Consider the following 55908-nt stretch of genomic DNA (forward strand, 5'->3'; position numbering starts at 1 on the left):
GGGTGGGGGTGAAGGGATTGTAAATAAAATAATGTGGGGAGGTAATCTTTAAGTGCGGCTCTTACAGATAATTCCTGGAGAATGTAATTGATAAATTGTTTTTTCAGATATGTTATAAGTGGGGTGGGGGCTTCTTATATTCACAAGATTTAGTGCGTATATTAATCAAAATATGTACATGATATGTTCAATCTTTACTTTTTTGAAACAATGCCGTTCTTTCCATGTTCTTGGGTATACATTCAAAACGCGTAAAAGTGGTTATGCTTTACATAAGACGTTTACTAACGTGACTTCCCCGGAAGTTTAAAAAAAGAAATGTCTGAACAGGAGGTTATCATGTACAGGAACCTTATCGGTGTTTCATTATTGATGTTAGCGGAAGGAAGTTCTGCCAACGATAACATAACTATTAATATGCTCGCTAACAATTCATCGACGCGAAACTGTGTTCATCAGATGGTGAAGGCGAATAAGCTGCCGACTTGGGTGCTCCGTAACGCATCGAATTATCCAACTCTCGAAATGACCATTCGTGAAGAGCGTTATTACGTCATGAAAGCCTGTAACCCTGATGACTGTGAACGCGAAAAAATCGTAATTGCTTACTCTCCTCTGCGTAATATTCTATCTGGCGTGTTCGCCGTAACTGACGCCCCTGAACAGCAGCAACTGAAGTGGCTTGGGATCAGTGATAAACTCCCGGACGGAAAGGCTCTGCTGTTTGCCGCATTGTCAGGGAGCCTTGAGAACCTATATGATAATTTTACAGGTATGAATATTGTGCCTCAGAAGGCGGCAGATTAACGCCAGATCCGCTTAGGTTTAGGGAGAAGCAAAATGAAGACGGCGGCAGAATAGCCGCCGCGTTTTGGGGCACTAGACGTTCATTGTTGAGCAGCATAAGCGGACAGTAACTCTGTAGCAGCGAGCCGCCCCAGAGAATTAGCGGCAAAAGGGCTGTCGCCGGTCAGTACGTTTCGATCTTTGTGAACTGAACCTGTGATGTCATCATTAACAATATTAATACCCATTTCGCACAGTTTTTCTCCAAAATACCATGTTAGATGTCCCGGCATATATCCGATATCGGGGGTTTGTCTATCCGCACTGTCCGGAAATGCACATATCGAGTAACCATGAAGGGGATTTATACCGTGCCTGAGCGAGAGGAAAGCGGCAGGTCCGTGACACAACGATATGACAAATATGCCATTACTCATCGCCCAACGAAGCGTTTCCGCTACCGCCTGGCTTTCTGACAGAGCAATTAGTGCACCATGGCCACCTGGTATGAAGATGGCTGCATAGTCACTTTGAGCTGTCAGACCCACACTTATATCCGCAAGCTTGCGAGGATGCCTGAACGCATCACGATAGCGTTCATAGAACGGCATAATTAACTTATCCTGAGAGGGCATCGCCCAGAATTCAAACTTGGCCATATTTCCGGAAAGTGTGGCTATCTCAAAATCAAACCCAGCAGCACGCATGTGATACATTGGAACCAGTGTTTCCACAGGATGATTTCCTGTCGAAAAGAGGGAGCCGTTGTCCGTAAGCAGATAGCGTTCGTCTGCTGCGATCACTAACACCTTCTTGTTTCCTTGGTAGTGTTCTGAATATTCATAGTCACTTAAATCGGTCACCGGGCTTGTAAATTCACTCAGGGAATAGTCAGACGGAAAAAACGCGTTTTCTTCAGCAGGATCAATTCTTGGGCTCTTGCTTTTCATTTCTTTCATAGGCGTATCCTAAGTCACAGTGAGTTAGAGTCATCAAACTATTTTAATCTATCCCTGTACTAGTGGCGCTGTTGTAGGCGTAAATCAGAATTTGCAGCGGTCTTCCAGCCTTATATGAAGATGTTTGTCATCCTTCGCGCTTCGGCTGCACCATATGGAGATCACGTGTAAAATTTAATACTGACTTACCTCGGCGTTTTTTTATGTACTTTCAAACTGATAATCTGCATTCTGTGTTCTTAATGCGTTGCAAAATCCGTGAGATACGTTTATAAATATACTGTATATGCATACAGTATTTTGTCGCGGAGGGAAAGTATGAAAATCGAGTTAGCCATTGATCGCATGAAGAAACTTCCTCATGGAGCAATACCTGCGCTCGAGTCAGAACTGCTCAAAAGACTCAGCAAACAGTTCGATGAATGCCAGCTTACGATTAAGCGTGCCACTAATGACGGTTTGACTGTTTTCGGGGGCGACAAGAAAGAGGTCGAACATATCGTGCAGGAGACCTGGGAAAGCGCGGACGAGTGGTTTTATTAATCGCGTGATTTTCACTGGAGCAGTTTCAAAGAGTATCGCTGTTTGCGTTCCCCTGGCTGTTCCCGATTACTGTTTACCGCGTCAATAAGTCGCTCTGGGGGAAATAGTGTGTAGTGCAGATGCCTTTAATGCAGATGATCAATGGTACGACGTGGTCAGAAGGGCCGATAAAGCAGTTATCTATAGCTTCCCGGCGGAAGGGAGATATCTGGTTTATCGAGTAAATGGAATAGTTTCATTACGACCATTACTCGAAGAGGAAGAAATCTTCACTCTCAACGGGTTTATGCAATTTGCAAAACGACTGGGGTACCGAGTTACACCACCGTCTGATATTATTCTTTCATAGGCCTGAACAACCTATACCTGATGCGCCACGGAGAGAACCATGGCGCTAGAATTACAACTTATCAAACACCACTCAGGAATACTGATCCCGGCAACGCCCGAGACCAGCGATATCCTGCAATCCAAAACCCGGCTCGGCGATGTTCTTGTTGCCGAGTTCAGGCGGGTACGAAACCCGGCATTTCACCGGCGCTTTTTCGCGCTCATCAATCTCGGTTTTGAATACTGGGAACCAACCGGAGGAGCTATCTCGAGTAACGAGAGGAAGCTGATCACCGGCTACGCCAAGTTCCTCGCTACTTATGGTGGGAATGAAGGGGCGCTGATCGATGCCGCTGAGCAGTATCTTGAGCAGGTTGCTTACCGGCGCGTCACGAATGGCATTAGTCTATGCAAATCCTTCGATGCTTACCGTTCATGGGTGATCGTCGAGGCAGGGCACTTTGATGCTATTCAGCTACCTGACGGCACACTCAAAAAGCATCCTCGTAGCATTTCATTCGCCAACATGGACGAACTCGAGTTTCAGCAACTCTATAAAGCTGCGCTCGATGTACTTTGGCGCTGGGTCCTGTCCAGTTCATTCCGCAGCCGTGACGAGGCCGAAAACGTCGCCGCGCAGCTGCTTGGCTTTGCGGGGTGATGGAATGAAGTATTCCTGGTTCCACCACACCGATTGCAGCACCGAACAGGCCGACGAACTGGTTAAGCGATACAAAGCGCGCAGCGTGCGAGTAGAGCGCAGCCTTAATCCGGATTACGTGACCTGGACTGTCAGTGCGTTCCTTCCGGCATCTAACACACCAGCGCGCCCGGACAGTCGCTGGCGAAACCGGATGTGGGGGGCAACGTGAAGACATATCAAATCACTTTGCCCTGGCCGCCGAGCAATAACCGGTATTACCGGCACAACCGCGGGCGCACGCATGTTAGCGCCGATGGCGTAGCGTATCGCTATGAGGTGGCCACTGTCATTCGAAGCGCCCGGCTTAATATCCGGACGGCCGCACCACTCAAAATCCGAATTGAATGTCACATGCCCGACTGCCGGCGCCGCGATCTGGATAACCTGCAGAAGGCTGCATTTGACGCTTTAACCAAGTCGGGATTCTGGCTGGATGACAGCCAAGTTGTGGATTATCACGTTGTGAAAATGCCTGTAGTTAAGGGCGGGAAGTTAGAACTCACCATCACCGAGCTGGAGACCGCATGAACCTTGAAAACACCCTCAAATATCACTTCGCCAAATCGACAATGATTAGTGATTCTCCGCGTGCAACGGCGTCAGACTCATTAACCGGGACGGATATTATGGCCGCTATGGGCATGACGCAGGAACGGGCCGCCATGGGTTACAGCGCCTTTCTCGGGAGGATGGGGATCAGCAACAACGACCGGGTGAGGGCGATCGAATTGCTGGCCCAGTACGCGCTGACCAAGTGCGACCGGGTTGCTGCACTTCGCAAACTGGATGCCAGGGTTAAGCCATTAGTGATGCACCAGCTGGCCACCTTCGCGTTTGAGGACTATTCCCGCAGCGCCGCCAGCGTGAAGCAGTGCGATGGCTGCAATGGGGAAGGGTTTATTGACGCTGAGGTTTTCAGCATGAAGTCTCACACTCCGGCAAAAGAGAAGAAATTCGTGAAGATGTCTTTGAATATAGGCGCGGAGGATATTCGTCCTTCTGAATATGAGGTGCATAGACAGATCAGGGAGGTAGCGCGCGTTCTCTGCCCTCAGTGTAAGGGGAAGAAGGTAGTAAGCTGTGCCTGTAAAGATTGTCATGGCCGCGGGAAAGCTGTTAATCAGGCTCTTACAGAGCAGCAGGGCGTTCCGGTACTGGCTGATTGCAAGCGCTGCAGTGGGCGGGGGTTTGAGCGAATTCCATCAACTGAGGCTTACGCAGCTGTATGTGGGATAACGGATGCAATCAGCCTCGATACCTGGAAGAAGTCAGTTAAGCCCTTTTACGATCAGCTAATCACCAAGTTTGACATCGAAGAGGCATGGGCTGATGCACAGCTTAAGCAGATAACAAAATAGGGCATTATTTTATCGTGAGCTATTTACTTTTCCCGAATCTGTGGTAATTTTGCTCTAACGATGGGTTATTGCCTTCGTTTAAAGCCCTGCGGTTAACCCCGTGGGGCTTTTTGCTTAATAGCGATTTAAGTATTACTAAAATCATCAATATTCATCGCCTCTTATAATCTCTATATCAAAGAGGAGGGGGAATGATGGAAGAAGGCTTTTACTGGATTCAACACAACGGCAGAGTACAGGTTGCTTACTTTAGCAATGGTGTTACAGAAGACCTTGAGACGGGACTTACTTTTAATGGTATTTGGCATCTGACACAGGGTGACGACATCTGCGACAACGGAGAGGCCGAGGTGATTGAAGGCCCTCTTCCTGTACCATTTAAATGAATATATTCATTTGATTACGTGGCAGATTCTTCATACTGCACATATGCTTCTTAAGCATCCTGCAGAATGGATGTTTCTGAAAGCGTTTTAGTGGTGGATCCCCCTAAGCGGAGGGGCGGTTCAGCAGGACATTTCTCCAGAGTGTCCAACCAGCGCGCGGGAATGAATGCTGTGATCATTTCCACCGGGAGGCACCCGGCACCACTCCCTCAGTTATTGCCAACTTAGCTATTTATGCCTGCTTGTCCGAGCAGGCTTTTTTTTGCGAATGTTGAATAGTATTGACCGGGTGAATGCTTCATGAGTAATTTATGCATGTGGTGAATCCTTTCTAAGCGAAAGGGCGTTCCAGTCAACTGCGCTCTGCAGGTATGCACGCGGCCTTGCTGACTGGGGTAGGGTCACCGGGAGGCACCCGGCACCATGACAACAACAATAAAAGATTAAAATTCCTTGAGAGCCTGCCATAAAACGCAGGTCTTTTTTTATGGCTTGGAAAACTACTGCTACTCTTTAAGTCGTGAGAAGTTACTGAATGCCCGGTGATTCTCCTGGACCGATAGTGAATCAGCCGATACAGCTTCACCTCTGAGCATAAGTCTTACTCACACCTACCTTACAAATAGTCAACTCATTAGCCCGCCTTCAAAAGCGGGCTTTTTTTATTCTCACGACAGCACCCGCATAGAGCGAGGTGAGAGCATGTATCGAATGGACAAAATAACTACTGGCATTTCCTACGGCGCATCGGGAGGTAGTGCCATTTACTGGTTTAGAAGACTTCTTGACGGTTACTCCCCAGAGCAGTGGGCGGCTATAGGTGTGATCGGTAGTTTACTGTTCGGCTTGCTCACCTTTCTTACCAATCTCTATTTCCAAATCAAAGCGGATCGCCGCAAAGCGGCCCGGGGTGAATGATGTCGAGTAAAGCAAAGCTCAGCGCAGCAGTGCTGGCGCTAATCGCGTCTGGTGCATCTGCTCCACTCATTTTCGACCAATTCATCAGCGAGAAAGAAGGCAATGCGCTGGTGGCCGTTGTTGATCCGGGTGGGGTCTGGTCTTTATGTCACGGCGTTACCTTTATCGATGGCAGACGTGTTGTTAGGGGCATGACAGCCACTGAGGAACAATGCCGGAAGGTTAACGCTATTGAACGCGATAAGGCATTAGCCTGGGTTGATCGCAATATCAAAGTGCCTCTGACAGAGCCGCAGAAGGTCGGTATAGCATCCTTCTGCCCGTACAACATTGGCCCGGGTAAATGTTTCCCTTCGACCTTCTATAAGCGGATCAACGCAGGTGACCGTAAAGGGGCATGCGAAGCAATCCGCTGGTGGATTAAGGACGGTGGACGTGATTGCCGCCTGACTAAAGGCCAAAAGAATGGCTGTTATGGGCAGGTTGAGCGGCGCGAACAGGAAAGTGCGTTGACGTGCTGGGGGCTCGACCAATGAAAATTAATCCGGGTATTATCGGCGTTGTCATTATTGCTGGCCTTTCGGTTGCCCTCGTTCGGAGCTGCTCGGAGGCCAGTAATCTTCAAAGCGAAAACGACGTTCTGCGAAGTGACAATTCTCTGCAGGGGCAGGTTATCGCTACCCAGGCATTCAACTTCAATCGATTCAATCAGGTTGCAGAACATGCCAATAGGCTCAACTCCCTGATTGATACCAGCACCGAAGAAACCGTAATCGAATACCGGGAGATTTTCCGCCGTGAAAAAACCTGTGATCTGCCTGTTCCTGCTGACATTGCTGGTGGGTTGCTCAAATACGCGCACCGTTTACGTGCCAGCGCCATGCACACCGATTCCAATGGACCTGACACAGCCGATGATCGTGCCGTTGCCACCAACTCCATGACGTACTGCCAGGCAGTATTGTGGATTAAGCCGCTACTGGCTGTAATAGAAAAGGGCAACAATAATTTCGCTGGCATAAGGCAGATCGAGTTGGAAAGAAAGAATTAGGGATGGCTCGTCCTTGAGCACACGGGTATTCCTGAACGACGGCTTTACCTGACATAGCAAAGCACTATTAAATTGTAGAAAAGACTCAATATTTAACAAGCGAAGCGCAGCATTGTAAAAAAATGCCCTCACAAGGAGGGCTACCAGAGTCTCAGTTTCACTTGCTCTTTTTATGGATGTTTCCCTGGAGTTGGCAAACTCCTCATCAGAGTCTTGAATAGTCTGGCAAGCAGTCCGTAATCAACAAGCATAAGCGGTAGCTATTAGGATGATTCTGAGTTAATCACTTGGGATAGGCAGTAATATGGAATCCTCTAGCTAACTGTAGGGCTGACATAGTAGCCGCTAAGGTATAGTGTTGAGATGTCTTTATGGAATGAGGATTAATATGAAAGGTAAAGTGTTTATCGCTGCTATGGCTTTTGTATCGTTCAGTGCTCTTGCCGCCGAGGGGCAGTATCTTTCTGATTTCGCCAGTGCAAAAAGCACGTCTAAAAGCTACTCCCAGCTGATTAGTAAAAACAAACTACCTGCATGGGTAAAAAGTGGTGGCACGAGCACGCCATCAACCGAAGTAACAGTTGCGGGCAAAAAGTATATTGCACTGTCAGGGTGTAAACCACACAGTTGTCCAGAACAGAATATTGCTGTTCTCTACTCACCTGATAGCGGTGATATTCATGGTGTGTTTTCTGATTTCAATGCAGAAAAGAATCGTGAGACATTGACCTGGTTAAACGTGGATCCGATTGATTCTAATGCGATGAAAAATGCGCTTTTCAATCGACTGTACGGCAATTAAATAACCCAAGCTTCAAACTGTAATCCACCAGTTTGAAGCTTCAAAACACAAATCAATCGCCACTTAGTGTGTTGATCGCTCACATCGCACCCTCATTCCGCTTAACTTTAGCAATGAATTCCTCTGTGATTGATAGACCCGCTATGATTTCCGAATTTAAGACGGAAGCTCCAAATTGGCTTACAAGGTCCAGAAGCGTTTCATATGTCTGGATGAGTTCCATTAGATCGGAAATCACTAATTGGTCATGCTCAGTGCGCAAATGAGACCGGGCAGAGGCTTGATGCACTATCCACTCGAGATTAGCCTTGATTTTCTGTACGTCATCGTAGTTATACATATTTCATAAGCTTAAATCCTCATTTCAAGATTTCTTTGAGAAAAATACTTCATTGCTTCAAATACTGAAGCTGTGAGTGACGTCTAAAGTTCATTCAGTTTAGAGGTAACAATGGCTAAGCCGGACTGGGGCGAGCTGCAGAAGCGGTTCCTGTCTGATCACGCTGCTACTGGCATATCCCCTAAGGAATGGTGCGAGGCACATAACCTTAATTATGTAACTGCTCGCCGCTATATCAAGAAAACTACTGCGCAAAATACAAAAATTTACCCGCGAAAGATAGTGCGCACTGCGCAGAAAGATAAAAGCGCAGAAGCGCTGGTGGACATAAAGCTAAGCGCGAAGGTAAAGCGCTTTATTGCTGAATATCTGAAGGACAATAACGCCACGGCCGCCGCTGCGCGTGCTGGTTATAGTGACCCAAACTACGGTCGTCAGCTCATAGCGAATCCTAACGTTGCGCAGGCTATTGCGCAGCAGCAAAAAGCGTCCATTGCACGCACGCTTGGCAGTGCCGATGAAGTCCTCGCGCAGATGTGGCAGCTCGCCACCTTCGATGCAAACCAACTCTCACAATACCGCCGCGGCGCGTGCCGTTACTGCTGGGGATTCGGCCATCAGTACCAGTGGCGCGATGCCGTTGAGTTCGAAGAGAAAAGACTCGAGGCGCTTGAGCGTGACAGACGTGAACCCGAAGATTCCGGCGGTTACGGTTACGACCACACCCGAGAGGCCAATCCAGAATGCCCGCGCTGTAATGGTGACGGCATCGGCCAGCCTTATTTCCCTGATACGCGCAAACTCCCGGCTGCTTCCAGGCTCGCATATTCAGGCGTGAAGGTCGGCAAAAATGGCGTCGAAATTACAGCAATCAGCCGTGAGCGCATGTTCGAAGCTGTTATGAAACGGCTTGGCCTGGCTGATAGCGAGTTCGCGCAGCGCCTGCAGCAGATTGAAATCGAACGCCGGCTGCTGGAGGTTGAGAAACTCCGCAAGGAGCTGGCCGGTGATGGTGATGACGATGAACCAACCCCAGTGCAGATCAATATCAACGTAGTGGATGCGAGGGCAGACGATGGGGATCAGCCCGACACTTAACATTCCTCAGGCGCGCTTCCTCGCGATGCAGCACAAGTTCAAAGCCTACGTCGCTGGGTTCGGTTCCGGTAAGACATGGGTGGGTTGTGGCGGCATCTGTAAGGGGATGTGGGAACACCCAAAGATTAACCAGGGTTACTTCGCGCCGACGTACCCGCAGATTCGCGACATCTTCTACCCGACGATTGAAGAGGTGGCCTTTGACTGGGGTTTGAACGTCAAAATCAATGAAGGGAACAAAGAGGTTCACTTCTACGAGGGGCGACGGTACCGCGGGACGACAATTTGCCGTTCGATGGAAAAACCCGGCTCAATAGTCGGCTTTAAAATCGGTAACGCGATGGTCGATGAACTGGACGTCATGGCGGCTGCTAAAGCGCAGCAAGCCTGGCGAAAAATTATCGCCCGTATGCGTTACAACATCCCGGGCCTGAGGAATGGCATTGACGTAACGACAACACCGGAAGGCTTCAAGTTTGTCTACCAGCAGTTTGTTAAGGCTGTGCGGGATAAACCGCAACTGGCGGCCCTGTACGGTCTGATTCAAGCCAGCACGTTCGACAACGCGAAGAACCTTCCCCCGGATTATATTCCCTCGCTGCTAAGTTCTTATCCTGATGAATTGATTCAGGCCTATCTGCGCGGGAAGTTCACCAACCTCAATAGCGGAACCATTTACCACACGTTCAACCGCAAGCTAAATAACTGTTCTGACGAGATTCAGGATGGGGATCAGCTGTTTATCGGTATGGACTTCAACGTTGGAAAAATGGCCGCGATTGTTCACGTTAAGCGTAATGGCCTGCCGCGTGCGGTTCGTGAGCTGGTGAAGGTCTACGACACGCCGGCGATGATTAAGCGCATTCAGGAAGAGTTCTGGCGCTACGAGGATGGACGCTACGTGAAGAGCCGGGAGATTTACATCTATCCGGATGCCTCTGGTGACTCACGCAAATCGCAGAACGCCAGCAAGACCGATATTGCTCAGCTAAACGATGCCGGATTCAGCGTCATTGTTGATGATGCCAACCCGCCGGTTAAGGACCGTATCAACTCGATGAACGCCATGTTCTGTAACGCCAACGGTGAACGCCGCTATCTGGTTAACGTTCAGAACTGCCCGGTTTACACAGAAAGCCTCGAGCAGCAAATCTGGGCGGCGAACGGCGAGCCGGATAAATCAGCAGATAACGATCACCCCAATGATGCTGGTGGGTACTTCATCGTGAAGGATTACCCGATCGTGAAACCGGCATACTCAATCACCATGGACACCACTTTCTGATATGGCAAACGACGACATCACCTGGGTTCGACCAGAACACCGGGCGGCTTCTGCTGCCTGGCGGAAATACAGGGACTTTTGCAAAGGAGCTGAGGCCGTAAAGGCAGCGGGTAATAAGTACCTGCCTTATCTCGACCCAACTGATAAATCCACTCGCAATCGCAAGCGCAATGAGGACTATCTGAGCCGCGCGGTGTTCTATGCCATTGCCGGTAATACGAAAATCGGCATGCTTGGGATGGCGTATCGCAAGGCCCCCACGTTTAACGGCCCTGAAAAGCTCAATTACCTGTTGGACAATGCTGACGGTGCCGGCACCAGTATTTATCAGCAGTCGCAACTGGTGGCCGAGAACGTGCTGGAAGTTGCGCGAGAGGGGCTTTATGTCGATTACGCAGAAGCCTCCGATGAGGCGATCATCCTCCGCTATCCGGCAGAGAACATTATCAACTGGCGAACAAAGCGAATTAACGGGCGCGATCAGCTGGTGCTGGTGGTACTGCGTGAATGCGTAGAAGAGCCGGATGGTTACGCTTATAAGGATGAAATCCAGTACCGCGAACTGGCGCTGGAAGAAGGCCGGTTCATCTGCCGGGTGTGGCGCCGGGCTGGTGGCACCGCGAGCGGAACCTACACTGTTGATAGTGAGTACCATCCAAAGCCGAAAGGAAAGGACTACTGGGACGAAATCCCGTTCACCTTTGTCGGTGCCCAAAACAATGATCCTACTATCGATGATTCGCCTCTGGCCGCGCTGGTGGAAATAAACCACGGACATTACCGCAACAGTGCTGACTATGAAGACAGCGTGTGGTTCTGTGGCCAGGTACAGCCGTATATGACCGGGCTTGATACCAACTGGCGCGATCACCTCGAGAAGAAGGGCGTGAAAATTGGTTCCCGATCACCGCTTTTACTTCCCAAGGAGGGCTCGTTTGGTTATGCCCAGGCGCAGCCGAACATGCTTGCTAAAGAGGCCATGGACAGCAAGCGCGATTACATGGTGCAACTTGGCGCCCGGCTGATTGAGCAGAACGCCACGGCGAAGACGGCAACCCAAGCGAGCGGTGAGCAAACATCCTCAACATCGGTGCTCGGTATCTGCGTTTCAAACGTTTCTGAAGCCTATACGCTGGCGCTTGGCTGGTGTGCGAAATACCTCGGCATCAAGGGCGAAACGACGAGTTACACCATCAATCAGGAATTCATTGCGAAGGTTGCTGAGTCGGGCATGGTGACGGCGATCGTCAACGCCTGGCAGTCCGGTGCGCTGCGCGATAGCGATATGATTCGCGCGCTGCAGAAGCTCGATCTCATTGACCCGGCAGACAGCCCGGACGAGGTTATTGATGCGCTTCGCAATCAGGCACCCACGTTGACCGGAGGCTGATATGGCCACCATTAACGAAAGCCTGCGCGATGAGTCGATCGCACATTCCGTCTGGTTAAGTCGCTACGCCACTGGTGTGGCAAACCGGATGGTGAAGTTGCTTAACGAGACGGACGCGGATCTGTCAGCCCGCCTGCTCGATGCGCTGGACAGATTGCCTCCTGAGAGCTTCACCGTTAATCGTCTGGAGAGTTTACTGGGCAGCGTGCGCGAACTTAACCATCAAGCCGTAGCGTCCATGCAGGCAGGGCTCGAAAATGAGCTGGTGGCACTGGCAAAGAACGAAGCCAGTTATCAGCTGAGCCTGTTCGACTCCCTTCTGCCATCACAGGTCCTGTCTCACTATCCGCTGCAGGGCATTACAGCCGATATGGTGTATGCCGCGGCGATGGCGCAGCCCTTTCAGGGGCGGCTGCTGAGTGAGTGGGCGGATAATCTGGAATCGGACAGGCTGGCGCGTATCGTGAACGCCGTCCGCAGGGGTTATCTTGCCGGCGACACGGTTGAAACTATAGCCCGCAATGTTCGTGGCCACGCCAACAAAGACTATCGCGACGGCGCGCTGCAGATGAGCAGGGCAAACGCCGCCAGCATCGCTAAAACAGCCGTTAATCATCTGGCTGCCACTGCACGCAACTGCTTCACCAGCGCCAACAGCGATATCGTGAAAGGTAAGCAGTGGCTGTCTACGCTGGACAATAAAACCAGCCACGACTGCATTATTCGTGACCTGCTGCGTTACACCCTGGATAACAAACCGGTCGGGCATAAGGTGCCTTACCTACAGGGACCCGGGAAGATTCATTTCTGCTGCCGTTCTACTGAAACCCTGATTCTCAAGTCATGGCGAGAACTTGACATCGATATCGACGAAATGGACGAAGGCACTCGTGCCAGCATGGATGGACAGGTACCAGCTAAAACCACGTATCTGGAATGGCTCGCGCGTCAGCCAGCACAACGCCAGGATCAGGTTCTGGGTGCCGAGCGTGGCCGTTTGTTCCGCGCGGGTGAAATCAACCTGGCTGATATGTTTACTGACAAAGGCGAATGGATCAGCCTGGAACGTCTGAAGAAGCTCTCAGGCACAGACAACTAACAACCACATCTTACTTCACGCCCTGGCATCTGCCGGGGCTTTTTTATGGGCGAGGCCCGGCAAAATCCCTAGGGGAAAATATGTTAATTCGAAACATGCTTCAGAAATTCTATGCACCAGAAAGCGGCGGCGAGGGCAGCGGTGGCGGTGGTATCGAAATCACCCCTGAAATCCAGAAGCTTATTGATGAGCGTGTGACCAGCGAAGTCACTGGCTTGAAATCAAAAAACTCAGAACTGCTGGGCACCATCAAGCAACAAAAAGAAAACCTGTCTCGCTTTGATGGTATCGATCCTGATGCAGTGCGCGGGATCCTCCAGCGTTTTTCCGACGACGAAGAGGCAAAGCTGATTGCCGCCGGAAAAATCGATGAGGTGCTCGACAAGCGCACCGAGCGTCTGCGTGCTGACGTTGATAAGCAGATTAAAGCCGCAAATGAACGCGCAGACAAAGCCGAAGCGTTCTCCAACAAATTCCGGGATCGAGTTCTGGGGGATGCAATCCGTGCAGCAGCGTCCAAAGCTGGCGCGCTGCAGGAAGCATCTGACGATCTGATTCTGCGTGCCAAAGGCACATTCCAGCTCAACGACGAAGGCGAGGCCGTAGCAGTTGATGCAAATGGCGATGTTCTGTTCGGTAAAGACGGCAAAACCCCACTAAGCCCGCTTGAGTGGGCGGAGTCTCTTAAGGAGACGGCTCCGCATCTGTTCCCACGCGCGGAAGGCACCGGCGCGGGCGGACACAAACCAAACGGTGGTGGCAGCCTCAAACGTTCCGAAATGAGCGCCAGCGACAAAGCGGACTATATCCGCAAGCATGGCCAGCAGGCCTTCCTCAAACTTCCAAAATAAGGGATTAACCCATGTCTACCACTGTTAATAGTGACCTGATCATTTATGACGACCTGGCGCAGACCGCTTTCCTTGAGCGACGACAGGATAACCTCGCAATCTTCAACGCCTCTTCCAACGGTGCGATCCTGCTGGATAACGAGCTGATTGAAGGCGATTTCCGCAAGCGTGCCTTCTACAAAGTGGGCGGCTCTATCGAATCGCGTGACGTTAACTCCACCGAAAAGGTGACGGGTAAGAAGATTGGCGCCGGTGAAGCCGTATCCGTTAAAGCGCCGTGGAAATACGGGCCATACGAAACTACCGAAGAAGCGTTCAAACGTCGCGGCCGCTCTGTAGACGAGTTTTCCGAAGTGATCGGCACTGATGTTGCTGACGCGACGCTGGAAGGCTACGTGAAATATGGCCTGAAGGCGCTAACGGCTGCTATTGGCGCCAACGCGGATATGGTGGTCACTGCCGACATTGAGACCGACGGTAAGAAGACCCTGACACGTGGCCTGCGTAAGTACGGCGACAAGTTCAACCGTGTCGTGCTCTTCGTTATGCACTCCGCTACCTACTTCGACATCGTGGATGAGGCGATCGCCAACAAAATCTATGAAGAAGCGGGAGTGGTGGTTTACGGCGGGCAGCCAGGCACGCTGGGTAAACCTGTGCTGGTGACCGACACCATGGACGCTGATGCGATCCTTGGGCTGGTAGCTGGTGCGGTTACCGTCACCGAGTCTCAGGCGCCGGGCTTCCGTTCCTACGATATCAACGATCAGGAAAACCTTGCGGTTGGCTATCGCGCTGAAGGCGTGGTGAATGTCGACCTGCTGGGTTACAGCTGGGATACCTCCAAAGGTGACAACCCGGACCTGACCAAAATCGGCACCGCAGGTAACTGGAAGAAGCACTTCACCAATAACAAATCTACGGCTGGCGTTCTGATTAAGCTAGGATCCGCAGCGGGGGAGTAACGCTGTCAGCGGATAAAACCTCCGCAACCGCTGACAGCACCGATGCGGTCACCATTTCCCTGAAGTACACCCTAAACGGCGCAGGTGTTTCCGGCAAAACCGTTGCATGGAATTCAACCGGCGGCACGCTCAGCACTGCCAGTTCTCAAACCGGCTCTGCTGGTGGGGCGACGGTCAAACTTACCTCTGATTCGGCAGGTACTTTCACAGTCACTGGTACTGTTGATGGTATTGCTAAATCAAGTGAGGAAATCACCTTCACCGCACCTGCAGCTGGCTAATCGATGGGGCGGAAGCCCCATTCACCGGATACTCAGATGATTATTACTGATATCACCGCCGCTGACGTTAACAGTTACGCCAGCGAAGATGAACTGGCGTCATTTGCCGCGCTGAGAGGGATTGAGCTGCCTGAAAAGCTCGCACCGTTACTGAGTAAGGCGATGGACTACCTGGAAGGGCTTGATTGGGTAGGTTTCAAAGCAGACCCTCGACAGCCGCTGGCCTGGCCACGCGCAAATGTCATTCTGGATGGACACGACTTCCCACCCGACCAGGTGCCGCGGCAGGTTATCACCGCACAATGCATGCTGGCTATCGAGGTAATTGATGGCGATTTGCTTTCAAGCGTTCGTGAGGCCGCGGTTAAAACCGAACGTGTCGAAGGCGCCGTAACCATGACCTATGCGGTTGCCGATGGTGAGGCGTTTACACCTTCTTACCCGGCGGTAATGGCTATTCTCGGCGACCTGGCTGGTGGGCGTGGATATGCAATCAATGCTTTCGCGGAGCGTGCGTAATGGCCATCAACTATCAGCGAATGCAGGCGACAACGACTCGTATGCTCAAGCAGAACGGCATTGCATACAACGTCACGCGTAAGGGCACGTTAATCGTCATCGGTGGTGTGGAGCATCGTTCCAAGGATATCCAGTTCACCGCCACAGGCGTGAAGACGGATTACGCGCCAGGCGAAATTGATGGGACCGTCATTGAAAACGGCGATGTTCGGATTGTCTTCACCGCTGAGAAGGAAATTAAAACCGGCGATCTTATCGACGTGGACGGCGTAAGGCATCGCGTGGTTAAGCCTAATCCGGTGAAACCGGGCGGTGTGGTGCTCTGCTACAAATCTCAGTTGAGGGCATAGCATGAGCGATAACAAGGCGTTCACGGCTGCCATCACCGCGTTTGTGGACAAAGCCAAAGCGAATCAGGAAGCAGTCGTACGAGCTGTCGGCATTCGGATCCTTAATCAACTGGTGATGATGTCACCTGTCGGCAACCCCGAACTCTGGGGCATCAACCAGACGGCAGCTTCTTACAATCAGGCGGTATACGCCCATAACGAAGCGCAAAAAGCGGACCCTGCAAACCTGACTAAAACCGGACGACTTAAGAAGAAGGCTCGACTGGTGGATGGGATGGATATCAAAGCGCCGCCGGGATATACCGGTGGACGGTTTCGAGGCAACTGGCAGGTGTCTTTTGATGCACCGACCACATATGAAACGGGTCGTGTAGATAAAACCGGAAATCTGACAAAAGCCGCAGGGAATTACACGCTGTCGCTGTTCAAAGTTGGGATGAAGGCTATTTATTTCTGCAACAACGTCCCTTACGCGTATCGACTGGAGATGGGGCACTCTTCCCAGGCTCCGGGAGGGATGGCACGCATTACTGCTGCTGAGTTTCAGCGATTTTTTGAGGAAGCAGTAAGGGAGGTGACTAAATGATTCCCGATATCGCGGCGGCGCTGGCCGCCAGGCTCGGCGAGTGGGCTGATGCTGAAGGGATCCCAGTTGCCTGGGAAAACGTGCCTTTCACACCGCCATCTGATGGGCTCTATCTTGCTGTCCATGACATGCCCGCCACGCCGCGTACGCTGGACCTTGGATTGCGCTGCCGCATTTATTCAGGTGTATACCAGATAAACGTTGTGGCCCCTGTCGGCACTGGTCGTACCGATGTTGTGGCCCTGGCAGACCGCGTGGCTGAATTGTTCCCCGAGGGGCAGGAGATTGAAGGCAGGGGTTTTACATGCTGGATAGATCAAACGCCTGGTGTTTTCCGCGGTATCACTACATCTGTCTCTTATACCGTTCCCGTTAGTCTCAATTATCGAGCTGATATCTCCAGCTAATCCTTGCAACCTTCTAAACCTGACCGGCTCTTTGCCGGTTTTCCCATTTCTAAAGGAGTAACCAATATGGGCTTTGCATTGCCTAACGGCGCTCATGTCTATCTGGCATCGGGTTATGGCCCAGCCATTACTTTCACCGGGGCGACGAACGCCGAAAATATGGTGATCACCGTGAGTGAAGCGGACGCACTCAAGGTGGGTGATATTGTTCATGTGAACTGCAACTGGTCCGGTGTTGATAACGTCATTGCAAAAATTGATGCGATTGCCGAAAGCGCCGTAACTCTTCGCAATATCAATACCACCAACAAAAACAAATATGCCTCTGGTGGCGGTATCGGTTCGATCCGCAAAGTGCTTGAATGGACCGAGCTGCCGCAAATTACCGAGGTGTCGAAATCCGGCGGCGATCAGAACACCACACAGATTCAGTTCCTGAGTGATGACCGCCAGCGAAACCTGAACACCTATAAATCCGCAGTCTCGCAGACCTACTCGATCGCGCATGACTCCACGCTCCCGGTATATCCATTGCTGCGCCAGTTGGACGAAGACGAAGATACCGTGGCGGCTTACATGTACGTGCCGAAGGCGAAGGAAAACCGTTACTGGGCGGCCACGGCGTCCTTTGACGACACGCCAACTACTGCGGTAAACGAGGTAGAGACAGTAAGTGTGGTGCTGAACCTGCAGTCACCGGCGATGACGTTCTACAAGGTGACTGACGCTGCAGCCTGACCCGTCAGCGCTTTCACTATTCCATGCCTCCCATCACGGAGGCTTTTTTTCGTTAAGAGGTATCAATGGCGACCAAATTCACCCTTCAGCCCAAACCTACATTCAAGGCCAATGTCTCGATCCCCCGCGCTGGCGATGAGGATGGCGTGCTGACGTTCACGTTCAACCACAAGCCACTTAAAGAACTGGCAGACCTCGAAAAACTCGAAGGTAAAACCGCCACTGATTTTCTGATGGAAATCATTGCTGGCTGGGCACTTCCCGATGCATTCAACGCGGAAAACCTGTCGGTGCTGCTGGAAAACTATCCGGCGGCGATGAAGGCCATCCCGGAAACCTACTACCGCGAGCTCCTGGGGCAGCGTGAAAAAAACTGATAGCGGTTGCCTCTGCGTTCTATACGCCTGAACCCACAGCGGCAGAACTGGCGCCTTACGGGCTTACGCCGGATGACTACGACGATCAATACATCGACGTCTGGCCAGATGTATGGCCTTCATTTCTGGTGTTTCAGGCTGTCAGTACGCAATGGCGAACGGGAATGGGCGGGCCATCCGGACTCGACTACAACGTTTTGCCCTGGTTAATGCGTCTGCACAACATTGACGACGAGGCAACCGCGCTTTCGGACATCCGAATCATGGAGAGCGCCGCACTAAAAGTTATGCATAAAGAGAGGGCGGAATGAGTAACGACATCGCCACGATTTCCCTGCGCGTAAATACCAGTGAGCTGGAGCGCGGTAATCAGGCACTTGATCGCTTTCAGGAGACTGCGTCCGCCGCGGCAGGTAAAGCGGATGACCTTAACAGTACGTTCCGCACCGGCATCGATAACCAGAAGAAGAACAGCGAAAGCCTGAAGCAGCAGCGTCAGGAACTGCAGAACCTGCTGAATAAAATTAGTCCGGTAAACAAGGCGCTGGATGAGCTGGACACTATCCAGGAGAGCCTGGCGAAATTTCGCGGTAAAGGGCTGGTGGGAGACGAGGACTTTACTCGTTACAACAGTGTGCTTGAAACAACGCGGGCTAAACTGGCACAGGTAATGGAGTCTGAGACCGCAGAGGGGCGGGCTCGCATTGAACAGGCTCAGGCAGCGCAGCGGGCAGCTGCAGCGGGCAAAACCTTTATCGATTCGCTGGAGGAGCAGGTCACAGCAATCGGAAAAACGCGCGCAGAACTGTTAGAGCTAAAAGCAGCCCAACTTGGCGTTTCCGATCGTGCTGCAGCGATGATCTCCCGACTGAAAGAGCAGGAGGAAGCGTGGAAGTCAGGAGCGATTAGCGCGGGGCAATACCGCAACGCGATGCGTTATCTACCAATGCAAATGACCGACATCGTAACTTCATTGGCGTCCGGTATGCCGGTTTATATGGTAGCCATTCAGCAGGGCGGCCAGCTGCGCGATTCGTTTGGCGGTGTAGGCAATGCTCTGAAAGCGATGTTGTCGATGGTGACTCCTGCCCGAGTGGCCATTGGTGGCTTGGCTGGTGCCGTTCTGATTGCGGCAAAAGCGGGAGCGGACTACTTCACCGTCTACGACGAAATTAACAAGGCCATTATCAGGACAGGCAACATTGCTGGCACTTCAGCGCTCCAGGTTATGGCTTCCTCCCAGTCTATTGCTGCCTCTACTGGCGCTACTGTAGGAACCGTTCAGAGTTTGATGACTGAGTTGGTTGGCATGGGATCGCTGACACAGCAGCAACTTGAAAAAGCAGCAGGCTCCACGGCGCTGGCGGTTCAGACCGGTATAGTCTCAGCGCAGGACATCACCAAAGCCTATAAGGACATCGAAAAAGACCCTGTTAAAGCCCTTCAGAGCCTAAACGAAGAATACAACTTCCTGACTGTTTCGCAGCTTAAGCATATTGATGAGCTGGTGAAGCAGAAGGACCAGACTGCTGCAGTTACACAGGCCATGGATTTGTTTGGCGACACAATGGCTGAGCGCGGAGAGCAGGCTTATGACTCGCTGACGCCGTTTGGTCGCCTGTGGCTGGATATCAAAGACTGGGCATCTGAGGCCATGCAGAATATCGGTCAGTGGGTAGCAGAGCTGGCATCAAACACACTGAAGGAATTCAACGCAATTTATTACAGCGTAGCGATCGTTTTCCAGAAGCTGAACCAGATCATTTCTTCCTCTATCGCTGCCGCGATTAATCTCGTTCCTGACTGGGCGAAAACAGATACTCTGCAGGGATGGCAGGACTATAACGAACAAATGGCCGGTGCTTATGGCGACAGCGTTTCTCAGCTGAAAAAAGACTGGGATGCCGCAGACATTAGTGCAAGTAAATACCTTGATACCACCCGCAAGATAAAAACCGCGACCACACAGAAGGATCGAGAAGAAGTCGCTGCTTTTGGCAAAAAGTCGAAAACCGGAAAGCAGGGCACTATATCGGCTGGCGATCGCAGCACGGATGCTGTTCAGGCCGAGTTACTGGCGCTTCAGGCACAGTTACGCGCGCTGCAGCAGCATAAAGGGTTGAACGACACCATCAGCCAGCAGCGCAAAGATCTGTGGACGACTGAAGCGAAATTTCAGGTGCTGGAGGAGGCCTTGCGTTCACGTTCACTGACAAAGCAGGAACAATCCCTGCTGGCGAGTAAAGACCAGGCGCTGCAGTTAGCGCGGCAGAAAGCCCTGTTGGGTGATCAGATTTCCGCGCAGGAACTGCTGAACAAGCGCATGGATACCTCGCAGAAATACGTCACGCAGATGGCTGAGAAACAGGCCGCATTACTGGGTGGCGCGGGGATGAGTGACCGCCAGGCGCAGCGAGAGCTGGCAAAGAGCCAGCTCGCCGCCGGCTGGAAAAATTCAGGTGGTTCGCTGGATGATGGCGGATATAAGAAGCAGCTTAAAGCGGCGAATGATTACTATGATGCAGAGGACAGGTTGCGTGGCGACTGGTTGACCGGCGCGAAAAAGGGCTGGGCTGATTTCGAAGACAGCGCGACCAATGTCTACTCCCAGGTGCAGACGGTTACCAGCAACGCATTCACCGGCATGGCCAGCACCCTGACTGATTTCTTCACAACAGGTAAATCTAACTTCTCAGATTTCCTTTCCACTTTCCTCAAGGGCATCGCCCAGATGCTGACCCAACTGGCTCTGGTTAATGGAATGAAGTCAGCGTTTGGTGGAACCGGTATCGGCGCGTTCTTTGGTTTCTCAGGTGGTGGTTTGGTCCCCGGTTTTGATGGAGGCGGCTACACGGGAGATGGCGGTAAATACCAACCGAAAGGCGTTGTACACGGCGGTGAGTTTGTGTTTACGAAGGAAGCGACAAGTGCATTAGGTGTTGGCAATCTCTATGCGCTTATGCGTGGAGCTCAGGGGTATGCAAACGGTGGTTATGTTGGCACAGCCCCAATGTATGGGCTGCAATCGAATGCAGCTGGCGGCGTAACCGTTCAAACTTCCGTGGTCGTTCAAAACCAGAACACTCACCAGCAGACTTCCGGCAATAACGATGCTATTTCTCGGGCTTACAAACAGACCATCGATCAGTCTGTTCGTACTGGAATTGCCAAACAGCTTCAGCCTGGTGGTCTAATCTGGAATGCGACGAGATCGAGATGATGAATAGTGACCGTTATTTGTTATATCCCTTTTTGGTAATCGTGCCATAAATAACCACCATCCGGGCATTTTGACTGGTATGATTATGTCACTGAAATTAATGGCTTAAGGGACACGAAATGGCTTCAGTTAAGGTGACGGCTCTATGGGTCGGGGATGAAAAATCGAGTATTTCATTCGTTTCTCCAGTTCTGAATGACAAAAAACTCAATTATGACAATGCTTCCTTCGGTTTTGGCGTTGTAGAAAACTACGAGGCATGGGGAGTCGAACGATACCCATTTGTAATGGAAGAATTTGGGAAAGGTTTAGCCCTTCTTGATTGGGGGTCAACAATCCACAAAAACATAGCCACAATTGATGTATTGGATGTCCCTCTAAATGTTGACGGCATCATTACATACAACGAAATTGACGAGAACGGATCGCAACGTGGGCCTTATGTCTACCGAATTTCGACTGTGGAATCGTTTTAATAATAAATAGGATCTCACGTGATTAACCCAGCCTTCGCTGGGTTTTTTTATGCCCGGAGGAAAGGTGGCGATCGAAACATTTACCTGGCGAACCCAGATTCAAGCGGGAATGGAAGGGGAGTTCACTTACGCAACACGCTCTGCATCCTTCGGAGACGGCTTTGAACAGATCGTCGGTGAAGGCATCAATCCTGGAAAACAGTCATGGCCGATGACCTTAACGGGAAAAAAGGCAGAGATGCTCGATGCGCTGAGTTTTTGCCGCAAGCACATCACAAAATCCTTTATCTGGACGTCTCCTGTTGGCGAAATCGGTTTATACCGGATTGAAGCTGATTCCATTAAAGCCCAGCCGCTATCCAGCAAAGTGATGACCATAAAAGCAACCTTCAAACAGGCATACGCACCATGATTACTGAAGATTATCAACGCCTCGAACCTGGTGAAAAAATACGTCTTCTTGAGGTAGACGGTTCTGTGTTTGGTCTGGACGACGTTCTGCGCTTTCACGCTTATAACCTCCCGCATACTGAAGAAGAGATTGCGGCTGCTGGTGGCGACGAATCAAAGTTAAAGGCGAAGAGTATCTGGTGGCAGGGCGAAGAGTATGGTGCCTGGCCATATAAGCTCGAGGGACTGGAAGCGTCAACCGATGGCAGTAGCGCCCAGCCGACGCTCACTGTTGCCAACATTGACAGCTCTATCACTGCGCTCTGTCTGGCCTATGACGATATGCTGCAGGCCAAAGTTACGATTCATGACACTTTTGCGCATTACCTGGATGCGCGTAATTTTCCTGATGGAAATCCAACAGCAGATCCCTTGCAGGTGAGGAAGCGGGTTTTCTATATCGACGGTAAAAATAGCGAGCTTCCCGGTGAAAGTATCGAGTTTGTTCTTACCAGCCCGATGGATCTGCAGGGATTAATGATTCCGACCAGACAGCTGCATTCCCTTTGCACATGGTGCATCCGGAATAGGTACCGCACCGGCGATGGGTGCGATTATGCCGGCACGCTTTACTTCGACAGAAACAACAATCCGGTAAGCGATCCCTCATTGGATGAATGTAGCGGCACGCTCACCGCCTGCAAGCTTCGGTTTGGTGAACACAATGAACTTCCTTTCGGTGGTTTTCCAGGAACATCTTTGATCAGGAGTTAACATGCGTCAGAAAACAATTCAGGACATCCTGGCGCATGCTGCGAAAGACTATCCCCACGAATGCTGCGGCGTGATAGCGCAGAAAAGCCGGGTGGAACGCTATTTCCCATGCCGTAATCTGGCTGCTGAACCAACGGAACAGTTTCACCTTTCACCAGAGGATTACGCCGCTGCTGAAGACTGGGGGACGATAACGGGAATCGTACATAGTCACCCTGACGCGACGACCCAACCAAGCGAACTGGACAAGGCTCAATGCGATGCAACGTTGCTGCCCTGGCATATTGTCAGTTGGCCGGAAGGAGACTTTCGTACCATTACTCCCCGCGGAGAATTGCCGCTGCTCGGGCGCCCGTTTGTGCTCGGACACTACGACTGTTGGGGGCTGGTGATGAGCTATTTCCGGCAGGAGCATGATGTCGAACTTCAGGATTACCGTGTTGATTATCCGTGGTGGGAGGACTCCTATCCGGATAATTTCTATCAGGATTGCTGGTACGAATGTGGGTTCCGAGAATTCAGTGGATCACCAATGCCGGGCGATTTAATCATCATGCAGGTGGAATCGAATAAGTGGAACCATTCAGGGATTTTACTGGAGGGGAACATGCTTCTCCATCATCTTTATGGTCACCTCAGTCAACGTGTGCCATATGGAGGTTACTGGATGGAGAGAACCATGAAAATTGTCAGGCATAAAAGCCTAATCATGCAGGAGGGATAATGTGCGAATCCGTCCGTACTGTTCGCCTATATGGTGTTTTGGGTACTACGTTTGGCCGCGAATTCCAACTTTCGGTTGCCTCACCAAAAGAAGCCATCCGCGCATTGTGCGTTATCGTGCCAGGCTTCGAGCGGTTTTTGAATACCAGCAAGCAGCGTGGGCTTACTTACGCTGTATTCAGTGGAAAGCGTAACCTGAACGATGACGAACTCTCTATGGATCAGAGTAGTGCTGATATCCGTATTGCGCCGGTTATCCTCGGGAGTAAACGTGGTGGAGTATTCCAGACCATCTTAGGCGTGGCTTTGGTCGCAGTTGGTGCTGTGGCGTCATACTTTGGCGGTGGTGCTGTCGGCGTTCCTCTAATGCAATTTGGCGCTGCGATGGCCCTTGGCGGTGTCGTTCAAATGCTTTCTCCACAGACAACAGGACTAGCCAGCAAGCAATCGGCAGACAATAAGGCCAGCTACGCATTTGGTGGAGTAACCAATACGACAGCCCAGGGTAATCCTGTGCCGCTCCTTTACGGCAAACGCCGCATCGGTGGAGCGATCATCTCCGCAGGTATCTATGTTGAAGATCAGCAGTAAGCATGCTGTAATGGGCTTACTTAATATGGGGTAACTTGAGCTTAGATTCAAAAATGAAAAAAATATCTACTCTTTTCCTTTGTACTTCCTTATTTTCAGGCATGGCTTTAGCTGATAACCATTACATACCTCTCCTCTATAATTTATCTACTATGTTTGATTTCAATCCAGTTAAAGGAGCTGTCAAATCATTAGATACTGATGTTGAAGAAAATGGTAAGGTCACTTATAAAATCGCCATCAGACTAGCTAAGAATGGTTGTGTCGAAAGCTTAGATCTTGATAACGTTTCGTCTGGTCATGAAACAAATCTAAAAAATAGCAATGGAAGTCTTGTTGGCCAGAGAGATGGTAAGCCTTTCTCTATACAGCTCGATGAAAAATGTAATATTTTGAGTAAAAATGAAAATGGTGACGAGTTGCGATATAGTCTTTACTCGAATGGCTTAATTAAAGATACCTATTATTTAGGTAAGAAAATATCTGAGCATTTTTATGATGATAATTCTAATTTGATACGTTCTGAGTTTTATGGTTCTGGAAAGGTCCTCTCTAAAAACGAAATATCTTATGTTGATAAAGACAGGAAGCCTCTTGATTATAAAATTATAAACACATCAGTTTACTCGGATGGTTATACAGCAACGAATACTTGTCATTATAGCGAAAAGCTTGTTCCTGAGATATGTAAAGTAAGAATGCAGAGCGCAGGGAATCCTGTGCCGAAGCCAGTACTAATGACAGCGAATACGAAAGTTGAATTCTACTAGATTAAACACATTTCAATAAGCCACCTCCGGGTGGCTTTTTTTATGGGCGCAATATGGCTATAGCAACCGCTATTAAAGGCCGCAAGGGCGGCAGTTCAAGCTCAAGAACTCCTACAGAACAGCCAGACGATCTGCAGTCAGTAGCCAAGGCAAAAATCCTTCTCGCGCTGGGAGAGGGGGAGTTTGCTGGTGGCCTTACTGCGCGCGATATTTATCTCGATGGCACCGCACTTGAGAACGCAGATGGTTCACAGAACTTCAGCGGTGTGGCGTGGGAGTTTCGTTCTGGAACTCAGGCGCAAAAATACATTCAAGGGATCCCGGGTACCGAAAATGAAATCAATGTAGGTTCCGACGTTTCCAGCTCTACAGCGTGGACGCGCACGTTCACCAACACGCAGCTTTCAGCTGTTCGCCTGCGTCTAAAATGGCCCTCGCTTTTCAAACAGGAGGACGACGGCGATCTGGTCGGTTACTCGGTTAATTATGCGATTGACCTGCAGACGGACGGCGGCACATGGCAGACGGTACTCAATACCAGCGTGACCGGCAAAACGACATCAGGTTACGAACGCAGCCACCGTATCGATTTACCTCAGGCTGGCAGCACCTGGACAATCCGCTTGCGTAAGATTACCTCTGATGCAAACAGCGCGAAGATCGGCGACACGATGACGCTGCAGAGCTTCACTGAGGTGATTGACGCCAAACTGCGCTATCCGAACACCGCGCTACTGTACATCGAATTTGATTCGAGCCAGTTCAACGGCTCAATACCGCAAATTTCCTGCGAGCCTCGCGGGCGAGTTATTCGTGTGCCCGATAACTATGACCCTGAAACACGAACGTACAGCGGCACCTGGACGGGCGCATTTAAGTGGGCATGGACGGATAACCCTGCGTGGATATTTTACGATCTGGTGGTCACTGACCGCTTCGGCCTTGGTAATCGGCTAACGGCAGCCAATATCGACAAATGGACGCTTTATCAGGTCGCTCAGTATTGTGATCAACCGGTACCGGATGGTAAGGGGGGGAGCGGAACTGAACCTCGTTACACCTGCAACGTATACATTCAGGATCGGAATGACGCTTACACCGTCCTGCGTGACTTCGCCGCCATTTTCCGAGGCATGACCTACTGGGGAGACGACCAGATTGTTGCCCTTGCAGACATGCCCAGAGATGTCGATTTTACCTACACGCAAGCTAATGTCGTTGACGGCAAATTTGTGTATTCCAGCAGCACAACCAAAAGTCGCTACACGAACGCTCTTGTATCCTGGTCTGATCCGGCAAATGGGTATGCTGATGCAATGGAGCCCGTCTTCGAGCAGGCTTTGGTGGCGCGCTATGGTTTCAACCAGCTTGAGATCACCGCCATCGGTTGCACCCGGCAGTCAGAGGCTAACAGAAAAGGGCGCTGGGGGATCCTGACCAACAATAAAGATAGGATTGTAACGCTTGAGGTTGGTCTGGACGGCAATATCCCTCAGCCTGGCTACATAATTGCTGTCGCTGACCGAAATATCTCTGGCCGAGATTTAGGTGGTCGATTATCCGCGGTTAATGGTCGCGTCCTCAAACTTGACCGGGTGCCAAGTGCTAAGGCCGGTGACAGGATAATGGTAAACCTGCCGTCGGGTATCACCCAATCCCGAACGATTCAGTCCCTGTCCGGCGAAATGGTTACCGTGACAACCGCCTTTAGTGAACCTCCGCAGGCTGAGGGTGTATGGGTTATTGAATCTGATGAACTCTATGCGCAGCAGTACCGGGTAATAAGTGTCACCGATAACAATGACGGGACATATACCATCACGGGTGCAAATCACGATCCGGATAAATACGCCCGAATCGATACGGGTGCCATCATTGACCAGCGGCCGGTTAGTGTGATCCCTCCAGGTAATCAGTCGCCGCCAGTCAACATCGCGATCAGCTCGTTTTCGGTGATTCAGCAAAATATCAGCGTCGAAACCATGCGCGTAAGCTGGGACAAGGCACAAAATGCCATCGCCTATGAGGCGCAGTGGCGCCGCAACGACGGGAACTGGGTTAACGTGCCGCGCAGCTCCACCACGTCATTCGACGTCCCGGGGATTTACGCCGGACGGTACCTAGTGCGCGTGCGAGCTATCAACGCAGCGGAAATTTCTTCCGGGTGGGGATATTCAGAAGAGAAGACGTTGACCGGCAAAGTGGGCAATCCGCCCAAGCCAGTGGGCTTTATGGCTACGGCCATCAACTGGGGTATTCGTCTGAACTGGGGGTTCCCGGGAAACACCGGCGATACACTCAAAACAGAAATCCAGTACACGGCCAACAGCGATTTTTCCGATCCGTTGCTGCTATCGGACGTACCTTATCCATCTACTGAATATACCCAGCTCGGGCTAAAAGCCGGGCAGGAGTTCTGGTATCGCGCGCAACTGGTAGACAGAACGGGTAACGAGTCCGGTTATACCGACTGGATCAGGGGGATGTCTAACGATAACGCCGATGATTATCTGGGTGAAATCGCAGACGATTTCCTTACCTCGGCCGACGGCGACCGCTTGACCAGCGATATTGATACCAATCTTGAAGCCACAATGCAGAACGCGCTGGCCAACCACGGAACAGTTGAACATCAATGGGCGCAATACGGAGAGGTTCGAGCCGATATTCTGGTTGTGAAAACGACTATTGCTGAGGTGGACAGGGCAATGGCCGAAATGTCGACACAGGTGCAGGCGCAGATCGACAACGTCACCGCGTCCCTGGAAGACAAGCTTACAGCCGTCGTCGATGCCTCCGGCGCTTCGGCAATCTACACCCTCAAAACAGGGGTAAGGATAAACGGCGTGATGTACAACGCCGGGATGTCGATTGCTGTGCTTGCTGAGGCCGGGAAACCGGTAGTTACCCGTGTTGGTTTTAACGCTAATCAGTTCGTGCTGATGAGTGGCAATGGTGATACCCAGTATTCACCTTTCGCGGTGGTTAATGGTCAGGTCTTTATCAGTTCTGGTTTTATTCAGGATGGCACGATCAGCAACGCCAAAATCGGCAACTTCATCCAGTCCAATAATTACGTTGCCGGACAATCCGGATGGAAACTGGATAAAGGGGGTACTTGGGAAAACTACGGCAGTGACGGGCAGGGCGCAAGAAAGACCACAAACGTTACTGACAGCATCAGGGATGCGAACGGCGTCCTGCGCGTACAGATTGGAAAACTGACAGGAGTATTCTGATGTCATGGGGAATACAAACATGGGATGCCAGCGGAAGGCCTAATAACTATGGCATTAAACCAGTATCGGTAGTAGGCCGCATTCCACTTGCAGCAGGTCAGAACTCAGGTTCCTGGAGTTTCACTGTACCAACAGGTTTTAAAGTTGGTTTTGTTGTTTCTCTTGATGAAGGAGGTAACAGCGTAGGGCGCAGAATAGTTGCAGCAGGTAACTCAATAACTGTGACGCCCGCATCTGACACTGGGCTTGGTAATTATCCAGCCTCAAAATGTGAGCTGATCATTTTTATGGAGAAGGCATAGTGTCTGACTTTGGCGCAATGATTTTAATGGATAATGGGAATCCCTTCGTCACTCCGCAATCAACGCCTTTCTGCCTCTACGGGAAATACTCATTTAATTCCTCAGCTAATGGCAGCTCCCAACAGGTGGCACAATATCTTTCGGTGCCTGCCGATTATCCGGTAATGGTGTTTATCAAAACTACTGATACGGCGCAGCCGACACCCGTCATGTCATATCGCATCGGAGGAAATGTCTATATTAGTGGCGTAAATCCCTATAACCAGAGCTTTACGCTTACAGCATATGTATTTGCAATATTTCCTCAAACACTTCCTGCGTGGGGATTTGCTATCTGGGATGCCTCCGGTAAGCTTGTTCTGACGAACGAATCAAGGGTGCTTTCTGATCTACAAACTGTGGGGAGTCCTGGTGCAAGTGGTGGGATTAACATTGACCAGACACTGTCCGGGTCGTGGGCTGTCGCTCCGGCTCAGCTTGGTCAGACGATTATCGTTAATAACTCCACTCAGCCCCCAACTATCTACACTATAAATGCCTATTCATCGTGTAGGTTTAATGGTGGCAGTACGAGAATAAACGCAGGTGGTACATCTACCGGAACTGGCTCACCAGGTGGAGGAACCAACACAGGAATTTCTTTGACCGCTATCAATACGGCTGCATTTGATTAAATGATCGTTTAAAACGATCGATGTATTGATATTGATCTGTTTAATCTATTTTCATTAATCTCCCCGTCAGGTTAATTTTTATAAAAATAATTACCTCAGGGCAAAATAATGAAAAAAATATCAGTCATGTTTCTTTTTTGCAGTCTTCTTTCTGCTTGCTCATCCAATCTCCTTGAGAAGCAGAATCCAGTATGTGAGGCCGTAATAGTTGTCGGTGGACAAGAACAGACTGTTCAGGTCTATGGTGTGAGGCGAGTAGCAAATCAGATTGAATACAAAGCTGGATATCCTTTCAACTGGCGATGGGTAAGTAAAAACAACTTTACCGGCTCGACCTGTACAAAATGAACAAAACAAGAACCCGCCGAGGCGGGTTTTTTATTATCTGAATTCAGGAGTATTTTATGTCGGCAGGCACCATCACCCTGACAAACGGGTCTGCTATTGTTGGCGGTTCCGGAACCTCATTCGCAACTGAACTCGCTGCAGGTGATTTTATTGTCTCCACTGTTGGCGGCGTGTCGTATACATTGCCCGTAAAATCGGTAGAGAGTAATGCGCAACTTACGCTGGTCAGCAACTTTACCGGGCCGACACAATCCGGAGCGGCCTGGTCAGCGGTCCCGCGCGTGGCGCTGAATATGGTCACTGCTGCGCTGGTGGCGCAAAGTGCTGAAGCGCTACGTGGACTGAATTACGACAAACAGAATTGGCAGCAGGTTTACAGCGCGGCCGGAAACATCACAGTGAAGCTGTCAGACGGCACTACCTTCACCGGCCCGTCATGGAAATACCTGTCTGACAATATGGCGACTAAGAGCGGCGGGGCAGTGCCTGTTAACCAGGGTGGTACCGGATCGACAACCGCATCAGGCGCTCGCACAAACCTCGGTTTAGGCACATTCGTTACCCAGGAAGATCAGAGCATCGTCTATGGCCCGTCGCAGGATCATGCGCTTGTCGTACGAAAAGACGAATGGGGCGTCGTTGTTTCGGATAATGGTAATCCGGTACCACTCGGAACCCGTTATGGTGGAACGGGTGCAACCACCGGAGATTACTGGGGGGCCTGTACTAACATTGGAGCCATAAGACAAAAGACAGCACGGTTTGCGCCTGGTGATACACCGACGAACATTTACTGGAAAAACAGCACCGGCTTCATTACTGGACAGGTTGAAGGTGGGGCCGTAGGGGCATGGATTGATATTACCTCTGCCGATGAAGCCGCCCGAATGCAGTTAATCGGTTTTTATGGCGACAATAATGGTAAACGTGGGTTCGGTTATAAGGTCTATAACCCCAACTCTCAGTCCTGGTACAATCTCGCCGTAGTGCGTGATACAAGCAACACAACCGTAGATAGCAACGGGTTTATCAAAATCGCGTCACCAATCGTGAAGATTTACGGTGACGGACGGTATGAAACTAACGATGAAACAGAAGGCGTTACGGTCACTCGTCTGGATGTAGGCCAATATCTCATTGATGGGTGCGAAGCACTCAATTCTGATGCTGTCTGGGGCGGCATTAATGGTGGTTTTGATATCCCCACAGACCGCAACAAACAGCCCCTGATCTGGCTGGATTATGAGGTTAATGCTGCCGGTTCAGTGTTAGTGAAAACCTATCACCGCACGCATCCAGACGCACCATCATTTGCCAGAAATGAAAAGGACGGAGTGAGTAATGGCGATCCTGTCGACATTCCGCGCGACCAGTTTGTGTCCGTTCGTGTCGAAATGCCGGCTGATTCCTTATACAACAAAAAACACAGAGCTGCAGAGCAGGCCCTCACTGCCGATAAAGTTGAATAAAGGTCGGTTTAGGAAACAGCGCGACCAGGGACGTTGGCGCAGCGGCGGGAACGGTCGCCGCCGGCGATGATTCGCGCTTAAATACTGTCGATCAGAAAGCGGGTGGGAAAATTACGAGCCCAATTACAGTCCAGCCAGGGATTAACGGTAACCCCGGATTTGCCATCAATTCTGGGGATAATGGTGGCGGTGGATTGATGAATAACGGCATCAGCCTGGTCGTTGCCAGTGGCTATAACCCAAATACAGGTAATTACGTCAACCTCATCAAAGGCACCTGGTATACAGGAGAATGGTCTTTCGGAGGAGCTCGTGGTGGCGGGGCTAATTTTGATAATGTCACACTGAACCTGAAAGGGTCGAATCAGGAGGGGATGGTCACTTGGGTTTTCCATTCCAATGGCGCTGCCACAGGCAATTGGGTAACAGCATCTGACGAGCGTATCAAAGAAAATGTAACGGTAATCGCTGATCCACTTATGAAAATGCAGCAGCTTCGAGGCGTTGAATGGGACCGCCTCGACACTCCTGCGCATGGGTATGGCTTCATAGCTCAAGAAGTTGAGAAGGCTTTTCCTGACGCTGTAAAATCTTATGGGAAAACAACCTTACGAAATGGAACAGAGATTGAGGATGTAAAATCTGTTGATACGTTTGGTGTTGCCGCGGCTCTTCACCATGAGGCGATCCTTGCTTTAATGGTGAAAGTTGAAAACCTTGAGCTTCAACTAGGAATATCTTAACTCGACCTGCCTTCGATTTTGTCGTTAAGTTCTTTAATGGCCTGGAGGCAAAGGGCGATAACACCTGCATATTCCACCGTATAGCTGCGCTTACTGTCATCTCTTTTTCTTGTCAGTTGCTGGGTGAATGTCACCTCACCAGCCTCATTAACTTCTTCAACGGACTCATACTGATCATGATCTTCAAATACTGACCCGACAGCCTCCGGCAGAACTTTGATGAGTTCCTGGGCAATAACCCCAGCAGATGGAAGACCGCTATCCTTCCAGTTGAATGTCACTCCACTTAAGCTCATTACTTTGTCGAGTGCGTTCTCGATGGCTTTGACATCGTCTTTTTTATCCGCATCTGAAGTCTGTGTCAGTGATGCGCAGGTGATATTTCCAGGGGTAATAAATCTATCTCCCCGCATTGCGAAATATTTTTCTGTGCCGGGTTTGGCTGCCTGGGTTGTGACAAATACCAGATCACCATAATTTTCGCAGAAGGAGTAGGACATACTATCCAGAGAGCCCGGATACTTGAACGCAAACACTCCGAAACTGCTGGACTGAGTAATGACATTTATTGAACCAGTGGCATTTAAAGCAGATGAAATCGTGCCTCCTGATTTTCCGTTCACCGTACCCAGCCGTGAATCATCTCCGGCAGCCACCGTTCCCGCCGCTGCGCCGACGTCCTTGGTGGAGCTATTTCCTAAACCGACGTTTTATAGATTGCTCTCGAGCAGCCTGGCCGATAACTTCACCTGATTTTTTTGCAGAAATAACTGGGTGAAAAACATGCAAATTGGCTATGTAAGGGTGTCAACAAATGACCAAAATACGGATCTTCAGCGGCAAGCACTCGAACGCGCAGGATGTGAACAGATTTTCGAAGAAAAAATGAGCGGAACAGTGGCGAACCGGCCAGCGCTCAAAAAGCTTCTTAGGACATTGACTGAGGGGGATACGCTGGTGGTCTGGAAACTGGATCTCCTTGGGCGCAGCATCCGTAATCTGGTGCTTCTGGTGGACGAACTACGGCAGCGCGGGATCCACTTTAAGAGCCTCACGGACAGTATCGATACATCCAGCCCTATGGGGCGCTTTATCTTTCATATCATGTCGGCCCTGGCGAAAATGGAGAGGGAGTTGATTGTGGAACGCACCCGGGCAGGTCTGGCTGCAGCTCGTGAGAAAGGGAGAATCGGCGGCAGGCGTCCTAAGCTTACCCAGGAACAATGGGACAAGGCGGGCCGATTGATTGCAAACGGCCTGGATAGGAAGCATGTAGCGATAATTTATGACGTTGCCGTCTGCACGCTTTATAAAAAATTCCCTGCTTCAAAACAGGTTTAAATCTGCTCACATAGAAGTGCGGCAATAAAATTTACAAAACTCATAATCCGAAGAGACATAGAAACTTAGAAACGAAACGGCGAAGCTTTAAACAGTCATGATAGGTCCTCTGTCTTGCATGGATACCCAAACGAAACTACTGTATGTAAAAACAGTGTTTGAGGTGTGCAATATGGAATTTATCAGGCCTGCAGAACTGCGAGAAATTATCGCTCTCCCGCTTTTCAGTGACTTAGTTCAGTGTGGTTTCCCAAGTCCCGCAGCTGATTACGTTGAACAGCGTATCGATCTCAATGAGTTACTTGTCGCTCACCCGAGCTCCACATACTTCGTTAAAGCCGCTGGCGATTCAATGATCGAGGCCGGGATCAGCGACGGTGATTTGCTGGTGGTGGACAGTTCGCGCACAGCTGAGCACGGTGACATTGTCATCGCCGCGGTGGAAGGGGAATTTACTGTTAAACGCCTGCAGCTGCGTCCAACTGTCCAACTCATCCCAATGAATAGCGCCTATAGCCCGATTGTTGTAGGCAGCGAAGATACGCTCGACGTTTTCGGCGTTGTTACTTTCATCGTCAAATCGGCGAGCTGAGTATGTTTGCGCTCTGTGATGTGAATTCGTTCTACGCATCATGCGAGACGGTGTTTCGGCCCGATTTGAAAGGGCGACCGGTTGTCGTTCTCTCGAATAACGATGGCTGTGTAATCGCACGCAGCGCCGAGGCCAAGGCCGCTGGAATTACAATGGGAGAGCCTTTCTTCAAGCAAAAGGACTTATTTCGGCGCGCTGGGGTTGTTTGCTTCAGCAGCAACTACGAGCTGTACGCAGACATGTCGAACCGGGTAATGACGACGCTTGAGGAAATGAGCCCCCGCGTCGAAATTTACAGTATCGATGAAGCTTTTTGCGACCTGACTGGCGTTCGCAACTGCCGGGACCTGACTGACTTCGGGAAAGAGATCCGCGCTACGGTTCTAAAGCGTACGCACCTGACAGTTGGGGTCGGCATCGCGCAGACCAAAACCCTCGCTAAGCTCGCAAACCATGCCGCCAAAAAATGGCAGCGGCAAACGGGCGGGGTAGTGGACCTATCCAATCTTGATCGCCAGCGCCGACTGCTTGCTCTGGTTCCGGTGGAGGACGTCTGGGGCGTCGGCAGGCGCATCAGTAAGAAGCTGAACGCCATGGGCATCAAAACGGCTCTCGACCTCTCAGAGCAGAGTACGTGGATTATTCGAAAGCACTTCAATGTCGTCCTGGAGCGAACTGTCCGGGAACTGCGCGGCGAACCATGTCTGGCTCTGGAGGAGTTTGCACCAGCTAAGCAGGAAATCGTCTGCAGCCGGTCATTCGGCGAACGCGTTACTGAGTATGAACAGATGCGCCAGGCTATTTGCAGCTATGCCGCCCGTGGTGCTGAAAAACTGCGGGGTGAACATCAGTACTGCCGCTTTATCTCTACGTTCGTGAAAACCTCTCCCTTTACGCTTAACGAGCCGTATTACGGTAACAGTGCGTCCATGAAGCTTCTCACCCCCACTCAGGATTCTCGCGACATCATCAACACCGCTGTAAAGTGTCTGAACAAAATTTGGAAGGATGGCCACCGGTACCAGAAGGCAGGGATCATGCTTGGGGATTTTTTCAGCCAAGGCGTGGCCCAGCTCAACCTGTTCGATGAGAACGCGCCGCGTGCTGGTAGCGAGAGGTTGATGGAAGTTCTGGATTATCTGAACGGGAAAGATGGAAAGGGAACGCTTTATTTTGCCGGGCAGGGCATACAGCAGCAGTGGCAGATGAAACGGGATATGTTATCTCCACGGTATACTACGAGGTATTCAGACCTAATAAAAGTTAGATGATCCTTTAAACGGTATATTCATTCGAACCTAATTATCGGCAATTATCGGCTATGAGTATTAAGATTAATATGTCTACTACTATGCTTTTGTAATGTAAATAAGCCCCTGCAATTATACAGGGGCTTATGGGTATGATGCCGGGTGCCTCCCGGTGAGTCATTGAACTAACCACTCGTGACTCGCTGCTTCAGAAATTCAGGATGAGCCGCTGGATATACAAATCATCAGGTTAATTAGCCCTGCCGCTGAGGAGGATTCATCATTAAACCGAATGTAACAGCAATGCTTAGCAAATGATACAATATTTACTGATGTGCCTCATGATTTTCTTTCGCAGTTTTCACGGTCACGGAATTTTCAGATGGTGAAGGTTAAAATATCGATGTTCATTTTTTTACTTTAAGTCTTGAGACAAAGGTTAAGGTTTTATCTTCTGGGCAAATCATTAGAAAAATTGCTGTGGGAGATTTTTCTAAACGTGTAATTCCATGCAGCATCTGGTAGAGTCTTTTTTTTAGTTTTTCTGCTCCATCTTTTTCAGACTCCCACTCTAAAACTGCCTGACCCTCTGAGCCAATGAATGCATGGGATGGAAGTTTGACACCTCGGTTTGACTTACTTGAATAGTTTCGGTCATGCAAGAGACCCAAGATAAGAGGGTTGATATTATTATCTGAGAATGGGGCTTCAAGAACTATTAATACTGTGTAATGCAGAATTTTCATGGAAGCCTTATGGTTGCCTCAGCAATAAAGTCATATTGCCATGGTGTTGGATGTACATGTCTTAATTATAAATGTTTGTGTGGGGGTAAAAAAAGCCTGCGTTAAGCAGGCTATAATAATTAAACGTAGTTATAATAATGATTTCATGAATGTCTGCGTTGAATCCCTAGCGTCAAAGATACTTCTGCGCCGCATCTAATATTTCCTGAGAGGTAAGCTCTCGATCTGATGCCACATGGACCACTTCATGGTCACCTGTTAAAGAGGGAAAACCTGCTGACATTATCTGAAGGTTTATCACTTCTCCATTAGGATATTCTTCGCGTATTGATGTCACACCTTTAAGCACAGTGATGACTTTACTTGGCTTACCATTAAAAAAAATGATTACTTTTTTCATATATCACCATGTATTTTGAGGGTTTCTAGCCCCTGCAGGTGGTCGAAAGAGTTCTGTTTGTTCATTTTTTTTGCCTCTTTCGAAATTAAAACAAGCATTATACTTTCTTAACGTGTACTGTAACGGTCCATTTGAACTGGAGAAGTCTATGTCTGCACGTAAAAACACTCAATTCCGCCGAAATTATTTAGTAAAATGTCCCTGTCCAAACTGCTCAAAAGATTCCGAACATAGTTACAATCGTGTACAAAAGGGGGCTCAGTTGGTGTGCCCATACTGCTGTGCTTTGTTCAAATCTTCCCAGCGCTTCTAAAAAAATTATTAAAAAAAAAGAAGTGATGCTTTTGGAGGCTGCCTAACCTCTTACGCACTTTAGTATTTTATAAGCAGTTAGCTTCTGCTTTGAGACTGTTCATGCAGCAGTCCTGCATTTCATCACATCGGTCAGCAAACTTGATGGTAAGTAAATATGCTGGCCTGTTGTAATGATGTGAGTAACCGAACATCACCTTTCACTGATAAAGTCATGCTGGCTTAAGCAAACCATCTAAAAATTATCTATCGCAAAGTGTTACATTGGCAGCGATTGGACCTTTAGTTCCAGCTATGATAGCGAATTTGACTTTTTGTCCTTCAAAAAGAGTATTAAATGTTTCTCCCAGCAGGGAAGAAGTGTGAACAAGAACATCTTTACTTCCATCGAGTGGGGAGATAAAGCCAAACCCCTTATCTTCGTTAAACCACTTAACAAGACCTATGATTTTAGATGACATACAAACTCCGTTTGAACATTTCAAACTGACAAGCAAGCTCATGATAAGAAACGTATGCTGGTATATGTATGGACTCAAGAGGAGGGATATCAGAGATAACACCTAGTTATGAGAACGGCTTTTGGAAAAGTTAGATTCATCATCGCACCGAATCAGCCAAACCATTAAGGCACGTGTTGAATGATTAAGCAAATTTTATCTTAGCCTTCTAGAAGGCCGTTAAAATAGTGTTAGCTATTATTAACTGATCCTGTATAGTGAAATCTGGATTACCATTAGGAAAATATTTGTCTCGTAAAATGACAGGAATTGTCAAAAGTTTTGACTTCAAGAGCGGAAAGGGATTGATTATCCCATCAGATGGCAGAAAAGATGTTTTTTTGCATGTTTCTGCGTTAAGTAATAGTGAAAGCCAAACGTTAAATCCAGGTGTTCGTGTTGAATTTTATCGTATAAATGGACTTAGTGGTCCGATGGCTGCAAATATATTTCTTTCTTAAAGTAAGATAATATTGAGCCAAATATAAAGTGCGCATCAAAAGAACTGCAGATTATATATCTGCTTGTTCTATCAATTTTCTCCCCTGATTTTTTCCATTTCCAACATCACGGGCCACCGCATGCCAGATAAACTTGTCGGTTGGTACAGCGCCGTCGGCCGCTATCTCTTGAGCTTCTTTCCCTCCAACGTCCTGACGCATCCATTCCCTTGCTGCTACTGCTGACAAAACCAGTGGCCGACGGTCATGAATATCCACCAGGCCTTTGTCAGCTGCAGATGTCACTATCAGGAAACCTTCAGATTCATCGCCGCGCTCGAACGGCGTGCTGCCGATTGCAGCCATGAAAATAGGCTGACCGTCTGCCCGGTGAATGAAGTAGGGCTGTTTCTTGTCGCCTTCTTTCTTCCATTCAAACCACCCATCGGCAAAGCAGATCGCCCGGCCATGTTGCCAGAGAGGTTTGAACATTCTACTGGTGGCCGCAGTTTCGACGCGCGCGTTAATCAATGGCGGCTTATCCCACCACCCGGGCGCGTAGCCCCAGAGCACCGGATCAGGATGCAACTGCTCGTCGCGTTCGCTCAACAGCAGTACTTTTGTGCCTGGCGCCACGTTGTAACGTCCGATCGGTTCGGGGTCATAGGCGATGTTGCGATCTGCTTCATCGGCCAGGTATGCCAGATATTCTTCACGGGTTTGGGCTTGGGCAAAACGTCCACACATAGAATCCTCCAGTCGGATGTCAGACTGAAAGTATAGGCACAGATAAGCACGCTAAATGGGGACCAATGTATTGCCTGCCTATCTACCTGCAGTTAAAGCATGGGTTCAACGATCGCTTTATTGAAAATTCCTGTTTCAATAACTTCACTGTGAAGGCTGTGAGGGACGATAATTGGAATTTTTATACCAGGATAAAGTTGAGTAAGAGCGAGGGTTCTGTGCCGACCATCCATAATTCGGAATGGCGAGGTCATCTCCGGATACTCGACCATACCGTTGGCAATGTAGCTTTTAACTTTGTGCCAGCGAATTGGGTCGATGTTAAATGCCTCATCCCCCATGCTTTCCAGAATTTTTAACCCATCGGCAAAAATGATGCATCCACCCTCTTGAGCAAACACAGGAGGTAGAATGAAACGAATGTCGCTGAACTTAGGGTAGACAAACGGTTCATCGTCTTTTGGGATGTCGTTAAAGGATCCAAATCTGAATTTACCGAGGTGAGTGTGGAGGAATTCCTCCGGAAGGCGAGAGAATAATTGTTTCATAGAAGTCCTTCTCAAATGTCATAAGGGGAGTGAAGTAATGCCATGCAAACACGCAGTAATCAAAAAAATAGCGCGCGCCGATTAAGTCATACAACTCATTCACGGTGATTATGCGGTTGGGAGTTGGGGGCAGTAAAGCAGGAGGTTTAAAAACGTTGAAACGTGTTCGCAAATCAGCTAGTCGAATCAGAATTTTGGGGGCAAATTTGGGGGCATTTTGAATGAAGGGACACCGATAGGGGCACAAAAAAGACCGTGTATGTCCGTAGATGTCCGTAAAACGTTTTGGGCTAACGCTTTGATAGTATAATAAATACAGCCATTTCAAAGGATTGCGAATTTTCTGCGCACTAAAACTGCACAAACAGCTTTTTCAATGGGTCTCACCGAAAAAACGCTTTGTGCAGAATATACGTGAAAACCCGTCGATATTTTCATGTCTGTGAAGCGTGTTACATGGCAATTGCGCTGTTTTTTACCTTGGCGATGAGTGTTTCCGTTATGGCCAGTCCTTCCGCAATGTGCATATCAATCACATCGGTACCGAATTCGTTAATCAAATCCAGAAGTATTTCGTAAGTCTGGATGAGCTCAAGGAGATCAAAGAGCGCTTTTTGATCGGCGCGTGAGGGGGAGGAATGGCTAAGCGCTGCCTGATTAACAATCCATTCCAGATTGGTTTTGATGGCTTCTACCTGACTGTAGCTATACATATTTCATGGGCTTAAATCCTCATTTCAAGATTTTATGGGAGAGCTATCGTGAGAGCTTCACGGTGAAAAAAGAGTCTGCATGTCGCCGGGGCAGTGCTGGCTGTAGAAAGGATGGATGAAGATTTAATTATGGGATAGTTCGCGTGCTTAGCAAGTTAATTGTTGCGCAAACGTAAAAATAAATGCGCGAAAGAGAGGGCATTGCTACGTAATACCTTCATTTCGCGCACGTTATGCTAGCCAGATAACGGAATCAGGTTTCCCAGGCGTGCGGGGCAAACAGATAACCCTTGTTACGCACGGTTTTAATGCGGTAGGGCTCGGTAGCGTTATCCTGCAGCTTTTTGCGCAGACGCGAAATCGCTACGTCAACGCTGCGGTCCATGCCGTCATAGCTCACGCCGCGCAGGTTTTTCAGCAGCGCGTCGCGGTCCATGATTTGCCCGGCGTGCGTTGCCAGCTCCCACAGCAGGTCAAAGTCTGCTGTGGAGAGGGCGATAAGCTCGCCGGAGAGCAGCACCTGGCGGTTAATGGGGTCGATAGACAGCGTACCGAAGCGCATCGCTTTGTGCGGCGTCAGTGACGGCGCGGGCGCTTCGCGTTCGACGCTGGCGTGCTGGCGCAAATGCAGGCGCAGGCGGGCAAGCAGGACGGCAGGCGGTGTGGTTTTCAGAATGTAGTCATTGGCACCCATCTCCAGCGACAAAATGTGGTTCATATCGCTGTCCAGAGAGGTGAGCAGGACGATAGGGCCTTCCCACCGGGCGCGCAGGTCGCGGCAAAGCGTCATGCCGTCTTTGCCTGGCAGCATGATATCCAGCAGCACCAGATCCGGGTTTTCACGGACGACCACCTCTTCGGCGCGATCGCCGCGAGGCTCAACAATGACGTCCATATCATGTTTACCCAGATAGGCCGCGATCAGTTGTCCGACTTCGGGTTCGTCTTCAACATAAACAATCTTATTCATACAGCGTCTGTTTTCGTGAAAAAAGCCAACATACACCGCGGAACCTTAACCTTCCATTAATCTTTCAAAATTAACGCCGGTTCCGTTATTCTGGCTCTTATTGTTACTTGATTGTTATAGGGAAAATATGGGGCTGGTGATTAAAGCCGCGCTGGGCGCGCTGGTGGTATTACTGATTGGCATTCTGGCAAAAACGAAAAACTACTACATTGCCGGGCTAATCCCGCTGTTTCCGACCTTTGCGCTGATCGCTCACTATATCGTGGCGTCTGAGCGGGGCACGGAAGCGTTACGCACAACCATCGTGTTTGGTATGTGGTCTATCATTCCGTATTTTCTCTACCTGCTTTCGCTGTGGTATTTCACCGGTTTTCTGCGGCTCCCCCTGGCGCTGAGCGGGGCGGTGGTCTGCTGGGCACTCAGCGCCTGGGTGTTAATTTTCTTCTGGAGCCGCTTTCACTAGCGCAGCGGGCGGCCGCCGTCCACGGCAAAGGTTCTGCCCGTGACATAGCAGCTGGTGAGCAGGTAATCCACAAGGTCAATCACCTCTTTTTCGCCTGGGGCAATTTTCATGAGCGACTTATTCAGGGCCTGCTGGCGATACTCCGCATCATCGTTTTCGTTAAACAAAATCATCGCCGGGGCGATGGCGTTCACCTTCACCTCGGGCGCGAGCTTGCGGGCAAACGAGCGCGTCATATTATCCAGAGCGGCTTTACTGGCCGCGTAGGCGATGTGCTTGTCGCTGCCGCGCTCCACCACATAATCGGTGAAGTGAATAATATCGCCCGCCGCGTGCCCATGGCCGCGCAGCAGATCCTGCAGCGCGTGGTTAAGCAGATAAGGGGCATTGACGTGGATCTGCAGCATGGCGGAGAGCGTTTCGCTGAGTGACGTACCGGGTTTTTCGGCTCGCCATGCGCTGGCGTTATGGATCACGGCGCGCAGTCCCGTCGTGGTGGCATTTACCTTTTCCGCGAAAGCCAGAATGCCTTCATCGGTCGAAAAATCAGCCTGAATGCAGACCGCCCCGGCTTTGCGTAATCCTTCAATCGACGGGTATTCCGTACGGTAGCTGACAATGACCGGATGGCGAAGGTTGAGAAAGTGATGGGCGAGGGCGAGGCCGATACGGCGGCCTCCACCGGTAATCAGTATTGGGCGAAGCGGTGCATTTCCCATCGTATTCTCCTTTACAGTTCAACAATGGGAAAGGCGATGCTATCCCATTAACATCCAGGTTGCCGGCAGGGCAGCAACCAGTAACAGTCCAATTAATGCCATTTCACGACGTTTCAGCGCGTTCTCCAGCTGATGCGTGCGGCGGGCATAGATAAACACCAGCAGACCCGGCGCGTACAGCACCACCGACAGCAGCAGATGCATAGGCCCGGAAGCATACAACAACCACAGGCCGTAAATACAGGCTCCGACACCCACGACATAATGCGCCGGGCGTGTGGCAATTTTTAACAGATACGCACCCACTAAGAAATAGGGTACCAGAATCATCTCCGAGGCGATGGTCAGCAGGGTGTTATAGTCTGAACCTGTGAGCCAGATCAGCACCAGACAGACCTGAACGCTGATGTTGGTCAGCCAAAGCGATGCCGACGGCGCGCTGTTTTGGTTTTGACGGGCGAACAGGCGTGGAAACGCCTTGTGCGTCGCGGCCAGGAACGGCACTTCAGCCGCCATGATGGTCCAGCTCAGGTAAGCGCCGCAGACGGAGACGATCAGCCCTGCGGCAATCACCACGTCGCCCCAGGGGCCGAGCATTTTCACCATCAGGCCTGCCATTGACGGGTTACGCATTTCAGCCAGCTCAGGCCGCGCCACCACGCCCAGCGACAGCAACGTCACCAGCAGATAGACCCCGAGCGCGGCCAGTACGGCCAGCAGCGTGGCGCGGCCCACATCGCGTTTATTCCTGGCCCGGGCAGAAACCACGACCGCGCCTTCAACGCCGATGAATACCCACAGGGTAATCAGCATCGTGTTTTTCACCTGCTCCCAGACGGGAACGCCCAGCGCAACGCCGCTAAAATCAAGCTTGAAAACGTCCATACGGAACGCAATAAAGGCCAGAACGATAAACAGGCCGAGCGGAACCAGTTTCGCCAGCGTCGCCACCAGGTTGATGCTGGCGGCCGTTTGTACGCCACGCAACACCAGCCAGTGGACGAACCAGAGCAACACCGAGGCGCCCACAATAGACTGCCAGGTATTTCCGTCGCCAAAGAGGCGCAGCTCAGGCGTATCGGTAAAGAAACTGAGTGCCGAGAAGACGATCACCAGGTAAGAGACGTTGGCGATAACGGCGCACAGCCAGTATCCCCACGCGGAACAGAAGCCAATCAGCTCGCCGAAACCTTCACGCGCATAGGTGAAAATGCCGCCGTCCAGATCCGGGCGAATGCGGGTGAGCAGCAGCATGGCGAAGGCCAGCAGCAGTATGCCGACACCCGTAATGCTCCAGCCAATGATGAGCGCGGAAGGGCTGGCGACGGCCGCCATATTTTGCGGCAAACTGAATACGCCTGCACCCAGCATTGAGCTTAAAACGAGTGCAGTCAGAGCACTCAGGCCAAGTTTCTTTTCCATTGGCTTCCTGTTATGAAAGGTCAAAATCCAGAATAATTATTTCGCTCAGGCGCATAAAAATGGTGGATCACACTAAGGCGCGGGATTTTACGGAGTGTAACGAATGCATGCAATGACGTGAGGCAGAAATTCAAAAAAAGTAACAAAAAAAGGCGGCATTGCGCCGCCTTTCGTCAACGATGTTGTTACTTGTACAGATCGGCGCTGATGGTCACGTTGTTACCACGTTCCTGCCACTGGCGGGTGATGTGGTAGTACTTCGCCCCTTTCTTCGCCGCACGCTTCGCGACCTGGTAAGAGACTTCCGTCATGTTGCCGTAGTTGCCGGTAAACTTGATGCTGTCGAACGGCACCATCTGCGCTGCAGTGGCGTTGTTCAGCTCTTCAATTTTGGTACCGTCCGGCAGCGTAACGGAATAACGGCCACCCTTCGTGGACTGCGTTTCGAAGAAACGGCCCACTTCAGCGCTTGGGGCAGCGGTCGTTGCTACGCCAGGAATTTCAACTTTCTTCGCTGCTTCGCCGCCTTTAGCGATTGCCGCGCGGCCTGCTTCTGAATTTGCCGGGATGGCATCCGGGCTCTGCAGAACACGTTTTTTCGCATCTTTTTTATAGATGAACGCGGTAATACGCTGGTTGCCACCCTGGTTAGCATCGACCTGACGCACGATGTAGAAAGAGTAGGCCCCTTTCTCTTTTGCGGCTTTGGTGATGGCATCGTTCACTTCAGGCTGGCTGCGATAGAAGCCCTGTACGGTGACGGTGTCGTAAGGTTCCAGCTCAATCGCCTGATCTTTCGGCAGTTCAACAACACCGTTGATCACGCGGTTTTTTGGTGCGTCAGCTTTTGGCGCATCGTCTTTGAACAGCGCGATGGTCACGCGCAGGTTACCGCTGTTGCCGTAATCGGACTGGTCAACGACATAAAACGAGGCCGCCCCGTTTTTATCAGCGGCTTTTGATGCAGCGGCGACGGCGTCGCCAATAGAATTATAACGACCCACAATGACCGTATGGTCAAAAGGTTTTAACGCTGCCGCTTGCTCCGGCATTAACTCTGTTGCGGCATTCGCAGACAGGGCGGTCGCGGAGAGAAGTGCGGACGCCAGGAGTGTGTTCTTAAGCTTCATAAAAATGATCCTTCGCCTTGCGCAAACCATGTACTGGTATTGTTGTTAATTTGAGACGGTCCCGATTATTGCATTTAAAACCCGTCGCTGTCTGCGCCATTTTTCACTGCCTGTGCTTACTGAATCACCGAATTCGATAACATTTAGTGATATGTTGAAAAAACACGCGTTTGACAAGTAAAACTGATAAAGCATATGACTTTTACAAGTTAATTTAATGTTAACAAGTTGTTCTGTTATGGCGCTATATCATGTTTTTACCGCTTCGCTTGCGCGTTTTATCGGTTCTGGCAATGAATTTAAGGTAAATATCACTGTCAGTGACGCCGATCGCTTATTTTTCACAGATAAAGTAAGAAATAGTGTTTTCTGGCGGTAGATCGCGGGCGCTATTTTCAGTAGGTTATAGACAGTTTGTTACTGTTTTATTTTCCGGGGTTAATCATCTCTCGTCGCTCGCGCGATGGCGAAAATTGATACAAACCGCGGGCATTTATCGATAAACCATCATCAAAAACCGATGGAAGGGAAAACTATGCGTATTGGGGTACCAAAAGAACGGTTAGCCAATGAAACCCGCGTAGCGGCAACACCGAAAACGGTGGAGCAACTGCTTAAACTGGGTTTTACGGTCGCGGTTGAAAGCGGCGCGGGCAAACTGGCGAGTTTCGATGACGAGGCCTTTATCCAGGCCGGTGCGGACGTGGTCGACGGTGCTGACGTCTGGCAGTCGCCGGTGATTCTGAAGGTCAACGCACCGGAAGAGAGTGAGATTGCGCTGCTGAATCCGGGAACGACCCTGGTGAGCTTCATCTGGCCTGCGCAAAACCCGGAGCTGATGGAGAAGCTGGCGGCCCGTGGTGTGACCGTGATGGCGATGGACTCCGTGCCGCGCATTTCGCGCGCGCAGTCGCTGGATGCCTTAAGCTCCATGGCAAACATTGCCGGCTACCGCGCCATTGTTGAAGCGGCCCACGAATTTGGTCGCTTCTTTACCGGTCAAATCACCGCCGCGGGTAAAGTCCCTCCGGCGAAAGTAATGGTGATTGGCGCGGGCGTGGCGGGCCTTGCCGCAATCGGTGCGGCAAACAGTCTCGGCGCTATCGTACGCGCCTTTGACACCCGTCCTGAAGTAAAGGAACAGGTCCAGAGTATGGGCGCCGAATTCCTTGAGCTGGACTTCAAGGAAGAAGCAGGCAGCGGCGATGGTTACGCGAAGGTGATGTCCGAAGCCTTTATCAAAGCCGAAATGGAACTCTTCGCCGCCCAGGCGAAAGATGTCGACATTATTGTCACCACCGCGCTTATCCCGGGTAAACCGGCGCCGAAGCTGATTACCCGTGAGATGGTTGACTCCATGAAGCCGGGCAGCGTGATTGTCGACCTGGCCGCCCAAAACGGCGGTAACTGTGAATATACCGTACCGAATCAGATAACCACGACCGCTAACGGCGTGAAGGTGATCGGCTATACCGATCTGCCGGGCCGTCTGCCAACGCAGTCTTCTCAGCTCTACGGCACCAACCTCGTCAACCTGCTGAAGCTGCTTTGCAAAGAGAAGGACGGCAACGTCACCGTTGATTTCGACGATGTTGTTGTGCGTGGCGTCACCGTGGTTCGTGAAGGTGAAATTACCTGGCCTGCGCCGCCTATTCAGGTTTCTGCTCAGCCTCAGGCGGCAACAAAAGCGGCACCTGAGCCAAAAGAACCCGCCAAACCGGCTTCTCCGTGGCGCAAATACGCGATCATGGCGCTGGTGATTATTCTGTTCGGCTGGCTGGCTGACGTTGCGCCAAAAGAGTTCCTCGGCCACTTTACCGTCTTCGCGCTCTCCTGCGTGGTGGGCTACTACGTGGTGTGGAACGTCTCCCATGCGCTGCATACGCCGCTGATGTCGGTAACCAACGCCATCTCGGGGATCATCGTGGTGGGGGCGTTACTGCAGATTGGTCACGGCGGCTGGATCAGCTTCCTGAGCTTCATAGCGGTGCTGATCGCCAGTATCAATATTTTCGGTGGTTTCACCGTGACTCAGCGCATGCTGAAAATGTTTCGTAAAGGCTAAGGGGTAGCATATGTCTGGAGGATTAGTGACAGCCGCATACATTGTTGCTGCAATCCTGTTTATTTTCAGTCTGGCGGGGCTTTCCAAACACGAAACGTCTCAGCAGGGAAATAACTTTGGTATCGCCGGGATGGCGATTGCGCTGATTGCCACCATCTTCGGGCCGGATACCGGCAACGTGGCGTGGATCCTGGTGGCGATGATCATCGGCGGCGCGATTGGTATTCGCCTGGCAAAACGCGTTGAAATGACAGAGATGCCGGAGCTGGTTGCTATTCTGCACAGCTTCGTGGGTCTGGCGGCGGTGCTGGTGGGCTTCAATAGCTACCTGTACCACGAACCGGGCCTGGAGCCGATTCTGGTGAACATCCACCTGACGGAAGTGTTCCTCGGTATCTTCATCGGTGCGGTGACCTTCACCGGCTCTATTGTGGCGTTCGGCAAGCTGCGCGGGAAGATCTCCTCTAAGCCGCTGATGCTGCCAAACCGTCATAAGCTGAACCTCGCGGCGCTGGTGGTGTCGTTTGTACTGCTGGTGGTCTTCGTGCGTACCGAAAGCGTGGGTCTGCAGGTGCTGGCGTTGCTGGTAATGACCATCATCGCGCTGGCGTTCGGCTGGCACCTGGTGGCGTCCATCGGCGGTGCGGATATGCCGGTGGTTGTCTCGATGCTGAACTCCTACTCCGGTTGGGCGGCAGCGGCGGCAGGCTTTATGCTGAGCAACGACCTGCTGATCGTCACCGGTGCGCTGGTGGGTTCTTCCGGTGCGATCCTGTCTTACATCATGTGTAAGGCGATGAACCGCTCGTTCATCAGCGTTATCGCCGGTGGTTTCGGGACCGACGGGTCTTCTTCCAGTGCGGATGAAGAAGTGGGTGAGCACCGTGAAATTTCTGCGGAAGATACCGCAGACATGCTGAAAAACTCGCATTCCGTGATCATCACTCCGGGCTACGGCATGGCGGTGGCACAGGCGCAGTATCCGGTTGCGGAAATCACCGAGAAGCTGCGCGCGCGGGGCATCAAGGTTCGCTTTGGTATTCACCCGGTGGCAGGGCGTCTGCCTGGCCACATGAACGTGCTGCTGGCGGAGGCGAAAGTGCCTTACGACATCGTGCTGGAGATGGATGAGATCAACGATGATTTCTCTGATACCGACACCGTGCTGGTCATTGGTGCTAACGATACCGTTAACCCTGCTGCACAGGACGATCCGGGTAGCCCAATCGCCGGTATGCCTGTTCTGGAAGTGTGGAAGGCGCAGAACGTAATCGTCTTCAAACGCTCCATGAATACCGGCTATGCCGGGGTTCAGAACCCGCTGTTCTTCAAAGAGAACACCCACATGCTGTTTGGGGACGCCAAAGCCAGCGTGGATGCGATTCTGAAAGCGCTGTAAGTTGCGTTGAAACGAAAAAACCGCCGAATTCGGCGGTTTTTTTATTGCCGGGTGGCGCTGGCATTAATCGTCTTCCGGATCGTCCAGCTCAACCGGCGTCTGGTAATCATCCGGCTTAATGACCAGCAGGTCGCAGCGCAGATGATCGATCACCTGTTCGGCGGTGTTGCCGAGGAAGGCGGCAGAAATACCGGTCCGGCCGATGGTGCCCAGCACCACAATCCCCGCCTGCAGGTGTTCCGCCAGATCCGGGATAACCTCTTCAGGCAGCCCTTTTTCCACGTGGGTCATTTTCTCATCGATACTGAATTTCTGGCGCAGCGCTTTCATGGCCAGCAGATGCTGACCGCGGATCGCGTCGTTGTACACGCTCGGGTCAAATTCAGGCAGCTCAATGGCAATGTTAATCGGGGTGACCGGATAGGCGCCAACCAGATGCACTTCGGTATGATTCACCTGGTCGGCAAGCTGGATGGTCTCCTTCACCAGCTTCTCGTTCAGGGAGTTGTGGTAATCCTCTTCGCTCGCGAGGTTTACCGCCACAACGGCTTTCCCGCCTTCAGGCCACGGCTGATCTTTCACCATCCAGACCGGGCAAGGGCATTTACGCAGCAGGTGCCAGTCGGTCGGGGTGAAGATCACGGATTCCAGCTTGTCGTGCTGGTGCGCCATCTTCAGCAGCAGGTCGTGCCCACCGGCGACAATCTCCTGGATGATGGCTTCGAAAGGTCGGTTATGCCAGACCACTTTAATATCAATGGGCACACCCGCTTCCAGGTAATACTTCGCCTGTTCACGGATCCACGCGGTACGCTGGCTGATGACGCCCTGACGCATAGCGGTGCGCTCGTCAGGCGACAGAAGGGTGGTCATCTCATACGAGAAGTCATAGATCGGCAAAAACGCTTTGATTTTGCCACCAATCCGTTGATGTAAATACACAGCACGTCGTAATGCCGGCTGATCGTCCTGATTCGGATCGATAGCTACCAGCATGTTTTGATACTTGGCCATACAGGTCTCCTTACTACTGTCACCACAGTCTGTAATTAAAAGAGTAACCTATATATCCTGAATGAAACAGAGGGGAGGTTTTGCCAGATCAATAATTCATGAAAATTTATCAGAGGAAAAGTACCGTCGTCGTCACCGCGATAAACGCAATAAACAGCAGCACCATCACCGCTATCGCAAAGGTCGTGGAGTCCTGGACGTAGGTTTTTTCCTCCCCCTTCATCGGGCCGACAAGCATGATCCAGATGAAGATAAAGGTCACAGAGGCAATCACGACTGAAACGAAAAACAAACTTTCTCTCAAATCATAACCTCAACGAGAACCTTTCGGGCGCTGTGTGGGGACGGGCTACGGTGAAAATTTCTTGAAACGGAAGTGATTATACCAGACCAATAAATCACAAGAATTTATCAGTCTGGTCATCAACATGCGGAGAGTTACGCCACGTTGCGGGCATGCCCGGCAAGAACGGCAAGCGCTTCACCGTTTTCGATAGTGATGTATTTACCTTTAACGGCCAGCATCCCGCTTTTCTGGAAACGGCCCAGCAGACGGCTGATGGTTTCCACGGTCAGGCCCAGGTAGTTACCGATATCGCCACGCGTCATCGTCAGACGGAATTCACGCGGCGAGAAGCCACGCTCGGCGAAGCGGCGGGAGAGGTTGTAGATAAACGCGGCCAGGCGCTCTTCTGCGTTCTTTTTAGAAAGCAGCAGAATCATGTCCTGATCGCCTTTGATCTCACCGCTCATCAGACGCATCATCTGCTGACGCAGGTTAGGCATCTTGCCGGACAGATCGTCCAGGGTTTCAAACGGGATTTCGCAAACCATCGAGGTTTCGAGTGCCTGAGCAAAGCTCGGGTGATGCCCCGTGCCGATGGCATCAAAGCCCACCAGGTCGCCCGCCAGATGGAAGCCGGTGATCTGCTCATCACCCTGTTCGGTGATGGTGTAGCTTTTGATGGTGCCAGAACGGATAGCATAGAGCGATTTCAGTTCGTCTCCCGCTTTAAACAGCGTCTGCCCTTTCTGAATAGGCTTTTTGCGCTCGATGATATTATCAAGCTGATCGAGTTCATGCTCATTCAGGGTAAACGGGATACAGAGCTGGCTGATGCTGCAATCCTGGCAATGGATAGCACAACCGCCAGACTGAATGCGTCGTATAATTCGCTTTTCCGGGATCATAGGTTTGCTCAAGCCTTAATTGATATTGGTCAATTTTAACATCTTTTTGGTAAGTACGTAAGCCTGACAAACCCTCAATAAGGACAAGAGACGGCAACGTGTCGCCATCTTCTTGAAATTCCACAGCTTGATTATGGATTTTTAGCCTAACCGGTAGAAAATTAAGCACAAAAAGCCTGGGCGCTAGAGCAGGAGATACCCTTCGTGACGCAGCAACCACTCTTTTCGCTGCACGCCGCCGGCATAGCCTGTCATGGTACCGTTGCGGCCAATGACGCGATGGCAGGGCACCACGATGCTGACCGGGTTAGAGCCGTTAGCGGCACCCACCGCGCGTGCGGCGCCTGCGCGGCCTAGCTGCTCCGCGAGCTGGCCGTAATGCATCACCTGCCCGCAGGGAATGGACCGCAGCGCCTGCCACACTTCGCGCTGAAAAGGCGTGCCTGCCGTGGCGGTCGGCAGAGTGTCGATGATGCTGAGATCGCCTTCGAAGTAGGCCGCAAGCTTGTCGCTCAGTCCGCCCGGGTTGGTGGCACGGATACGTTCATACCCCTGCGATCGGTAGTGAACATTGAGCAGTTCTTCCATCCGGTCGCTGTGCTCTTCCCATTCGACGGCGCGCAGGCAGAACTGCTCGTCCGCGATCACCCACAGCGGCCCGAGCGGCGTCGCAATCTTATCTTCGAGTAATCTCAGCATCCTCATTCCTTTAGTTCAGCCTCGGGTAGATCCCCGGCCCAATCGGCAGGCCGACAAGATACCATGCCACCAGCATCACCAGCCATACCCCTAAAAAGATAAGCGGGTAGGGTAAAACCAGCGAATAGTAGGTACCCAGTTTGGCCTCCGGTTTATAGCGCTGCAGGAAGCCTAAAAACAGCGGAACAAACGGCGAAACCGGCGCCAGCGGAATTACCGAGGAGTCCGCGATGCGGAACAGGATCTGGGCAAACGCCGGGTGGAACCCCAGCATCATAAACATCGGCACGAAGATCGGGGCCAGAATCGACCAGATGGCGGAGCCGCTGGCGATAAACATGCACAGCAGGGATGACAGCAGCGCCAGGCCGACAAACGCCGGTACACCGCTTAGCCCGGCAGCCTCCAGCGCGTCGGTCAGGCCCACGGCCATAAACTTGCCCATGTTGCTCCAGTTAAACATCGCCACAAACTGCGCCAGCGGGAACACCATCACGATAAAACCCGCCATCTCCTTCATCGGCTCGATCATCAGCTGCGGCAGATCGCCCTGGCGGCGGATTTTGCCGGTCGCGATACCGTAGGCGAGCGAAACGACAAAGAAAAAGAGGATAATCAGCGGCACAATGCCCTGAATAAACGGCGACGGCAGAACGGTATGTTTAACCGGATCGCGTAAAATCCCGTTTTCCGGCACCACCATCAGCGCCACCAGCGCGATAAAGGCCAGCGAAACGACGCCGGCCACGCGCAGGCCGAAGCGCTGCTCTTTGCTCAGCGTCTCCAGCTTTTCATTGCTACGGCCTTCCCATTTACCCAGGCGCGGCTCGATGATTTTATCGGTAATCAGCCCGCCAACAATCGTCAGGACAATCACCGAGCTGGCCATAAAGTACCAGTTGTCGATCACGCTGACGTGCATTGCCGCATCAATGGTCTTCGCCGCCTCCGTGCTGATGCCAGAGAGCAGCACGTCGGTGGTGACGATCAGCAGGTTGGCGGTAAAGCCACAGCCCACGCCCGCAATCGCCGACAGCAGGCCCGCCACGGGGTGACGCCCGACGGCGAGGAAAATCAGCGCGCCCATCGGCGGCATGATCACCAGCGCGGCGTCGGAGGAGATATGGCTGAAGAAGGCGATAAATAGCACCATATAGCTGGCGTAACGCGCGCTGACGTGAGAGGCCATTTTCACCATCAATGCGGGCAGCAGGCCCACGCGTTCGGCCAGCCCTGCTCCCAGCACCAGCGCCAGAATGGCCCCCAGCGGGGCGAAACCGCTGAAGTTCTTAATCACGTTGGGTAAAAACCAGTGCAGCCCGTCAACGCTGAGCAGATTTTTCACCGCCACCAGGCTACCGTCAGCCGGGCTGCGCACGCTCACGTCAAAGGCGGAGAGCACGGCGGTGGCGACCATTAAAATCACAATCAGATAGATAAACAGCAGGAAAGGGTGCGGCACTTTATTGCCGATCCTTTCAACCCAGCCATAGAGCTTACCGGATGGGGAATGCGAAGGTATGGATGACATACTCATGGGCGTTCCTCGGGAGTGTTGTGTTGTTGTGTTGTGTTTTTTATTTTAAAGGTGACGGTGTCACGTCTTGCGGGATCGGACACACGTACGGTTTTTCTTGTAATTGTTGTTCGAACTCTTCACGGCATTTTTTCAGCAGCGCCGCGTCCTGCAGAAGATTGAGCGCGGTCGCGCCCATCACTTTCCCGGCCAGCAGCATGCCTTTGTGAGCAATGGAGGTACGCCCCTGCGCCACCAGCTGCCAGGTGTGCAGCGGCGTACCGACGGTAAAGCAGGGGTTGAAGCACTGGGCGACCGGCATTTTCCAGCTGACGTCGCCCACGTCGGTTGAACCCGCCAGCACGTTGTCGGTGACGGCATAGGGCGCGACCTCATCCACCAGCAGCGTCTCCTGATGGCGCCGGGCAAAGGCTTTACCCGCGTCACCCCCCGTCGCGGCAATATTTTTCAGGCTGTTTTGCAGATCGTTGGGCGTCAGGGTGGCGCGGATCTCGCGGGCGAAGGCGCGTTCTTCCTCCGTCCAGGCCGGCGTGCCGTAGTGCTGCAGGGCGCGATACATCGCCGCTTCAAGCGTGCGGTTCGGCAGGTAGCTTGAGCAGGCTTTATCAAAGCGGCACTCGACGGTGGTTTCGGTCATCATCGCCGCGCCCTGGGCGATTTTTTCGATGCGTTCGTAGATCTGCTGCGCATCGGCCATCTCAGGGGCGCGGATCAGGTACAGCACCTCGGCCTGCGCCTGCACCACGTTGGGCGAGATCCCGCCGGTGTCGGTAATGGCGTAATGGACGCGCGCTTTCTCAATGATGTGTTCGTTGAGGAAGTTGGTGCCGGTGGTCATCAGCGTCACGGCGTCGAGCGCGCTGCGTCCCAGATGGGGGGAGTTGGCCGCGTGTGCCGCCACGCCGTGAAAACGCCAGGCGGCCTGAATATTCGCCAGCGTGCTGACGTTAAACATCCCGGCGTAGGCTTCCGGGTGCCAGGTGACGGCGGCATCAACGTCATCAAACAGGCCTTCGCGCACCATAAAGGTTTTCCCGGAGCCGCCTTCCTCGCCGGGACAGCCATAAAAACGCACCGTTCCGCTGCCGCCGTGCTGCTCCAGCCAGCTTTTCACCGCCACCGCTCCAGCAAGCGCCGCGGTGCCTAAGAGGTTATGCCCGCAGCCGTGGCCGTTGGCTCCCGGCGTGGCGGATTGCGCCGTCGCGCAGTGCGCCTGCTGGCTTAGCCCGGCCAGCGCGTCGTATTCGCCCAGCAGGGCGATGACCGGTTTCCCGCTGCCGAAGCTGGCAATAAAGGCATTTGGAATACCGCCGGCCTCGCGCGTCAGCGTAAAGCCCTCGGCCTCCAGCTCGCTGGCCAGCCGTTCGGCGGACCAGAACTCTTCAAAGCGGGTTTCAGGACGATCCCAGATCGCGTCGGCAATATCGGTTAACGTCCGACATCGCGTGTCGATCGCATCGGCAATAAAAGCGTAGTTCTCCTGCATTACACACCTCGCGTCCACGGGAAGTTGAGCGCAGTTCGCGCCAGCGTTTCAATGGTGATGGCCATAACCTGCTCATCGAAGTCGAATTTTTCATTGTGATGTCCGGCGCTCAAATCCGTGCCGAACACCATATAGGACGCCATGCCGCCGTTCTCCTGCACGCGGGCCATCATCAGCGTGGCGTCTTCGGAGCCTGCTGGCGCTTTCACCTTATCGATGGCGTGAATAACCCCGGAAACCTGGCTCGCCTGTTCGCGCAGGTAATCAACCCAGGCCGGCGTCGGCGCGCTGGAGGTGGCTGCACCCATCAGGCGCATCTCGGCGCGCACGCCGTAGAGCGCCGCTGCGCCGGTTATCACCGCCTGCGCGCGTTCAAAGACGTACTGATTAATCGCTTCGCTTTCGCCGCGCGTTTCAACCTTTATCAGGGCATTCGCGGGCACCACGTTGCGTCCGCTGCCCGCCTGCATCACCCCGACGTTCACCCGGGATGCGCCGTCGCTGTGGGGGGCGATGCTGTGCAGGGCGAGGGCGGCCTGCGCGGCGGCGAGCAGGGCGTTACGCCCGTCCTCGGGTTTACCGCCCGCGTGTGCGGCCACGCCGGTAAAGCTCACGTCAAACTTGGTGGTGGCCATAAAGTTATCGCTGCCGCAAATGACCGTCCCGGCAGGCACGCCGGTACCAATATGAATGGCCGTGAAATAGTCCACGTCGTCCAGCGCCCCGGCGGCAACCATGGCGCGCGCGCCGCGGGTGCCTTCTTCGGCAGGCTGGAAGATCAGCCTGATGGTGCCGTTGAGCTGCTCTTCATTCTGCTTAAGCACCTGCGCCAGCCCCAGGCCAATAGCGGTGTGGCCGTCGTGCGCGCAGGCGTGCATCATTCCCGGATTGCAGGAAGCAAACCCGTCGCGGAACGGGCGATGGCTTTCATCCAGCGCTTCGCTTAAATCAAGGGCATCCATGTCGACGCGAAACGCCAGCGTCGGTCCAGGGCGGCCGGTATTGAGGGTCGCCACAATGCCGGTAAACCCGCCTTCAAACGGCGCCAGCCATTTCTCTGGCGCGCCCTGCGCCCGCGCGCGGGCAAACTCTTGCGCCAGAGTAGCGGCATCGGGCAGCCCCATTCGGCTTTCGGCATCCACGACGTCGCGACCCATCGCCAGTTCATAACCCAGCGAGTCGAGGATTTCCGCGACTTTCGCGGCCGTTCGAAACTCTACCCAGCCGGATTCCGCGAAATGGTGAAAATCGCGACGCCATGCGCTCAGCTGCGGGGATAACGTCTGGATGTACTGCGCCAGTGTGTCCATATCTGTTCCTGTCATCATTAAAATATGTGAACTGCTTCACGCTGTGATAGTTTTTACTTATCACTAACCGATTTTTCACAGTTTTAACCGTTCAGGAATTACCCTCGCACATCCCTTTCCATTAAAGTAGATGACAGTTTCTTTACTCTGATAAACAACGGTTATCGGTCGGGCTATGACATTCCAGATTAAATTTCATCAAATCCGGGCGTTTGTTGAGGTTGCGCGTCAGGGCAGCATTCGCGGTGCCAGCAGGACGCTGAATCTTTCGCAGCCGGCGCTGACCAAATCCATTAAAGAGCTGGAGGAGGGCATGGCGGCGCAGCTTTTCGTGCGCAGGAGTAAGGGCGTCGCGTTGACCGAATGCGGTGAGGGCTTTTACCAGCGCGCCAGGTTGATTCTGGAAGAGCTGCGCGCGGCGCAGGATGATATCCGTCAGCGGCAGGGGGAGCTGGCCGGGCAGATCAACATCGGGATGGGGGCCAGCGTTTCACGCACGCTTATGCCCGCCGTTATCACCCGCTTCCATGCGCAGCATCCGCAGGTCAAGGTGCGGATTATGGAGGGGCAGCTGGTGTCGATGATCAATGAATTACGCCAGGGCGAGCTGGACTTCACCATCAACACCTATTATCAGGGGCCTTACGACCAGGAGTTTACGTTTGAAAAGCTCTTCGAAAAACCGTTTGCGGTATTTTGTCGGGAAGGTCACCCGGCAATGGGGGCAACGTCAATTAATGAACTCCTGCATTATAACTGGACAATGCCGACGCCGCGTGGAAGTTATTATAAGCAATTAGAGGAGGTATTTAGCGATCGTTCGCAAATACCGCGAATTGGTGTGGTTTGCGAAACATTTTCTTCCTGTATTAGCCTGGTTGCGCAAAGTGATTTTTTAAGCATATTGCCGCAGGAGCTAGGGTGTGACCCGCTGCTGGCGCACCGGCTGGTCATGCTGCCGGTTGTCGAATCGCTTCCAAAAGCAACCTATTATTTAATTCAGCGCCGTGATTCACGTCAGACTCCCCTTGCTGAGTCATTAATTACGCAGTTCAGAAGGGAAGCCAGAAAAA

67 protein-coding genes (1 of these 67 only partly in view) are annotated in these 55908 nt (G+C 51.7%); 48 read left to right on the forward strand and 19 right to left on the reverse strand.

The features are described from left to right. Positions 1-339 precede the first annotated feature (339 nt). Positions 340-807: an Ivy family c-type lysozyme inhibitor gene (locus tag LA04_RS14310; protein ID WP_052119551.1), complete on the forward strand. Its 468-nt coding sequence runs from the start codon at positions 340-342 to the stop codon at positions 805-807. Positions 808-887: 80 nt separating this feature from the next. Here LA04_RS14310 and hchA read toward each other — a convergent pair whose 3' ends face one another. Beyond that, entirely contained in the window at positions 888-1745 is an 858-nt protein-coding gene (gene hchA, locus LA04_RS14315) for a glyoxalase III HchA (RefSeq protein ID WP_047652133.1), read from the reverse strand. Positions 1746-2063: 318 nt separating this feature from the next. Between hchA and LA04_RS14320 the strand changes: the two genes are divergently transcribed. The 38 genes from LA04_RS14320 to LA04_RS14480 all read left to right on the forward strand — a co-directional run bounded on the left by LA04_RS14320 (position 2064) and on the right by LA04_RS14480 (position 31841). Then, positions 2064-2288, forward strand: a complete 225-nt coding sequence (locus LA04_RS14320) for a DinI family protein (protein ID WP_047652134.1) — start codon at positions 2064-2066, stop codon at positions 2286-2288. A 106-nt stretch (positions 2289-2394) separates the two neighbouring features. After that, a complete protein-coding gene (locus LA04_RS25260; protein ID WP_224065701.1) occupies positions 2395-2637 on the forward strand; it encodes a hypothetical protein in 243 nt (80 codons plus the stop codon). 39 nt (positions 2638-2676) lie between these two features. Then, the gene (locus tag LA04_RS14325) at positions 2677-3279 is read left to right on the forward strand and encodes a DUF1367 family protein (protein WP_047652135.1); all 603 of its coding nucleotides are present in this window, start codon (positions 2677-2679) and stop codon (positions 3277-3279) included. 4 nt (positions 3280-3283) lie between these two features. After that, positions 3284-3490 carry a hypothetical protein gene (locus LA04_RS23670; protein WP_072015535.1) on the forward strand — a complete coding sequence of 69 codons (207 nt, stop codon included), beginning with the start codon at positions 3284-3286 and terminating at the stop codon, positions 3488-3490. Then, positions 3487-3849: a crossover junction endodeoxyribonuclease RusA gene (gene rusA, locus LA04_RS14330; protein ID WP_047652189.1), complete on the forward strand. Its 363-nt coding sequence runs from the start codon at positions 3487-3489 to the stop codon at positions 3847-3849. The genes LA04_RS23670 and rusA overlap by 4 nt, the downstream gene beginning before the upstream one ends. Further along, positions 3846-4679 carry an antitermination protein gene (locus tag LA04_RS14335; RefSeq protein ID WP_047652136.1) on the forward strand — a complete coding sequence of 278 codons (834 nt, stop codon included), beginning with the start codon at positions 3846-3848 and terminating at the stop codon, positions 4677-4679. Before rusA ends, LA04_RS14335 begins: the two co-directional genes overlap by 4 nt. Before the next feature lie 194 nt (positions 4680-4873). Further along, positions 4874-5065 (forward strand): hypothetical protein, encoded by a 192-nt coding sequence (locus LA04_RS14340; protein ID WP_047652190.1) that lies wholly within the window; start codon positions 4874-4876, stop codon positions 5063-5065. 702 nt (positions 5066-5767) lie between these two features. Next, a complete protein-coding gene (locus LA04_RS14345; RefSeq protein WP_044865515.1) occupies positions 5768-5983 on the forward strand; it encodes a class II holin family protein in 216 nt (71 codons plus the stop codon). Then, positions 5983-6519: a lysozyme gene (locus LA04_RS14350; protein ID WP_152594372.1), complete on the forward strand. Its 537-nt coding sequence runs from the start codon at positions 5983-5985 to the stop codon at positions 6517-6519. Before LA04_RS14345 ends, LA04_RS14350 begins: the two co-directional genes overlap by 1 nt. After that, positions 6516-7034 (forward strand): hypothetical protein, encoded by a 519-nt coding sequence (locus LA04_RS14355; protein ID WP_047652138.1) that lies wholly within the window; start codon positions 6516-6518, stop codon positions 7032-7034. Before LA04_RS14350 ends, LA04_RS14355 begins: the two co-directional genes overlap by 4 nt. Before the next feature lie 388 nt (positions 7035-7422). Then, the gene (locus tag LA04_RS14360; protein ID WP_052119552.1) at positions 7423-7836 is read left to right on the forward strand and encodes an Ivy family c-type lysozyme inhibitor; all 414 of its coding nucleotides are present in this window, start codon (positions 7423-7425) and stop codon (positions 7834-7836) included. A 451-nt stretch (positions 7837-8287) separates the two neighbouring features. Next, positions 8288-9274: a terminase small subunit gene (locus LA04_RS14370; protein ID WP_047652139.1), complete on the forward strand. Its 987-nt coding sequence runs from the start codon at positions 8288-8290 to the stop codon at positions 9272-9274. Next, positions 9252-10559: a terminase large subunit domain-containing protein gene (locus LA04_RS14375; protein ID WP_047652140.1), complete on the forward strand. Its 1308-nt coding sequence runs from the start codon at positions 9252-9254 to the stop codon at positions 10557-10559. The genes LA04_RS14370 and LA04_RS14375 overlap by 23 nt, the downstream gene beginning before the upstream one ends. A 1-nt stretch (position 10560) precedes the next feature. Next, complete coding sequence (locus LA04_RS14380; protein WP_047652141.1) at positions 10561-11949, forward strand: DUF4055 domain-containing protein; 1389 nt, start codon at positions 10561-10563, stop codon at positions 11947-11949. 1 nt (position 11950) lies between these two features. Then, a complete protein-coding gene (locus LA04_RS14385) occupies positions 11951-13048 on the forward strand; it encodes a phage minor head protein (RefSeq protein ID WP_047652142.1) in 1098 nt (365 codons plus the stop codon). Between the two features lie 80 nt (positions 13049-13128). Next, positions 13129-13899, forward strand: coding sequence for a hypothetical protein (locus LA04_RS14390; protein WP_047652143.1), 771 nt, complete (start codon positions 13129-13131; stop codon positions 13897-13899). Between the two features lie 11 nt (positions 13900-13910). Continuing rightward, positions 13911-14864 (forward strand): major capsid protein, encoded by a 954-nt coding sequence (locus LA04_RS14395; RefSeq protein ID WP_047652144.1) that lies wholly within the window; start codon positions 13911-13913, stop codon positions 14862-14864. Between the two features lie 53 nt (positions 14865-14917). After that, complete coding sequence (locus LA04_RS25265) at positions 14918-15145, forward strand: Ig-like domain-containing protein (protein ID WP_442854768.1); 228 nt, start codon at positions 14918-14920, stop codon at positions 15143-15145. A 36-nt stretch (positions 15146-15181) separates the two neighbouring features. Then, the gene (locus tag LA04_RS14400; RefSeq protein WP_047652145.1) at positions 15182-15664 is read left to right on the forward strand and encodes a DnaT-like ssDNA-binding protein; all 483 of its coding nucleotides are present in this window, start codon (positions 15182-15184) and stop codon (positions 15662-15664) included. Beyond that, positions 15664-16014, forward strand: a complete 351-nt coding sequence (locus LA04_RS14405) for a hypothetical protein (RefSeq protein ID WP_047652146.1) — start codon at positions 15664-15666, stop codon at positions 16012-16014. Before LA04_RS14400 ends, LA04_RS14405 begins: the two co-directional genes overlap by 1 nt. A gap of 1 nt (position 16015) precedes the next feature. Next, a complete protein-coding gene (locus LA04_RS14410; RefSeq protein ID WP_047652147.1) occupies positions 16016-16600 on the forward strand; it encodes a hypothetical protein in 585 nt (194 codons plus the stop codon). Continuing rightward, positions 16597-17007, forward strand: coding sequence for a DUF4128 domain-containing protein (locus LA04_RS14415; RefSeq protein ID WP_047652148.1), 411 nt, complete (start codon positions 16597-16599; stop codon positions 17005-17007). Before LA04_RS14410 ends, LA04_RS14415 begins: the two co-directional genes overlap by 4 nt. Positions 17008-17073: 66 nt before the next feature. Next, entirely contained in the window at positions 17074-17745 is a 672-nt protein-coding gene (locus LA04_RS14420) for a phage tail protein (RefSeq protein ID WP_047652149.1), read from the forward strand. A gap of 65 nt (positions 17746-17810) precedes the next feature. Further along, a complete protein-coding gene (locus LA04_RS14425; protein ID WP_047652150.1) occupies positions 17811-18122 on the forward strand; it encodes a phage tail assembly chaperone in 312 nt (103 codons plus the stop codon). A gap of 47 nt (positions 18123-18169) precedes the next feature. Next, entirely contained in the window at positions 18170-18433 is a 264-nt protein-coding gene (locus LA04_RS14430) for a DUF1799 domain-containing protein (protein WP_052119553.1), read from the forward strand. Then, positions 18430-21342, forward strand: a complete 2913-nt coding sequence (locus tag LA04_RS14435) for a phage tail tape measure protein (RefSeq protein ID WP_047652152.1) — start codon at positions 18430-18432, stop codon at positions 21340-21342. Before LA04_RS14430 ends, LA04_RS14435 begins: the two co-directional genes overlap by 4 nt. A gap of 119 nt (positions 21343-21461) precedes the next feature. After that, positions 21462-21818, forward strand: coding sequence for a hypothetical protein (locus LA04_RS14440; protein WP_047652153.1), 357 nt, complete (start codon positions 21462-21464; stop codon positions 21816-21818). A 64-nt stretch (positions 21819-21882) separates the two neighbouring features. Continuing rightward, positions 21883-22230, forward strand: coding sequence for a phage tail protein (locus tag LA04_RS14445; protein ID WP_047652154.1), 348 nt, complete (start codon positions 21883-21885; stop codon positions 22228-22230). Next, positions 22227-22982 carry a phage minor tail protein L gene (locus LA04_RS14450; RefSeq protein WP_047652155.1) on the forward strand — a complete coding sequence of 252 codons (756 nt, stop codon included), beginning with the start codon at positions 22227-22229 and terminating at the stop codon, positions 22980-22982. The genes LA04_RS14445 and LA04_RS14450 overlap by 4 nt, the downstream gene beginning before the upstream one ends. Before the next feature lies 1 nt (position 22983). Beyond that, positions 22984-23706 (forward strand): C40 family peptidase, encoded by a 723-nt coding sequence (locus LA04_RS14455; protein WP_047652156.1) that lies wholly within the window; start codon positions 22984-22986, stop codon positions 23704-23706. Then, on the forward strand, positions 23706-24296 hold the full coding sequence (locus LA04_RS14460) for a tail assembly protein (RefSeq protein ID WP_047652157.1): 591 nt from the start codon (positions 23706-23708) through the stop codon (positions 24294-24296). The genes LA04_RS14455 and LA04_RS14460 overlap by 1 nt, the downstream gene beginning before the upstream one ends. Before the next feature lie 35 nt (positions 24297-24331). After that, on the forward strand, positions 24332-25066 hold the full coding sequence (locus LA04_RS23675; protein ID WP_235211337.1) for a YnfC family lipoprotein: 735 nt from the start codon (positions 24332-24334) through the stop codon (positions 25064-25066). 53 nt (positions 25067-25119) lie between these two features. Next, complete coding sequence (locus LA04_RS14465) at positions 25120-28305, forward strand: host specificity protein J (protein ID WP_047652158.1); 3186 nt, start codon at positions 25120-25122, stop codon at positions 28303-28305. Further along, the gene (locus LA04_RS23680) at positions 28305-28607 is read left to right on the forward strand and encodes a hypothetical protein (RefSeq protein ID WP_072015537.1); all 303 of its coding nucleotides are present in this window, start codon (positions 28305-28307) and stop codon (positions 28605-28607) included. Before LA04_RS14465 ends, LA04_RS23680 begins: the two co-directional genes overlap by 1 nt. Then, positions 28607-29281: a hypothetical protein gene (locus LA04_RS23685; RefSeq protein WP_047652159.1), complete on the forward strand. Its 675-nt coding sequence runs from the start codon at positions 28607-28609 to the stop codon at positions 29279-29281. Before LA04_RS23680 ends, LA04_RS23685 begins: the two co-directional genes overlap by 1 nt. A gap of 108 nt (positions 29282-29389) precedes the next feature. Next, positions 29390-29629, forward strand: coding sequence for a phage exclusion lipoprotein Cor (gene cor / locus LA04_RS25030; protein WP_072015538.1), 240 nt, complete (start codon positions 29390-29392; stop codon positions 29627-29629). Positions 29630-29685: 56 nt separating this feature from the next. Next, positions 29686-31098, forward strand: a complete 1413-nt coding sequence (locus LA04_RS14475; RefSeq protein ID WP_047652160.1) for a phage tail fiber protein — start codon at positions 29686-29688, stop codon at positions 31096-31098. A gap of 197 nt (positions 31099-31295) precedes the next feature. Beyond that, entirely contained in the window at positions 31296-31841 is a 546-nt protein-coding gene (locus LA04_RS14480) for a tail fiber domain-containing protein (RefSeq protein WP_235211338.1), read from the forward strand. On the opposite strand, the gene LA04_RS24825 is transcribed toward LA04_RS14480, so the two are convergent. Next, on the reverse strand, positions 31838-32497 hold the full coding sequence (locus LA04_RS24825; protein WP_081957708.1) for a tail fiber domain-containing protein: 660 nt from the start codon (positions 32495-32497) through the stop codon (positions 31838-31840). The two genes, LA04_RS14480 and LA04_RS24825, sit on opposite strands and share 4 nt — an antisense overlap. A 127-nt stretch (positions 32498-32624) precedes the next feature. On the opposite strand from LA04_RS24825, the gene LA04_RS14490 reads away from it, so the two are divergent. From LA04_RS14490 to LA04_RS14500, 3 genes are all read left to right on the forward strand, one after another. Beyond that, positions 32625-33182 (forward strand): recombinase family protein, encoded by a 558-nt coding sequence (locus tag LA04_RS14490; protein WP_047652193.1) that lies wholly within the window; start codon positions 32625-32627, stop codon positions 33180-33182. A 172-nt stretch (positions 33183-33354) separates the two neighbouring features. After that, positions 33355-33774 (forward strand): translesion error-prone DNA polymerase V autoproteolytic subunit, encoded by a 420-nt coding sequence (locus tag LA04_RS14495; RefSeq protein WP_047652162.1) that lies wholly within the window; start codon positions 33355-33357, stop codon positions 33772-33774. A 2-nt stretch (positions 33775-33776) separates the two neighbouring features. Then, positions 33777-35045: a Y-family DNA polymerase gene (locus LA04_RS14500; RefSeq protein ID WP_047652163.1), complete on the forward strand. Its 1269-nt coding sequence runs from the start codon at positions 33777-33779 to the stop codon at positions 35043-35045. Positions 35046-35431: 386 nt separating this feature from the next. On the opposite strand, the gene LA04_RS24470 is transcribed toward LA04_RS14500, so the two are convergent. Continuing rightward, on the reverse strand, positions 35432-35770 hold the full coding sequence (locus LA04_RS24470) for a hypothetical protein (RefSeq protein ID WP_126327659.1): 339 nt from the start codon (positions 35768-35770) through the stop codon (positions 35432-35434). 172 nt (positions 35771-35942) lie between these two features. Continuing rightward, positions 35943-36170 (reverse strand): phage protein, encoded by a 228-nt coding sequence (locus LA04_RS14505; protein WP_047652164.1) that lies wholly within the window; start codon positions 36168-36170, stop codon positions 35943-35945. 148 nt (positions 36171-36318) lie between these two features. On the opposite strand from LA04_RS14505, the gene LA04_RS25035 reads away from it, so the two are divergent. Then, on the forward strand, positions 36319-36483 hold the full coding sequence (locus tag LA04_RS25035) for a YnfU family zinc-binding protein (protein ID WP_213729873.1): 165 nt from the start codon (positions 36319-36321) through the stop codon (positions 36481-36483). A 241-nt stretch (positions 36484-36724) separates the two neighbouring features. On the opposite strand, the gene LA04_RS14510 is transcribed toward LA04_RS25035, so the two are convergent. After that, positions 36725-36943, reverse strand: coding sequence for a cold shock domain-containing protein (locus LA04_RS14510; RefSeq protein ID WP_042719078.1), 219 nt, complete (start codon positions 36941-36943; stop codon positions 36725-36727). Between the two features lie 287 nt (positions 36944-37230). On the opposite strand from LA04_RS14510, the gene cspF reads away from it, so the two are divergent. Beyond that, on the forward strand, positions 37231-37443 hold the full coding sequence (cspF, locus tag LA04_RS23695) for a cold shock-like protein CspF (protein WP_072015539.1): 213 nt from the start codon (positions 37231-37233) through the stop codon (positions 37441-37443). A 51-nt stretch (positions 37444-37494) separates the two neighbouring features. Here the strand turns inward: cspF and LA04_RS14515 are convergent, their stop codons facing one another. The 4 genes from LA04_RS14515 to rstA form a co-directional block, all read right to left on the reverse strand. Then, the gene (locus LA04_RS14515; RefSeq protein WP_047652165.1) at positions 37495-38169 is read right to left on the reverse strand and encodes an SOS response-associated peptidase; all 675 of its coding nucleotides are present in this window, start codon (positions 38167-38169) and stop codon (positions 37495-37497) included. Positions 38170-38261: 92 nt separating this feature from the next. Then, positions 38262-38717 (reverse strand): hypothetical protein, encoded by a 456-nt coding sequence (locus LA04_RS14520; protein WP_052119554.1) that lies wholly within the window; start codon positions 38715-38717, stop codon positions 38262-38264. A 452-nt stretch (positions 38718-39169) separates the two neighbouring features. Further along, positions 39170-39430 carry a hypothetical protein gene (locus tag LA04_RS14525; RefSeq protein ID WP_047652166.1) on the reverse strand — a complete coding sequence of 87 codons (261 nt, stop codon included), beginning with the start codon at positions 39428-39430 and terminating at the stop codon, positions 39170-39172. A gap of 253 nt (positions 39431-39683) precedes the next feature. Beyond that, on the reverse strand, positions 39684-40400 hold the full coding sequence (rstA, locus tag LA04_RS14530) for a two-component system response regulator RstA (RefSeq protein ID WP_047652195.1): 717 nt from the start codon (positions 40398-40400) through the stop codon (positions 39684-39686). Between the two features lie 127 nt (positions 40401-40527). Here rstA and LA04_RS14535 point away from each other — a divergent pair, with 127 nt between their 5' ends. Continuing rightward, complete coding sequence (locus LA04_RS14535; protein WP_047652167.1) at positions 40528-40863, forward strand: GlpM family protein; 336 nt, start codon at positions 40528-40530, stop codon at positions 40861-40863. Here LA04_RS14535 and folM read toward each other — a convergent pair. The 3 genes from folM to ydgH all read right to left on the reverse strand — a co-directional run bounded on the left by folM (position 40860) and on the right by ydgH (position 44134). Next, positions 40860-41582: a dihydromonapterin reductase gene (gene folM, locus LA04_RS14540; RefSeq protein ID WP_047652168.1), complete on the reverse strand. Its 723-nt coding sequence runs from the start codon at positions 41580-41582 to the stop codon at positions 40860-40862. The two genes, LA04_RS14535 and folM, sit on opposite strands and share 4 nt — an antisense overlap. Positions 41583-41621: 39 nt before the next feature. Continuing rightward, positions 41622-43004, reverse strand: coding sequence for an amino acid permease (locus LA04_RS14545; RefSeq protein ID WP_047652169.1), 1383 nt, complete (start codon positions 43002-43004; stop codon positions 41622-41624). Between the two features lie 185 nt (positions 43005-43189). Beyond that, positions 43190-44134 carry a DUF1471 family protein YdgH gene (gene ydgH / locus LA04_RS14550; RefSeq protein WP_047652170.1) on the reverse strand — a complete coding sequence of 315 codons (945 nt, stop codon included), beginning with the start codon at positions 44132-44134 and terminating at the stop codon, positions 43190-43192. 535 nt (positions 44135-44669) lie between these two features. On the opposite strand from ydgH, the gene pntA reads away from it, so the two are divergent. Continuing rightward, positions 44670-46199, forward strand: coding sequence for a Re/Si-specific NAD(P)(+) transhydrogenase subunit alpha (pntA, locus tag LA04_RS14555; protein WP_047652171.1), 1530 nt, complete (start codon positions 44670-44672; stop codon positions 46197-46199). A gap of 10 nt (positions 46200-46209) precedes the next feature. Then, positions 46210-47598 carry a Re/Si-specific NAD(P)(+) transhydrogenase subunit beta gene (pntB, locus tag LA04_RS14560; RefSeq protein WP_047652172.1) on the forward strand — a complete coding sequence of 463 codons (1389 nt, stop codon included), beginning with the start codon at positions 46210-46212 and terminating at the stop codon, positions 47596-47598. 63 nt (positions 47599-47661) lie between these two features. On the opposite strand, the gene uspE is transcribed toward pntB, so the two are convergent. From uspE to LA04_RS14595, 7 genes are all read right to left on the reverse strand, one after another. After that, complete coding sequence (gene uspE / locus LA04_RS14565; RefSeq protein ID WP_047348757.1) at positions 47662-48612, reverse strand: universal stress protein UspE; 951 nt, start codon at positions 48610-48612, stop codon at positions 47662-47664. A 109-nt stretch (positions 48613-48721) separates the two neighbouring features. Next, a complete protein-coding gene (locus LA04_RS14570; protein WP_014883604.1) occupies positions 48722-48904 on the reverse strand; it encodes a hypothetical protein in 183 nt (60 codons plus the stop codon). Between the two features lie 146 nt (positions 48905-49050). After that, a complete protein-coding gene (gene fnr / locus LA04_RS14575) occupies positions 49051-49803 on the reverse strand; it encodes a fumarate/nitrate reduction transcriptional regulator Fnr (protein ID WP_006174991.1) in 753 nt (250 codons plus the stop codon). 183 nt (positions 49804-49986) lie between these two features. Further along, entirely contained in the window at positions 49987-50502 is a 516-nt protein-coding gene (gene ogt, locus LA04_RS14580) for a methylated-DNA--[protein]-cysteine S-methyltransferase (RefSeq protein ID WP_039262722.1), read from the reverse strand. A gap of 10 nt (positions 50503-50512) precedes the next feature. Then, a complete protein-coding gene (gene abgT, locus LA04_RS14585) occupies positions 50513-52039 on the reverse strand; it encodes a p-aminobenzoyl-glutamate transporter (protein ID WP_047652173.1) in 1527 nt (508 codons plus the stop codon). Between the two features lie 40 nt (positions 52040-52079). Then, positions 52080-53525 carry a M20 family metallopeptidase gene (locus LA04_RS14590; RefSeq protein ID WP_047652174.1) on the reverse strand — a complete coding sequence of 482 codons (1446 nt, stop codon included), beginning with the start codon at positions 53523-53525 and terminating at the stop codon, positions 52080-52082. Continuing rightward, the gene (locus LA04_RS14595; protein ID WP_047652175.1) at positions 53525-54835 is read right to left on the reverse strand and encodes a M20 family metallo-hydrolase; all 1311 of its coding nucleotides are present in this window, start codon (positions 54833-54835) and stop codon (positions 53525-53527) included. Before LA04_RS14595 ends, LA04_RS14590 begins: the two co-directional genes overlap by 1 nt. A gap of 175 nt (positions 54836-55010) precedes the next feature. On the opposite strand from LA04_RS14595, the gene LA04_RS14600 reads away from it, so the two are divergent. After that, a protein-coding gene (locus LA04_RS14600; protein ID WP_047652176.1) for a LysR family transcriptional regulator crosses the window boundary here: on the forward strand, positions 55011-55908 show its 5' portion. Its footprint extends 14 nt past the window's final position; only the first 898 of its 912 coding nucleotides appear in the window; it begins with the start codon at positions 55011-55013; its stop codon lies off the right edge, out of view.

It is taken from the genome of Enterobacter sp. UCD-UG_FMILLET, from assembly GCF_000762975.1.
Taxonomy (GTDB): domain Bacteria; phylum Pseudomonadota; class Gammaproteobacteria; order Enterobacterales; family Enterobacteriaceae; genus Enterobacter; species Enterobacter dykesii.

Bases quoted from the DNA above. Each gene is read 5' to 3' on its own strand.
- LA04_RS14310 (WP_052119551.1), top strand. From the start codon at position 340: ATGTACAGGAACCTTATCGGTGTTTCATTATTGATGTTAGCGGAAGGA.
- hchA (WP_047652133.1), bottom strand. From the start codon at position 1,745: ATGAAAGAAATGAAAAGCAAGAGCCCAAGAATTGATCCTGCTGAAGAA.
- LA04_RS14320 (WP_047652134.1), top strand. From the start codon at position 2,064: ATGAAAATCGAGTTAGCCATTGATCGCATGAAGAAACTTCCTCATGGA.
- LA04_RS14325 (WP_047652135.1), top strand. From the start codon at position 2,677: ATGGCGCTAGAATTACAACTTATCAAACACCACTCAGGAATACTGATC.
- LA04_RS23670 (WP_072015535.1), top strand. From the start codon at position 3,284: ATGAAGTATTCCTGGTTCCACCACACCGATTGCAGCACCGAACAGGCC.
- LA04_RS14335 (WP_047652136.1), top strand. From the start codon at position 3,846: ATGAACCTTGAAAACACCCTCAAATATCACTTCGCCAAATCGACAATG.
- LA04_RS14340 (WP_047652190.1), top strand. From the start codon at position 4,874: ATGGAAGAAGGCTTTTACTGGATTCAACACAACGGCAGAGTACAGGTT.
- LA04_RS14345 (WP_044865515.1), top strand. From the start codon at position 5,768: ATGTATCGAATGGACAAAATAACTACTGGCATTTCCTACGGCGCATCG.
- LA04_RS14350 (WP_152594372.1), top strand. From the start codon at position 5,983: ATGTCGAGTAAAGCAAAGCTCAGCGCAGCAGTGCTGGCGCTAATCGCG.
- LA04_RS14355 (WP_047652138.1), top strand. From the start codon at position 6,516: ATGAAAATTAATCCGGGTATTATCGGCGTTGTCATTATTGCTGGCCTT.
- LA04_RS14360 (WP_052119552.1), top strand. From the start codon at position 7,423: ATGAAAGGTAAAGTGTTTATCGCTGCTATGGCTTTTGTATCGTTCAGT.
- LA04_RS14370 (WP_047652139.1), top strand. From the start codon at position 8,288: ATGGCTAAGCCGGACTGGGGCGAGCTGCAGAAGCGGTTCCTGTCTGAT.
- LA04_RS14375 (WP_047652140.1), top strand. From the start codon at position 9,252: ATGGGGATCAGCCCGACACTTAACATTCCTCAGGCGCGCTTCCTCGCG.
- LA04_RS14380 (WP_047652141.1), top strand. From the start codon at position 10,561: ATGGCAAACGACGACATCACCTGGGTTCGACCAGAACACCGGGCGGCT.
- LA04_RS14385 (WP_047652142.1), top strand. From the start codon at position 11,951: ATGGCCACCATTAACGAAAGCCTGCGCGATGAGTCGATCGCACATTCC.
- LA04_RS14390 (WP_047652143.1), top strand. From the start codon at position 13,129: ATGTTAATTCGAAACATGCTTCAGAAATTCTATGCACCAGAAAGCGGC.
- LA04_RS14395 (WP_047652144.1), top strand. From the start codon at position 13,911: ATGTCTACCACTGTTAATAGTGACCTGATCATTTATGACGACCTGGCG.
- LA04_RS14400 (WP_047652145.1), top strand. From the start codon at position 15,182: ATGATTATTACTGATATCACCGCCGCTGACGTTAACAGTTACGCCAGC.
- LA04_RS14405 (WP_047652146.1), top strand. From the start codon at position 15,664: ATGGCCATCAACTATCAGCGAATGCAGGCGACAACGACTCGTATGCTC.
- LA04_RS14410 (WP_047652147.1), top strand. From the start codon at position 16,016: ATGAGCGATAACAAGGCGTTCACGGCTGCCATCACCGCGTTTGTGGAC.
- LA04_RS14415 (WP_047652148.1), top strand. From the start codon at position 16,597: ATGATTCCCGATATCGCGGCGGCGCTGGCCGCCAGGCTCGGCGAGTGG.
- LA04_RS14420 (WP_047652149.1), top strand. From the start codon at position 17,074: ATGGGCTTTGCATTGCCTAACGGCGCTCATGTCTATCTGGCATCGGGT.
- LA04_RS14425 (WP_047652150.1), top strand. From the start codon at position 17,811: ATGGCGACCAAATTCACCCTTCAGCCCAAACCTACATTCAAGGCCAAT.
- LA04_RS14435 (WP_047652152.1), top strand. From the start codon at position 18,430: ATGAGTAACGACATCGCCACGATTTCCCTGCGCGTAAATACCAGTGAG.
- LA04_RS14440 (WP_047652153.1), top strand. From the start codon at position 21,462: ATGGCTTCAGTTAAGGTGACGGCTCTATGGGTCGGGGATGAAAAATCG.
- LA04_RS14450 (WP_047652155.1), top strand. From the start codon at position 22,227: ATGATTACTGAAGATTATCAACGCCTCGAACCTGGTGAAAAAATACGT.
- LA04_RS14455 (WP_047652156.1), top strand. From the start codon at position 22,984: ATGCGTCAGAAAACAATTCAGGACATCCTGGCGCATGCTGCGAAAGAC.
- LA04_RS14460 (WP_047652157.1), top strand. From the start codon at position 23,706: ATGTGCGAATCCGTCCGTACTGTTCGCCTATATGGTGTTTTGGGTACT.
- LA04_RS14465 (WP_047652158.1), top strand. From the start codon at position 25,120: ATGGCTATAGCAACCGCTATTAAAGGCCGCAAGGGCGGCAGTTCAAGC.
- LA04_RS23680 (WP_072015537.1), top strand. From the start codon at position 28,305: ATGTCATGGGGAATACAAACATGGGATGCCAGCGGAAGGCCTAATAAC.
- cor (WP_072015538.1), top strand. From the start codon at position 29,390: ATGAAAAAAATATCAGTCATGTTTCTTTTTTGCAGTCTTCTTTCTGCT.
- LA04_RS14475 (WP_047652160.1), top strand. From the start codon at position 29,686: ATGTCGGCAGGCACCATCACCCTGACAAACGGGTCTGCTATTGTTGGC.
- LA04_RS14480 (WP_235211338.1), top strand. From the start codon at position 31,296: ATGAATAACGGCATCAGCCTGGTCGTTGCCAGTGGCTATAACCCAAAT.
- LA04_RS14490 (WP_047652193.1), top strand. From the start codon at position 32,625: ATGCAAATTGGCTATGTAAGGGTGTCAACAAATGACCAAAATACGGAT.
- LA04_RS14495 (WP_047652162.1), top strand. From the start codon at position 33,355: ATGGAATTTATCAGGCCTGCAGAACTGCGAGAAATTATCGCTCTCCCG.
- LA04_RS14500 (WP_047652163.1), top strand. From the start codon at position 33,777: ATGTTTGCGCTCTGTGATGTGAATTCGTTCTACGCATCATGCGAGACG.
- LA04_RS24470 (WP_126327659.1), bottom strand. From the start codon at position 35,770: ATGAAAATTCTGCATTACACAGTATTAATAGTTCTTGAAGCCCCATTC.
- LA04_RS14505 (WP_047652164.1), bottom strand. From the start codon at position 36,170: ATGAAAAAAGTAATCATTTTTTTTAATGGTAAGCCAAGTAAAGTCATC.
- LA04_RS25035 (WP_213729873.1), top strand. From the start codon at position 36,319: ATGTCTGCACGTAAAAACACTCAATTCCGCCGAAATTATTTAGTAAAA.
- LA04_RS14510 (WP_042719078.1), bottom strand. From the start codon at position 36,943: ATGTCATCTAAAATCATAGGTCTTGTTAAGTGGTTTAACGAAGATAAG.
- LA04_RS14515 (WP_047652165.1), bottom strand. From the start codon at position 38,169: ATGTGTGGACGTTTTGCCCAAGCCCAAACCCGTGAAGAATATCTGGCA.
- LA04_RS14520 (WP_052119554.1), bottom strand. From the start codon at position 38,717: ATGAAACAATTATTCTCTCGCCTTCCGGAGGAATTCCTCCACACTCAC.
- LA04_RS14525 (WP_047652166.1), bottom strand. From the start codon at position 39,430: ATGTATAGCTACAGTCAGGTAGAAGCCATCAAAACCAATCTGGAATGG.
- rstA (WP_047652195.1), bottom strand. From the start codon at position 40,400: ATGAATAAGATTGTTTATGTTGAAGACGAACCCGAAGTCGGACAACTG.
- LA04_RS14535 (WP_047652167.1), top strand. From the start codon at position 40,528: ATGGGGCTGGTGATTAAAGCCGCGCTGGGCGCGCTGGTGGTATTACTG.
- folM (WP_047652168.1), bottom strand. From the start codon at position 41,582: ATGGGAAATGCACCGCTTCGCCCAATACTGATTACCGGTGGAGGCCGC.
- LA04_RS14545 (WP_047652169.1), bottom strand. From the start codon at position 43,004: ATGGAAAAGAAACTTGGCCTGAGTGCTCTGACTGCACTCGTTTTAAGC.
- ydgH (WP_047652170.1), bottom strand. From the start codon at position 44,134: ATGAAGCTTAAGAACACACTCCTGGCGTCCGCACTTCTCTCCGCGACC.
- pntA (WP_047652171.1), top strand. From the start codon at position 44,670: ATGCGTATTGGGGTACCAAAAGAACGGTTAGCCAATGAAACCCGCGTA.
- pntB (WP_047652172.1), top strand. From the start codon at position 46,210: ATGTCTGGAGGATTAGTGACAGCCGCATACATTGTTGCTGCAATCCTG.
- uspE (WP_047348757.1), bottom strand. From the start codon at position 48,612: ATGGCCAAGTATCAAAACATGCTGGTAGCTATCGATCCGAATCAGGAC.
- fnr (WP_006174991.1), bottom strand. From the start codon at position 49,803: ATGATCCCGGAAAAGCGAATTATACGACGCATTCAGTCTGGCGGTTGT.
- ogt (WP_039262722.1), bottom strand. From the start codon at position 50,502: ATGCTGAGATTACTCGAAGATAAGATTGCGACGCCGCTCGGGCCGCTG.
- abgT (WP_047652173.1), bottom strand. From the start codon at position 52,039: ATGAGTATGTCATCCATACCTTCGCATTCCCCATCCGGTAAGCTCTAT.
- LA04_RS14590 (WP_047652174.1), bottom strand. From the start codon at position 53,525: ATGCAGGAGAACTACGCTTTTATTGCCGATGCGATCGACACGCGATGT.
- LA04_RS14595 (WP_047652175.1), bottom strand. From the start codon at position 54,835: ATGGACACACTGGCGCAGTACATCCAGACGTTATCCCCGCAGCTGAGC.